This is a genomic window from Agromyces cucurbitae (genome assembly GCF_058349945.1).
Map to the genome: position 1 here is coordinate 654572 of NZ_JBYRES010000001.1, position 55138 is coordinate 709709.

The following is a 55138-nucleotide window of genomic DNA, read 5'->3' on the forward strand; positions in this document are numbered from 1 at the left end:
GACTCGACGTGCAGCGCATCGCCGCGCACCTCGGCGTGCAGCCGTCGGCGGCGGCCGCCCGACTGACCCGGGCGAAGCACGCGCTCGCCGAGGCGCGCGGACGGTTCCACGTGCCCGAGGCACCCGAACGGCGGGTGCGGCTGCCCGTCGTGCTCGCGGCCGTCGCGGGCATGTTCACGGTCGCGCACCGCGACGTGCTCGACCCGCAGACGCCGTTCGACGATCTCGGCCGCCAGGCGCTGTCGATCGCCGACGCGCTCGTCGCCGAGTACCCCGACGACGCCGAGGTGCGCGGGCTGCGAGCCGTGATCCGGCTGGGGCTCGCCCGCCGCCCGGGCCGGCTCGACGCGGCCGGGGCCGCCGTGCCGCTCGACGAGGTCGACCGCCGGCAGTGGGACCGCCGGCTCATCGAGGCCGGTCTCGACGATGCCGCCGCGGCGGCCGAGCGCGGCGACGGGCGCTTCGTGCTCGAGGCGGCGATCGCGGGCCTGCACAGCTCGGCGCCGAGCTTCGCCGAGACGGACTGGGATCGCGTCGTCGGCTTCTACCGAGCGCTCGAGCGCGTGTGGGGCGCACCGTCGGTGACGGTCGCCCGGCTGTCGGCCGAGCTGCATCGTGCACTGCTCGCGACGCCGTCGGGGGAGCGCACGGCCGTGCTGCGGCGGGTGTCGCGCGAGCTGCACGCGCTCGCCGAGGGCTCGGCGCCGTACGCGGCGGTCGACGCGAGGCTCGCGCTCGCCGACCTCGACTGGCGCACCGGTCGTCGTACCGAGGCGTCGGCGCAGTACGCCGAGCTCGCCGGGCTCGTGCCGACCGAGCCGGTGCGGCGGTTCTGCCTGGCGCGTGCGGGCGAGACCGGGTGAGGTGCGCGCCGGCGAGCCGACCCGCCGTGCCGCGCCCGCTGCGCCGCCGCCGCGCCCGGCCCGCCGGGCGAGCCGTACCTTCCGTCGGCAGCTCGGCTCGGCGCGCCGTGCGAACGCGCCGTCAGGCGGCGCGTCGGCGCTCGATGCCGACGTCGAGTACACGGCGCCGGCTCCGAGACGCACTTCGGCCGGGGAGCGGACTACGCTCCCCGGCCGATGAGGCGCGGTCGGGCGCTGAGCGCCGTCGACCGCCCGGGCCTCAGCCCGCGTGCTTCGCGCCGTGCCCGCGACGGGCGTGGGCCACGGCGCGCACGAGCTTCACCACGAGGTACGTGGCGGCACCGAGCGCGAGGGCGGCAGCTCCGGAGAGCAGCCCGGCACTCGTCGCCGACGACGTCGTGCCGGCCTCGAGCTCGTTCAGGTAACCGAACGTGAAACCGATTGCGAACACCCACGCCGCGACGATGACGGTCGTGGGGATGATTCCGATCCTTCGCATGTCACCTCCTTTCGCGTGACCTTCCAGTATAGCCGATGAACGAAGAAACGGCTGGACAGGGGGCGAATCGCGATCGGATGCACCTCACCGGCGCTCGAGCAGCACCATCACCTCGAAGTGCGTCGTCTGCGGGAACATGTCGAACACGCGGGCCCGCACCGGATGCAGCGACGGCATCGCCGCGAGGTCCTTCGCAAGCGATGCCGCGTTGCAGCTCGAGTACAGCACGTGCGAGACGGGGGATGCCTCGAGCCAGCGTGCGAGCTCGGCGCCGATGCCCCGGCGGGGCGGGTTGACGATGACGAGATCGGGGGTGTCGGCGGGCTGCGCGCGCAGCGCGAAGTCGGTCGCGTCGCCCGCGGCGAACGCGAGACGCGAGAGCGCGGCATCCGTTCGGCTGAGCTCGGCGCTCGCGACCGCCTCGACGCTCGTCTCGATGCCGGTGACTGCCGGTCCCGCGGTCGCTCCGGCCGCTGCATCCGCCTCGCCGCCCGCGCCCGCGATGTGCAGCGCGAAGCCGCCGACGCCCGAGTAGAGGTCCCACGCGGAGTCGGGGGCGAGGTCGCGGATCCAGGTGCGCGCCTCGGCGTAGAGGGCGGCCGCGATCTCGGTGTTCGTCTGGAAGAAGCTCTGCGGCCGCAGGTGCATGGTCACGTCGTTGAGCCGCATCGGCAGTGTCTCGGCCGCGGTCAGCACGATCTCGTGGTCGCCCTCGAGCACCGCCTTGTGCTCGGGCAGCACGTTCGCGGTCACGACCCGGGCGTTCGGCAGCTCGGCGAGGAGCGTCGGCAGGTGCTTGCGGATGCGGGCGACCGGCTCGGTCGAGCGCAGCACGAAGCGCACCATGAGCTCGCCGTCGGGCGACTCGGTGACGATGAGGTGCTTGAGCTCGCCCGTGCGACGGCGTACATCGTACGGAGTGATGCGGGCGAGCGTGATGAACCGGGCGAGCACGGGGAACGCGGCCCGGTGGCCGGGCGAGCAGATGCCGCACGCCTGCAGGTCGACCCCGTAGCCGTCGGCGTCGAGGATGCCGATGGTCGGGGCATCCACGGTGCCGCCGACGACCATCTTCGCCTTGTTGCGGTAGCCGTCCTCGCGACTCGCGACGGGCAGCTCCCAGGCGTCGACGCCGAACGGGTCGAGCAGCTGCTCGGCGTGCGCCTGCTTGTCGGCGAGCTGGAGCTCGTACGGTCGCCCCATGAGCGCGCACGAGGTGCAGCGCCCGGCGTCGAAGTACGAACAGTCCACGGGTTCAATCCTCGCACCCGCGCCGGCCCGGCCCGCCCGTCCGTCCCGAACCCGCGACGCCGATCACGCTGCGGAATCAGTCGGGAACGACGTCACCGGCCGACGAGATCGGCCGAGTTCGCAGATTGTTCAACGAAATCCTTGACCCCTGTCGAACCGCCTCGTTAGCCTGTGGACACGTGGGGCGACGACGCCCGCGGGCATCAGACGACGTAGACGAACGGGACGACGAAGGGGTCTGACATGGCGAAGCACGGAGATGAAGAACTCGGGATGTCGGCGGGCATCAGCCGGCGCGACCTGCTCAACGGCATGGCCGTCGTGGCGGGCGCGGCGGCGCTCACCGCGGTGCCGGGCGGGGCGGCGCACGCCCAGGCCGGCGGTGGGCACGTGGCGGCGAGCCGCCCGCGCCAGACGGGGCTCGTCGGGCAGACCGACGCCGCACGGCAGGCCGGGCACGGTGCGACCTTCGGCGGCGCCTCGTTCGGCACGCCCAAGGCGACCGGCGAGGCGTACGACCTCGTCGTCGTGGGCGGCGGGGTGAGCGGCCTCGCCGCCGCGCACTTCTACCGCAAGCGGTTCGGCGCCGACGCCCGCATCCTCGTCGTCGAGGCGCTCGCCGACTTCGGCGGCCACCAGCACCGCAACGAGTTCTCCGTGCGCGGACGCACCCTCCTCAGCAACGGCGGCATGGTCAACCTCGACAGCCCCGACACGTGGAACGCGCCGTCGCTCGAGCTCATGGACGACCTCGGCATCGACTTCGCCGAGATCGCCGAGGGCGTCGACACCGGGCTCTACGGGTCGATGGGCCTCACGAACGGCTACTTCTTCCCCGAGGAGTCGTTCGGCGCCGACACCTTCCTGCGCCGGGCGCCGGGGGAGTCGACGGCGTCGCTCGTGTCGCGCCTGCCGCTGTCGCAGCAGGCCCGCGACGACATCATGCGCATCGAGACGTTCAGCGAGGACGTGCTGCCCGGGCTCAGCGACGCCGAGAAGAAGCAGGCGCTCGCGCGCATGACCTATCGCGAGTACCTGCAGAACCTCGTCGGCGTGGGCGACGAGGCGCTCGTCTACTACCAGAAGCGCCCGCACGGGCTGTGGGGCGCGGGCATCGAGGCGGTTCCCGCGGGCGACTGCTGGGGCGTCGGCTATCCGGGCTTCGCGGGCCTCGGGCTGACCCCCGAGCCGTATCCCGGCATCGGTCGCACACCTGCGATGTCGCTCACCACGACCGACGAGGAGCTGTACTACTTCCCCGACGGCGGGGCGACCGTGTCGCGCCTGCTCGTGTCGCGGCTCATCCCGCAGGCGTTCGGCGGCGTGCAGACGCATGGGAGCGTGATCGGCGCCTCCGCGAACTACGCGCTGCTCGACCATCCGAAGTCACCCGTGCGGATCCGGCTCAACAGCATGGCGACGGCGGTGCGCCATCGCTCGGGCACGAGCGGACCGATCGACGTCGACTACGTCAACGGCGGCAAGGCGTACCGGGTCGAGGCGAAGCACGTCGTCATGGCGTGCTGGAACGCGGTGTCGTCGTACCTCGTCGACGGCCTTCCCGCCGACCAGGTCGAGGCGATGCGCTACGGCGTGAAGGTGCCGCTCGTCTACGCGCGCGTCGCCGTGAAGAACTGGACCGCGTTCGCGAACGCGGGCGTCTCGCGGGTGACCCCGTACAACCACTTCTGGGACAGCCTCGGCCTCGCGACGCCGACCGACCAGGGCGGCTACCGGTCGGCGCGCGACCCCGAGGAGCCGATCGTCGTCAGCCTGTCGAAGACGCCGAACCTGCCGGGCGAGCGCATCACCCGCGCGCAGCACAAGGCGGGCCGCCGCGAGCTGCTCGAGGTCACGTTCGCCGACTTCGAGCGCGACATCCGCGATCTCATGCAGCGCTCGCTCGGCGACTTCGGCTTCGAGGCCAAGCGCGACATCGCCGCGATCACCGTGAACCGCTGGTCGCACGGCTACGCGTACGAGTACAACTCGATCGCCGACCCCGCGATCTTCGAGCCGCTCGAGCAGCAGCCGTTCCAGGCGGCCCGCCGCCGGCACGGCAACATCACGATCGCGAACTCGGATGCCGCGGCGTTCGGCTACACGCACGCCGCCGTCGACGAGGCGAGCCGCGCGGTGGCCGAACTCGGCTGAGCCGATCCGGCCGGGCCCACGACGGGGAGTGGCGCCGCCTCAGCCGCGGTACCACTCCTCGTCGATGCTCGCGAGGCGCGACGGCATCACCTCGTCGCCGAGCCCGAAGAAGCGCTGGAAGTTCATGATGAGCGGCCGCCACCGCTCGGGGTCGATGCGGTTCGCATGGCCCGAAAGGCGCAGCGACTCGACCACGTGCACGCGCGTGATGCCGAGCTCGACCGCGAGCAGGCTCGCGTCGGCCGCGGACGTGGCGCCGCCCATCGGGTGGATCGTGACGACCCGGCCCTCGAGGTGCACGGGGAACTCGGCCACGCGCGGCGGGGCGACGGTCTCGGCGGGCACCAGCCGCAGGCCCGCGGCGGCGAACTTGTCGCGCACGTGCCGGTAGCCCGCGGCCGCCTTTCGCTCGGAGACCGGGTCGCGGCCGGTCGTGAGGGCGAGCCGGTCGACCGCGTCGACGTGGTCGACGGACGGCAGGTTGATGACCGCCTCGCCGTTCGCGACGAGGTTGCGGCCGGTCTGGCTGCGCGCGGCGACGCCGAGCATCGCGGTCTGCCCGAGCCACCACACCGACGAGTTCGGCGCGAGGTTCGGATGCCCCTCCGCGTCGACGGTCGAGAGCAGCGACACCTGGCTGCCGAAGTAGAGGATCGCGGGCGAGATCGGCGTGTGCCGGGCGCCGCGCGCGCGGGCGTCGAGCGAGGTCAGGGTTCCCATGGGCCGCCTTCCTGGTCTGGGACCTCCAGCCTCGCCGCGCGCCGGGTCGGGGTCCGGCGGATTCCAGACATGGCGCAGGGCGGACGCCACCGGCCGGAGCCCACCGACCGGTGACGTCGGCGGGGTGCGGACTACGGTGGGCGGATGAGCACCCCCGAACCGGCCGCCCGCCCGACGACCCCCGGAGCGCCCGTACGCGTGCGCGGCACGAAGTACGACGGCAGCCCGCACTGGGCGTTCGACGGCCTCTGGCTCGGCGCCGACGAGCACGGCGACTGGATCGGCTTCCCGCCGGGCACGCGCTTCGCGCGGCCGGGCGCCGAGTTCACGGCGGACTGGCCGTCGCTCACGCTCGTCACGCCGGCCGGCTGGGTGCCGGCGTTCAACCTCGGGCACCCCCGCGGCCTCGCCACCTACGTCGATCTCGCGACCGTCCCCGAGTGGCGGGTGGATGCCGCGGGCCTCACGGTCTCGTACGTCGACCTCGACCTCGACGTCGTCGGGCGCGACGACGAGCCGGCCTTCATCGACGACGAGGACGAGTTCGCCGACCACGCCATGCGGTTCGGGTATCCGCTCGAGCTCGTCGAGCGGGTGCGCGCCGACGCCGACGCGGTGCTCGCCGCGGTCGTGCGACGCGACCCGCCGTTCGACGGCGCGACCGCGAGGGCGTGGTTCGAACGCCTCTCGGCGCTCCCCGATCTCGACGACTGAGCCCGCCGTCGCGCGTGGCGGGCATCGTCTCCTGAAAGCGCGAGTGACCGGTGCGGAGGCCGGCGGTCAGCGCCCCGCCAGCCGCGCGACGAGCGGAGCGAGGACGGCGGCGTGCTCGTGCGACATCGTGAAGTACGAGACGCCCGCCGCCTCGCGCAGCCGTTCGAGGTGCGCGGCGTCGCGTTCGACGTCGCCCGACAGCAGGGCGGCCGCGTCGGCCTCGCGCAGCCCGTCGGGCGTGAGCCCGAGTCGGGTGAGCAGCCACTCGGGCAGGGCGTCGCCGACGCCCGCGATCTGCAGCGCGATCTCCAGGTCGGCGCCCGCCCGCTCCCGCGCGCGGGTCGCGAGCGCGGCGACCTCGTCGACCGTCGCGGTCGGCGGCATCGCGAGGGCGAGTGCCTGCGCATGGGCGCCGGCGAGGCGCAGCATCCGGTCGCCGTTGCCCGCGATCACGACCGGCAGGTCGGGCAGCTCGGCGTGCACCGCGACCAGTGCCCGCTCGACCGCGTCGACGCGCCGGCCGGCGGCGCCCCAGTCGACGCCGAGCCGGGCGGCGTCGTGCTCGCCGCCGGGGCGTCCGGCACCGAGTCCGAGCTCGAACCGCCCGCCTGCGAGTTCGTGAAGGGTCGCCGCGTCGCGCACGACCTCGGCCGCCGAACGCAGGGGCGCGGCGAGCACCCACGTGCCGAGGCGGAGCCGCTCGGTCGACGTCGCGGCGGCCGCGAGCGCGAGGAACGGCGAGGCGGTGCCGAGCGTGTCGGGCACGAGCAGCGTCGAGAAGCCGGCCTGCTCGAGTTCGCGCGCAGTCGCGCCCCAGGCGGCCGCCGTGCCGCGTCGCCCGACGACGGCTCCGAATCGGAAGGTGTGATGGGTCATGCCTCGATCCTGCGCGGCCGACCGGCGTCGCACATCCGCCCGGCGGCGACACCGCGCCTACTCCCGGCGGACTACGGCTCGAAGCGGTACCCCAGCCCGGGCTCGTTGAGGAAGTGCCTCGGCTCCGACGGCACCGGCTCGAGCTTGCGCCGCAGTTGCGCCACGTACAGCCGCAGGTAGCCGGCGTCGTTCGCGTGGTACGGGCCCCACACCTCGCTCAGCAGCATCTCGCGCGTGAGCAGCTTGCCGGGGTGCTTGAGGAGCAGCTCGAGCAGCCGCCACTCGGTGGGCGTCAGGCGAACGGATGCCTCGCGCCCGCCACCCTCTGAGGATGCGGGCCGCACGACGCGAGCCGCGAGGTCGACCTCGAGGTCACCGACCCGGTGCACCGCCGACCCGTCGCCCTCGTCGGCCGGCCGCCGCGAGCGCGCACGGATGCGGGCGAGCAGCTCGTCCATCGAGAACGGCTTCGTCACGTAGTCGTCGGCGCCGGCGTCGAGCGCCTCGACCTTCTCGCCCGAGTCGCTGCGGCCCGAGAGCACGAGGATGGGCACGCTCGACCACGCCCGCACCGCCCGGATGACGTCGATGCCGTCGACCTCGGGCATGCCGAGGTCGAGCAGGATCAGGTCGGGGTGCCCGTTCGCCGCCCGGTCGATCGCCTCGGCGCCGTCGCGCGCGTGCAGCACCTCGTAGCCGCGAGCCGCGAGCGTGATGCGCAGCGCGCGCTGCAGCTGCTCGTCGTCGTCGGCGAGGAGGATCCTCATCGTGCCTCCTCGTCGGTCGCGGCATCCGCGGGTCGTGCCGGTCGCCCGGTTGCCGCGGGCAGCGCGACCACCATGGTGAGGCCGCCGCCCGGCGTGTCCTCGACCTCCAGTGTGCCGTCCATGCCCTCGACGAACCCCTTCGACAGCGCGAGCCCGAGCCCGAGTCCGGTCTCGTTGTCGGTGTCGCCGAGCCGCTGGAACGGCGTGAACACCTCGTCGCGCCGTTCGGGCGGGATGCCCGGACCGCGGTCGACGACGCGCAGCTGCACGAGGTCGCGGAATCCCGACGCCGAGACCCGCACGCGCTCGCCGACGGGCGAGTGCCGCACCGCGTTGGCGAGCAGGTTCACGACGACCCGCTGCAGCAGGCCCGCGTCGGCGAGGAGCGGGGGCGCGTCGTCGGCGAGGTCGAGCTCGACCTCGCCGGGCCCGAGTCCGAGCTCGTCGAGCGCGGGGAACACCACGTCGGCGGCCTCGACCGGCGCGAGGCGCACGGCCAGGGCGCCCGCCTGCACCCGGCTCACGTCGAGCAGGTTCGTGACGAGCTCCGCGAGCGAGTCGAGGCTCTCGGCGGCGGTGTCGAGCAGCTCCCGCCGCTCGTCGTCGGGCAGCCGCAGCTCGGCCGAGCGCAGCGCGCTGATCGCCGCCGACGCCGAGGTGAGCGGGCGTCGCAGGTCGTGCCCGACCGCCGCGAGCAGCGCCGAGCGCACCCGGTCGGTCTCGGCGAGCGCGTCGGCGGTCTCGGCGGCGCGGGCGAGCGCGCCGTGCTCGAGGGCCGCGTCCATCTGAGTGGCGATGACCTGCAGCAGGCGCCGTTCCGAGGCATCGGGGTCGTGGCCGTGCAGTTCGAGCACCGCGCGGTCGGCGATCGGCAGCAGTGTGACGCGGTCGTCGTTCGAGGGTTCGCCGTCGGCGACGACCGGTTCGTCGTCGACGAGCAGCCGCACGCCCGTGAGTCCGAACGCCTCACGGGTGCGGGTGACCATCGCCTGCAGCGCGTCTTCGCCGCGCAGCACGCTGCCGGCCATCGTCGCGAGCATCTGCGACTCGGCGGCGGCCCGCCGCGCCTCGCGGGTGCGTCGCGCGGCCTGGTCGACGACGTAGCTCACGAGCAGCGCGTTGGCGACGTAGAACACGAGCGCGAGCAGCTGCCGGGGCTCGGCGATCGTGAGCGTGTAGAGCGGCTCGATGAACAGGAAGTTGAGGGTGAGCCCCGACAGCACCGCCGCGAAGAGGGCCGGCCAGATGCCGCCGATGAGCGCGACGACGATGACGAGCAGCTGGTAGGCGAGCACGTCGCTCGTGATCGACGACTCCGTGTGGAAGAGCGCCAGCACCCAACTCAGCAGGGGCCCCGCGACGAGGGCGACCGCGAAGCCGAGCAGTAGCCGGGTGCGCCCGAGCGCGCCGCGCGAGAGTCGCGGCAGTGAGACCGCGGGGCCTGCGGCGGCATGCGTCACGATGTGCACGTCGATGTCGCCCGACTCGCGGATCACCGTCGCGCCGATGCCGGGCGGTGAGAACGCCGCCGCGAGCCGTGACCGCCGGCTGACCCCGATGACGAGCTGGGTCGCGTCGACCCCGCGCGCGAACTCGACGAGGGTGCGCGGCACGTCTTCGCCGACGACCTGGTGGAACGTGCCGCCCAGCTGCTCGACGAGCGTGCGCTGGGCGTCGAGGGTGCCCGGATGCCTCGCCCGCATGCCGTCGGGGTTGGTGACGTGCACGGCGACGAGCTCGCCGCCCGACGCACGGGCCGCGATGCGGGCGCCGCGGCGCAGCAGCGTCTCGCCCTCTGGGCCGCCCGTGAGAGCGACGACGACCCGCTCGCGCGCCTCCCACTTGCGGTCGATGCCGTGCTCGGCGCGGTACTTCTTGAGCGCCTGGTCGACCTCGTCGGCGAGCCACAGCAGCGCGAGCTCGCGCAGCGCCGTCAGGTTGCCGAGTCGGAAGTAGTTCGACAGCGCCGCGTCGATGCGCTCGGCGGGGTAGACGAGCCCGCCCGAGAGCCGGTCGCGCAACGCCTGCGGCGAGAGGTCGACGACCTCGATCTGGTCGGCGGCGCGCAGCACCCGGTCGGGGATGGTCTCGCGCTGCGGAACCCCCGTGATCTGCAGCACGACGTCGCCGAGCGACTCGATGTGCTGGGCGTTGACGGTCGAGATGACGTCGATGCCGGCGTCGAGCAGCTCCTCGACGTCCTGCCAGCGCTTCGCGTGCCGCGACCCGGGTGCGTTCGTGTGGGCGAGCTCGTCGACGAGGGCGATCTCGGGCCGGCGTGCGAGCACGGCGTCGAGGTCCATCTCGTCGAGGGTGACGCCGCGGTGCTCGACCGGTCGGCGCGGCACGATCTCGAGGCCCTCGGTCATCTCGGCGGTCGCGCGACGGCCGTGCGTCTCGACGAGTCCGACGACCACGTCGTGGCCCTCGGCGCGGAGGCGCTTGCCCTCTTCGAGCATCGTGTAGGTCTTGCCGACGCCCGGCGCCGCGCCGAGCAGCACCCGCAGTCGCCCCCGCTTCATGTGGTCAGTCTCCCACCAGCGCGGCGAGCGCGAGGTTGAGCTCGAGCACGTTCACGGTGGGGTCGCCGAGGTACCCGAGGTCGCGGCCCTGCACGTGCTCGTCGACGAGCTTCGCGACCTCGGCCTCGGACAGGCCCCGCGCCTCGGCGACCCGGGCGACCTGCAGGTGCGCGTACTCGGGGCTGATGTGCGGGTCGAGGCCCGAGCCCGAGGCGGTGAGCGCGTCGACCGGCACGGCGTCGGGCGCGACGCCGTCGGCCTCCGCGACCTGTGCGCGGCGCTCCTCGATCGCCGCGACGAGGTCGGGGTTCTCGGGGCCGAGGTTGCTGCCGCTCGAGGCGCCGCCGTCGTAGCCGTCGCCGGCGGCCGAGGGGCGCGGCTGGAACCATTCGGGCGACGGCGAGCCCGAGGCATCCGCGAACGACTGGCCGATCAGCGAGGAGCCGACGACCTTGCCGCCGGCGTCGTGCATGAGCGAGCCGTTCGCCTGGGCCGGCATGGCGAGCTGGCCGATCGCGGTGACGAGCGCGGTGTACGCGACGCCGAGCACGAGGGTGAAGGCGATCATCGCGCGGAGCGCGACCCAGTGGACGCGGAGAGTGGTGCGGGTGGAGGTCATGATTTCCTTTCGCTGGTCGAGGAGCGCCCGACGGAGGAGGACGCGTCTCGAAACCTCAGAAGCCCGGGATGAGACTGACGACGAGGTCGATCAGCTTGATGCCGATGAAGGGGGCGAGGATGCCGCCGAGTCCGTAGACGAGCAGGTTGCGGCTGAGGATCGAGCTCGCGTCGCCCGGCCGGTACCTCACGCCGCGTAGCGCGAGCGGGATGAGGAAGACGATCACGATCGCGTTGAAGATGATCGCCGACAGCACCGCCGACGCGGGGGAGTGGAGCTGCATCAGGTTGAGCGCCGCGAGCCCGGGGAACACCCCCGCGAACATCGCCGGAATGATCGCGAAGTACTTCGCCACGTCGTTCGCGATCGAGAACGTCGTGAGCGCGCCGCGCGTGATGAGCAACTGCTTGCCGATGCGCACGATGTCGATGAGCTTCGTCGGGTCGCTGTCGAGGTCGACCATGTTGCCGGCCTCCTTCGCGGCCGACGTGCCCGTGTTCATCGCCACGCCGACGTCGGCCTGCGCGAGCGCGGGCGCGTCGTTCGTGCCGTCGCCCGTCATCGCGACGAGGCTGCCGCCCTCCTGTTCGCGGCGGATGAGCGCGAGCTTGTCCTCGGGCGTGGCCTCGGCGAGGTAGTCGTCGACGCCGGCCTCGGCCGCGATGGCCTTCGCGGTGAGCGGGTTGTCGCCCGTGATCATGACGGTGCGGATGCCCATCGCACGCAGCTCGGCGAAGCGCTCGACGAGGCCGTCCTTGACGATGTCCTTGAGGTGCACGACGCCGAGCACGCGCGGCGCGGTTGCGGGATCGTGCACCGCGACGACGAGCGGGGTGCCGCCGCCGGTCGAGATCGCGTCGACGCGCCGGGCGAGCTCGTCGGCCGTGGCCCGGTCGATCGGCGCGGATGCCTCGACCCACGCCGTCACGGCCGAGCCGGCGCCCTTGCGTACGATCGTGCCGTCGGCCAGGTCGAGCCCCGACATGCGGGTCTGCGCGGTGAACGGCACGACCTCGCCGGCGGGCGAGGCATCGAAGCGGACGCCTCGCGCCGCCGCCAGTTCGACGATCGACGAGCCCTCGGGGGTGGGGTCGGCGAGCGAAGCGAGGGCCGCCGCCCGCACGAGGTCGGTCTCGTCGACGCCCGGCATCGGCACGAACTCGCTTGCACGGCGGTTGCCGTACGTGATCGTGCCCGTTTTGTCGAGCAGGAGCGTCGTCACGTCGCCCGCGGCCTCGACCGCGCGGCCCGACATCGCGAGCACGTTGCGCTGCACGAGCCGGTCCATGCCGGCGATGCCGATCGCCGAGAGCAGGGCGCCGATCGTCGTCGGGATGAGGCAGACGAGCAGGGCCACGAGCACCGTGATGCTGACGGGCGACGCCGCGTACGACGCGATCGGGTTGAGCGTCAGCACGACGACGACGAACACGATCGAGAGGCTCGCGAGCAGGATGTCGAGCGCGATCTCGTTCGGCGTCTTCTGCCGGGCCGCACCCTCGACGAGCGCGATCATGCGGTCGACGAACGTCTCGCCGGGCTTCGAGGTGATGCGCACGACGATGCGGTCGCTGAGCACCCGGGTGCCGCCCGTCACGGCCGAGCGGTCGCCGCCCGACTCGCGCACGACGGGGGCCGACTCGCCCGTGATCGCCGACTCGTCGACCGAGGCGATGCCCTGCACGATGTCGCCGTCGCCCGGGATGAGCTCGCCCGCCGAGACGACCACGAGGTCGCCGAGGCGCAGGTCGGCCGACGAGACGTCGGTCAGCGCGCTGCGCTCGGCCAGGGCGTCGGACACCTCGTCGTAGAGGTCGATGCGATGCGCGACCGTCGACGTCCGCGTCTTGCGCAGGGTGTCGGCCTGCGCCTTGCCGCGGCCCTCGGCGACCGCCTCCGCGACGTTCGCGAAGATCACGGTGAGCCACAGCCAGGCGGCGATCGCCCACGTGAAGCTCAGCGGCACGGCGCTGCCGCCCGACGTGCCGGGTCCGCCGAGGAACGGCTCGGCGATCGCGAGCACCGTGGTGAGCGCGGCACCGACCTCGACGAGGAACATCACGGGGTTGCCCCACATCTGCCGCGGGTCGAGCTTGCGCAGCGCGCCCGGGAGGGCGGCGACGAGCTGTCGCGGACCGAACGGAGCCTTCGGCTTCGGGTGCGGGTGGGGGTGGTGCTCTTCGGTCGCGACGGCGGAGGCTGAGGCATCCGAACCGTGCGAAGCAGTGGTGAGCGACATGACTAGCTGAGTCCTTCTGCGAGGGGTCCGAGCGTGAGCACGGGGAAGTAGGTGAGGGCGGTGATGAGCACGGTCACGCCGACGAGCAGGCCGACGAACTGCGGCTTCCAGGTCGGCAGGGTGCCGGCGGTCTCGGGCACCTTGCGCTGCGCGGCGAGCGAGCCCGCGAGGGCGAGCACGAACACGATCGGCACGAACCGACCGAGCAGCATCGCCACGCCGAGGGCCGTGTTGAGCCACGGGGTGTTCGCGGTGAGGCCCGCGAACGCCGAGCCGTTGTTGTTCGACGCGCTCGTGAAGGCGTAGAGCACCTCGCTCATGCCGTGCACGCCGGGGTTCCAGATCGAGACGTTCTCGACGTCCTCGCGCACGCCCGGGATCGCGAAGCTCAGCGCCGTTCCCGCGAGCACGAGCGTCGGCGTCACGAGGATGTAGAGGCTCGCGAGCTTGATCTCGCGCGGGCCGATCTTCTTGCCGAGGTACTCGGGGGTGCGGCCGACGAGCAGGCCCGCGATGAACACCGCGATCACGGCGAGCACGAGCATGCCGTAGAGGCCCGAGCCGACGCCGCCGGGGGCGACCTCGCCGAGCATCATGTTGAGCATCGGCATCATGCCGCCGAGGGCGGTGAACGAGTCGTGCATCGAGTTGACGGCGCCCGTCGAGGTGAGCGTCGAGGTCGTGCCGAACAGCGTCGAGCCGAACATGCCGAAGCGCGCCTCCTTGCCCTCCATCGCGCCACCCGCGAGTTCGGGCGCCGTGCCGCTGCCGGCGGACTCGAGCGCGCTGAGGGCGACGAGCGAGACGACGTAGAGCGTTGCCATGACCGCGAGGATCGCGTAGCCCTGCCGGTTCGAGCCGACCATGCGGCCGAACGTGCGGGGGAGGGCGAACGGGATGGCGAGCATGAGCACGATCTCGAAGAGGTTCGTCCACGCGGTCGGGTTCTCGAACGGGTGGGCCGAGTTCACGTTGAAGAAGCCGCCGCCGTTCGTACCGAGCAGCTTGATGACCTCCTGGCTGGCGACCGGCCCGCCGGGCAGCTGCTGGGTGCCGCCGGCGAGGGTGTGCACCTCGGTGAAGCCGTTGAAGTTCTGCACGACGCCGCCGACGACGAGCACGATCGCGCCCACGATCGACAGCGGCAGCAGAAGGCGGAACGCCCCGCGAACGAGGTCGACCCAGAAGTTGCCGATCGTCGCCGAGCCGCGCCGGGCGAACCCGCGCACGAGGGCGACGGCGACCGCGATGCCGACGGCGGCCGAGACGAAGTTCTGCACCGCGAGGCCTGCGAGCTGCACGGTGTAGCCCATCGTGAGCTCGGGCGAGTACGACTGCCAGTTCGTGTTGGCGACGAACGACGCGGCGGTGTTGAAGGCGAGCCCCTCGGGCACGGCCGGCAGGCCGAGCGAGTAGGGCAGCACGGCCTGCGCGCGCTGCAGCGCGTAGACGAGCAGCAGGCCGACGAGCGAGAACGCGAGCACGCCGCGCAGGTATGCGGGCCACGACTGCTCGCCGCGCGGGTCGACCCCGATGAGCCGGTAGAGGCCGCGCTCGACCTTCAGGTCGCGGTCGCTCGAGTAGATGCGGGCCATGTAGTCGCCGAGCGGGCGGTACAGCAGGCCGAGGATGAGCGCGAGGGTGGCCGCCTGCGCGACGGCGAGGAGAGCCGCCATCATCCCCGACCCCCTCGCGTCATCGCTTCGCACTGACGCGAGCCTCTGGGTCGGGGGCCCAAGCGCTCGGGTTTCACGAGGGCGACCACGAGGTAGACGACGGCGGCGACGGCCAGCGCGGCGGCGAGGAGCTCGAGCACGATCACAGCTTCTCGACCCCCTTGGCGATGAGGCCGACCACCGCGAACACGGCGAGGATGCCGAGGAGGTAGACGATGTCGAGCACGGGGACTCCAGGGTTCGGGATCCGCCCCGCACCCGCGGTGGCGGGCAGCGCCCCTGCGCTGCACCCCTGATGCAACACCGCCGTGGATGCCTCGGCGCCGACCCTTACGGAGCCCTAACGCCCGCCCGCGGCATCCCTACGGCGCGCTTACCGAACCCGTCGAGGAGGCGACGTCGGCGTCGCGCATCGCATCCCACTCGGCGAGGAGCTCGGGCATCTTGCCGTCGAGGAAGCGGTAGAAGCCGGCGGTGTCGCGCAGCCGCTGCGAGCCAGTGTGCTGCTCGTCGTCGATCGCGTCGGCGGCGCGATCGGAGAGATCGGCGATGACGCCGTAGATCGGCGACTTCTGCACGATCGCCCGGTACCAGGCGTTGTCGCTGAACTCGAACCGGTCGCGCCGGCTGCCGCGCTCGCGGATGCGGTGCACGACGCTGAGCTGCTCGAGATAGCGCACGGCTCCCGAGATCGCCGCGGCGCTCGCGCCGAGCTCCTCCGAGAGCTCGGCAGCCGTCAGGCCGCGGTCGGCGACGAGCAGCGCCATGAGCACCCTGGCGGGCATGCGCGGGAATCCGGCGCCCGCCAGGACGGCGACCGACTTGTCGACCGCCGCCCTGAGTGCGTCTTCGTCGCGGGCCATCTTCCGATTCTCTCAGGCCCCCGAGGCCAATTCGCGCCGCCGCATCGACACGACGGCCAGCGCCGCGGCGGCGAGGCCGATCGCGATCATCCAGAACCCGCCCGACCAGTCGATGTCGTCGCCGGTCGGCACCGGCGAGTGCGTGAACGGCGAGAGGTCGACCATCCAGTCGGGTGCGCCGAGCAGCGGCCCGAAGACGCCGATGATCGCGGCGACGCCGACGATCGACCAGCCGAGGCCGATCGTCCACCGCGGCAGCAGCGCGAACACGAGCAGCGTGATGCCGAGGAACACGAGCGAGACCGGCAGCTGCGCGAGCGCGGCCTGCGAGATGAGCGGCACGAGGTCGGCGGGGGTGTTCGACGCCCCCGACCCGGCGAGTCCGCCGAGCCAGGCCGCGGTGAGCACGACCACGATCACGAGCACGCCGACGAACCAGTACTCGAGCAGCCAGCGCACACGCGGCACGGGCGTCGCGAGCACCTGTTCGGCGGTGCCGTGCGCCTCCTCCTGGCGGGCGCGGATCGCGACCTGCACGGCGCAGCACGCGGCGAGGATGCCGATGATGCTGAAGAACATCGCGATGAACGCCTGCTCGAGCGTCGCCCCGCCGCCGAGGGCGGCCTGGAGGGTGTCGACGACCTGCGGGGCGTCGCCGCTCAGCTCGTCGATGAGGCCCGACAGCGAGCTCGCGGTGAGCCCGGCGACGGCCGCGCCGACCGCCCACGCGATGAGCGTCGAGACGTTGAGCCGCCAGGCGAGCCCGAACGAGTTCGACAGCGCCCAGCTCGCCGATGCCCGCCCCTTGCGACCGGGCAGCAGGCTCGCGCCCTGGTCGCGCACCGACTGCAGCGCGAACACGATCGCGATGAGCACCGCCGAGACGCCGAGCGCGAGCCCGAGCGGGGCGAGCGAATTCTCGACATAGGCGCCCGTCGCCTGCCCCCAGCCGATCGGCGAGAGCCAGCTCGGCCAGGCGGGAGTCACGTGCAGCAGGTCGTCGGACGGCGTGCCCGCGGCATCCCCGATGCCGCGCAGCAGGTAGGCGCCCACCACGACCGCGACGCCCGCGCCATTCGCCCCGCGCGAGGTGCGGAACAGCTGGGCGGCGAACAGCCCGATCGCGACGAACGCGATGCCCGTCGCGGCCATGGCCGCGCCCGTCACCCACGAGCCCTCGGCGTCGAGCCCGGCGCCGATGAGCGCGAGCGCGACGACGAGGCCGAGCACGAGGTTGGCGAGCACGCCGTGGATCAGTGTGGCCACGGTCGGCTTCACACGGCCGGCCCGCGTCGCCGCGACGAGCTCGGCGCGTCCCTGCTCCTCTTCGGCGCGGGTGTGCCGGGTGACGAGGAAGGTGCTCATGAGGCCGCCCATGAGGGCGAGCCAGGCGAACAGCTCGAAGAAGGTGAAGGCGCCGATGTCGGTGCCGTTCGGCGTGCCGCGGAACACGAGGATGGTGCGGCTCGCGGTCGCGACCTGCAGGATCTGGTTGCGCTCCGCCTCGTCGCCGTAGGTGTCGAGCACGGCGGCGACCGACCCGTAGGCGAGCACGCCGACGCCGATGATCCAGAGGGCGAGCTGCAGGCGGTCGCGGCGCAGCCGCTGCCTGAGCAGCGTGCCGAGGGTGCTCATGCCAGCGCCTCCTCCGAGACCTCCGCGCGCGCGCCGAGCTCGTCGCCGTAGTGACGCAGGAAGAGCTCCTCGAGCGACGGCGGCGACACGGTGAGGCCGTGCACGTCGAGTCGGGTGAGGTCGGGCAGCACCGAGGTCACGCGGTCGCTGTCGACCGTGAAGCTCACCCGGCCGTGGTCGATGATGAGGTCGTGCGCGTCGGGGATGCGGTCGATCTCGGCGGCGAGCGCGGCGGGGTCGATGCCGTCGGCGGCGAACGCGATCTCGGTGCGGGTGAGGTGGCGGAGCTCGGCGAGCGTGCCCGACTCGACGGTCTTGCCCGCACGGATGATGCTCACCCGGTCGCAGAGCTCCTCGACCTCGGAGAGGATGTGGCTCGAGAGCAGCACCGTCGCGCCCTCGCCCGACACGCGCGCGATCTCGCGGTTGAAGACCTGCTCCATGAGCGGGTCCAGGCCGCTCGTGGGCTCGTCGAGGATGTAGAGCTCCGCGGGCGTGGCGAACGCGGCGATGAGGGCGACCTTCTGCCGGTTGCCCTTCGAGTAGGCGCGGCCCTTCTTGCGCGGATCGAAGTCGAAGGCCTCGAGCAGGCGCTGCTTGCGGGCCGCGTAGCCCGCCTTGTCGCCGGTGCCGCCGCGCAGCCGCGCGAGCAGGTCGATCGCCTCGCCGCCGGTCAGGTTCGGCCAGAGGCTGACGTCGCCCGGCACGTATGCGACGCGTCGGTGGAGTTCGCCCGCGTGCCTCCACGGGTCCTGCCCGAAGAGGGCGGCCGAGCCGCCCGAGGCACGGGCGAGGCCGAGCACGATGCGGATGGTGGTGGACTTGCCTGCGCCGTTCGGGCCGAGGAATCCGTGCACCTCGCCGGCGCCGACCTCGAGGTCGAGCCCGTCGAGCGCGACGGTGCGGCCGAATCGCTTCTGCAGGCCGCTGGCGCTGATCACTGTGGTCATGAGCGCGATATTACGCTCGTTTCACAAATTTGTGAATCTTCCTAACGGAACCCTAACGACCTCGGATCGGATCGGTCGGTCGAGTAGGCGCGAAGCGCCGATCGAGACCACGACCGCGCCGTCGAGCGACCCCGCCTGAGGCATCCGCGTCGCTGCCCTGTGGTCTCGATACGCGCTGCGCGCCACTCGACCGACCTACTCGAGCGCCGCGAACTTCTCGATGTCGCCCTCGGTGCCCGACACGATGATGAGGTCGTGGTTCGAGACGACCGTGCTCTCGGTCGCGTACGTGAAGGGCTTGCCGGGGCTCTTCACGCCGACCACCGTGACGCGGTACTTCGAGCGCACGCCCGACTCCGTGAGGTTCTTGCCCCGGATCGGCTTCGGCGGGTACATCTTCACGAGCGCGAAGTCGTCGTCGAACTCGATGAAGTCGAGCATGCGGCCCGACACGAGGTGCGCGGTGCGCTCGCCGGCCTCGCGCTCGGGGTAGATGACGTGGTTCGCGCCGATGCGCTGCAGGATCTTGCCGTGCGACGCCGAGATCGCCTTCGCCCAGATCTGCGGGATCTTGAGGTCGACGAGGTTGGCGGTGATGAGCACGGATGCCTCGATCGACGAGCCGACCGCGCAGACCGCGATCGAGAAGTCCTGCGCGCCGATCTGCTTCAGCGCGTCCATGTTCTTCGCGTCGGCGACGACGGCGTGGGTGACCCGCTCCGACCACTTCTGCACGAGGGCCTCGTCGGTGTCGACCGCGAGCACCTCGCGGCCGAGCCGATCGAGCTGTCCGGCGGTGGCGGCGCCGAACCGGCCGAGGCCGATCACGAGCACCGGGGCGTCGTGCCTGATCTTGTCAACCAACGATGGGCCTCTCTTCCGGTCGTTTGAACAGCTGGCGTCGGGTGCTCGCGGCGAGCGCCGCGGCGAGGGTCACGGTGCCCACGCGTCCCATGAACATCGTCGCCGCCATGACGTAGACGCCCTCGGGCGGCAGCTCGGCGGTGAGCCCGGTCGAGAGCCCGCACGTCGCGAATGCCGAGATGACGTCGAACAGCACGTTCTCGAACGGCGCCTTCGTGATCTGCAGGATGGCGATCGACGCGCCCGCGACGATCGTCGCCCCCCAGAGCACGACGCTCACCGACAGCCGCAGCATGTCGCGGGGGATGCGGCGGCCGAACGCCTCCATCGAGGGATTGCCGCGCGCCTCGGCGAACGCGGCGAGGAACAGCACCGCGAGCGTCGTCACCTTGATGCCGCCCGCGGTCGACGCCGAGCCGCCGCCGATGAACATGAGCATGCTGCTGACGAGCTGGCTCGACCCGTACAGGTCGTGCATGTCGATCGTCGCGAAGCCGCCCGATCTCGTCATCATCGACATGAAGAACGACTGGAAGATCGTCGGCCCCGCGTCGAGGTGCCCGTACGTCTTCGGGTTGGCGTGCTCGAGCAGCAGGAACATCGCGGCGCCCGCGAAGAACAGGATGGTCGTCGTCGCGAGGGTGAGCTTGACGTGCACGCTCCACTTGCGCGGGGTGCGCCAGGCGCGCGCGAGCGCGAAGATCACCGGAAAGCCGAGCGCGCCCAGGAAGACCCCGAGCATGAGCATCGTCTGCATCCAGTAGTCGTGCGCGAAGGGTTCGAGCCCGCCCGGGTTCGGCGAGAACCCGGTGTTCGTGAAGGCCATCGCCGAGTAGTAGACGCTGTACCAGACCGCGAGCCATCCGTCGTATCCGGCGGTGAGCATGCTCGGCAGCAGGGCGACGGCGATGACGCCCTCGATGACCAACGCGCTGACGGCGACGGTGAACAGCAGCCCGCCCACCTCGCCGAGCCGCACGGCCTGCCGTTCGGCGACGGGCCCCACGTGGATGCGCGACGGGTTCGTGTCGCTCGCGGCCATGAGCTTCGCCCGCAGGCCGAGCCGGCGCGAGATGACGAAGCCGAGCGTCGTCGCGAGCGTCAGCACGCCGACACCGCCGATGTTGACGCCGATGTAGACGAGCGCGTGCCCGAACGGCGACCAGTAGGTCGCCATGTCGACCGTCGCGAGGCCCGTCACGCAGATGACCGAGACGGCCGTGAACAGCGCGTCGTAGAGCGGGGCCGCGGATGCCTCGCCGGCACGCGCGATCGGCAGTGAGAACAGCAGCGTGAACAGCAGGATGAGCGCCGCGAACACGACGATCGCGAAGCGCGACGGCGAGCTCTTCATGAAGGCGTCGACGCCGTCGCGAAGTCGCCCGAGCCACGAGCGCCGGTCGACTCGACCGAGCCGGCTCACCCGCTCTGCGCGCATCGACCCCCCTGTCAGCCGTCACCCGACGCGAGTGTCATGGTACTCCCCGCCTCGAATGACTACCCTTGGGGCATGGCTGACATCTTCGACGTCGTCGCCGACGCGACCAGACGAGACATCCTCGCCGTGCTCCTCGAGCGCGAGTCGACGGTGCCGCAGTCGGGCGGCGAGATCAGCGTCTCCGAGATCGTCGCGGCGCTCGGCACCAGCCAGCCCACCGTCTCGAAGCACCTCAAGGTGCTGCGCGAGTCGGGCCTCGTCGCCGTGCGCGAAGAGGGCCAGCACCGGTACTACCGGCTCGACCGCACGCCGCTCGAGACCATCGAAGACTGGCTCATTCCGTTCACGGCATCGGATGCCGCGGCCGACGCCGCGACCCTGGCCGGCGCCGACTCGCACGACGAGGCGCTCAACGACGAGCAGCGTGCCTTCGCGTCGCGACTGGGCGCGGCGTTCGCCGAGACCGCCCACCAGGTCACCGCCGCCGTCAAGCGCAAGTAGCCGTCAGCCCTCCCGTCGGGCGGCGGCATCCGACAGACTGGGCGGATGGCCACCGTCGCTACCGTCCTCCTCGTCATCGGCATCGTCGGCACCGGTCTCGTGTCGGGCGTCTTCTTCGCCTTCTCGGGCTTCGTCGTGCAAGGCCTCGATCGGCTCCCTCCCGCTGATGCCGCACGCTCGATGCAGGAGATCAACGTGACCGCGCCGCGCCCGCCGCTGATGCTTGCGCTCTTCGGCACGGGGCTCGTGCTCGTTGCGCTCGTGGTGGTCGGACTCGTCGACCCGGTCGGCGACGCGACCGTGTGGATCGTCGCCGCCGCGGTCGTCTACGTCGTCGGCGCGATCGGCGTCACGGCGGCCGCGAACGTGCCGCGCAACAACCGCCTCGCGGCCGTGCCCGAGACCGACTCGACCGCGCTCGCCGCGGCCTGGCGCGAATTCCGCCCGGGATGGCTCGCGTGGAACCACGTGCGGTGGCTCACGTCGGCTGCAGCTTGCGTCTGCCTCGTCGTTGCCCTCCTGGGCTGATCGGCCCGGCGAGGCCGCGCGGGCCGCACGCGACTCGCCAAGAAACGCGCTTCGTCGCCCCGCGAGCAGCACTTTTCGGCGACTCGTCGACGCGACGGCGGGCGAGCGGCGCGCGAGTCGCCAGAAAGTGCGCTTCGTTGACGGACGGGCAGCACCTTTTGGCGACTCGCGAGCGCGAAGGCGGGAGGGCGGACGGGCGAACGGGCGGGAGCGCCGGTGGGTCAGCGCAGGGGCTTGATCATCTCGAGCTCGAGGCCGCCGGGCTCGAGCTCGTACGGGCGGCTGCGCCCCGTGAACGTGAAGCCGAGCTTCTCGTAGAACCGGATCGCCCGCGGGTTCGACTCGTGCACCTCGAGGCGCAGGGTGTCGCCGAACCCCGTCGCCCACGACTCGACGGCCGAGAGCAGCGCGACCGCGACACCTGCGGCCTCGCCGCGGTAGTCGGGCGCGACGTAGACGCCCACGAGCATCGGGCCGGTCGTGGCATCCGGGATGTAGCCCGCCATGGTGCCCGCCCACCGGGTGCCGTCGATGGCGACCTTGAGCGTCTGGTCGGCGCGTTCGCCGCGGGCGCCGCGCATGCGCCAGCCGGCCTCGTCGACCTCGAGCGCGTGCTCGAGGGTCTCGCCGTAGGCGATCGGGTAATCGCGCAGCATCTCGAGGCGCAGGGCGCGCAGCGCCTGCCAGTCGTCGGCGGTCGTCGAACGGATCGTCAGGTCGGCCATCCTTCGACGGTAGCGGGTGAACGAGAACGCTCCGCGAATCGGCTAGACTACTCCGAGGCTTTCTGCCTTCGGCTGCGGCACGCGCGGCCGGCACGATCTTTCTCTGTGAGGTTCTGATGGGTTCCGTCATCAAGAAGCGTCGCAAGCGCATGGCGAAGAAGAAGCACCGCAAGCTTCTTCGCAAGACGCGCCACCAGCGTCGCAACAAGAAGTAGTCGCCCGCGACTGCAGCTGAGCGTCGAGCCCTTCGGGGTTCGGCGCTTTTCGCTGTGTGCGGGGTTTCGAGACGCGTGCTCCTTCGTCGCGCGCTCCTCAACCAGCGGGTGCGTACGATCGAGGCATGGCCCGAGACATCCAGCTCACCCTCATCGGCAAGCCCGGCTGCCACCTCTGCGACGACGCTCGTGAGGTCGTGCAGGCGGTCATGGCCGAATTCGAGCGGGATGCCTCGTGCAACGTGCACCTCGAGGAGCAGTCGATCCTCGACGACGAGGCACTGCGCAACCGCTACGCGGAGGAGATCCCCGTGCTGCTCATCGACGGCGAGGTGCACGACTACTGGCGCGTCGACCCGGTGCGGCTGAAGACGGCGATCTGCGCGAAGTCCTGATCGCCCGCTCCCGATCGCTCCGCTCGGTCGCGAGCACTCCTCATCACTCCGAGTTCACCGCGATTCTCTGGCGCCCCCGTGCGCCCGTGGCTAGGGTGACGAGCGGGGGACACGGGTCTGTCCCCGTACGTTCGAAGGGGAGTACGCCGTGGCGCGTGAATTCAAGGGGAGGATCGAACTCGACGTTCGGGACTCGCAGGGGGACTGGGAGGCGTTCCTCCCGGACAAGGCACCCGACGGAGCACCGAACGTGCTCGTCGTGCTCTACGACGACACCGGCATGGCCGCCTGGTCGCCGTACGGCGGTCGCATCCAGATGCCGACGATGGAGCGGCTCGCGCAGAACGGCCTGACCTACTCGCAGTGGCACACGACGGCGCTGTGCTCGCCGACGCGATCGACGTTCCTCACGGGGCGCAACCACCACCTCAACGGCTTCGCGACGATCTCCGAGTCGTCGACCGGATTCCCGGGTTACAACTCGCACATCCCGCCGTCGAACGTGCCGATGGCGCACCTGCTGCGCGACGCCGGTTGGTCGACCTTCTGGGTCGGCAAGAACCACAACGTGCCGATCGACGAGTGGACCGCCGGGTCCTCGAAGAAGAACTGGCCGCTCGCGCAGGGCTACGACCGCTTCTACGGCTTCATCGGCGGAGAGACCAACAACTGGTACCCCTCGCTCGCCGAGGACAACCGCTACATCGACCAGCCGTACCAGCCCGAGGACGGGTACCACCTGTCCAAGGACCTCGCCGACCAGGCGCTCAAGATGATCCGCGACGTCAAGCAGACGGAGCCCGACAAACCCTGGTACCTCTGGTTCTGCCCCGGTGCGAACCACGCCCCGCACCATGCGCCGCAGGAGTACATCGACCGGTACAAGGGCAAGTTCGACGACGGCTACGAGGCGTACCGCGAGTGGGTGCTGCCGCGCATGATCGAGCGCGGCATCCTGCCCGCCGACACGGCGCTCACCGAGCTCAACCCCATGCCCGACGGCACGTTCTCGCAGAGCGACGAGGTGCTGCCGTGGGATTCGCTGAGCGACGAGCAGAAGGCGATGTTCAGCCGCATGGCCGAGGTGTACGCCGGGTTCAGCGAGTACACCGACGCGCAGGTCGGCCGCATCATCGACTACCTCGAGGAGTCGGGCCAGCTCGACAACACGCTCGTCATCTACTGCGCCGACAACGGCGCCTCGGGCGAGGGATCCCCGAACGGCTCGGTCAACGAGGGCAAGATCTTCGGCGGCTACCCCGACTCGCTCGAGGAGAACCTCAAGCTCGTCGACAAGCTCGGCTCGCCCGACACGTACAACCACTACCCGACCGGATGGGCGGCCGCGTTCACGACGCCGTACAAGATGTTCAAGCGCTACACGTACCAGGGCGGCATCGCCGATCCGCTGGTGATCTCGTGGCCGAAGGGCATCACGGCGCGCGGCGAGGTGCGCCACCAGTACCACCACTCGACCGACATCGTGCCGACCATCCTCGAGGCGTGCGGCGTCGCGTTCCCCGACACGTACAACGGCGTCGAGCAGACGCCGCTCTCGGGGGTCTCGATGGTGCCGTCGTTCGAGGCCGCGCCCGACGCGCCGACCAACAAGCAGACGCAGTACTACGAGATGTTCGGCCAGCGCGGCATCTGGCACGAGGGCTGGAAGGCCGTCACGGTGCACGGGCCGGTCAGCGGCAAGGGGCACTTCGACGAAGACGTGTGGGAGCTGTACCACACCGAGGTCGACCGCTCGGAGGCGAACAACCTCGCCGACCAGCACCCCGACAAGCTCGAGGAGCTGAAGGCGCTGTGGCTCGAGGAGGCGAAGGCGAACAACGTGCTGCCCCTCAACGACCTGCAGGTCATCGGCAACCCGAAGGACTTCGACACGTTCATCCACATGGAGTACCACCAGCCCGCGCCGCCGTCGGGCCAGTACGTCTACTACCCGGGCACGAGCGAGATCCCCGAGCGCAGCGCGGCCAACGTGCACGGCGTCTCGTACAAGATCGCGGCCGAGGTCGAGCTCACACCCGACAGCCAGGGCGTCATCTTCGCGCACGGCTCGCGGTTCGGCGGGCACGCGCTCGTCGTGAAGGACGGCCAGGTGCACTACGTGTACAACTTCCTCGGCATCCCGCCGGAGGACCGGGTCTCGGCGCCGGTGCCCACCTCGGGCAAGCACATCATCGGCGTCGAGTTCACGAAGGAGGGCATGGGCGAGTACCGCGAGGGCGTCGGCCCGGTGAAGCTCTACATCGACGACCAGCAGGTCGGCGAGAAGCAGATCCGCACCGTGCTCGGCCACTTCTCGCTCTGCGGCGAGGGACTCACGATCGGTCGCGACAGCGCCGACCCCGTGTCGTCGCTCTACGGCTACGGGTTCGACTTCACGGGGGGCGAGATCGCCCGCGTCGTGTTCGACATCGCCGACGACGCGTATCTCGACCTCGAGGCGCACCTCGCGGCGGCGTACGCGCGCGACTGATCGACCCGCTGCCACAATGGCGGAACGGGGGTGCGGATGCCTCGCGCCCCCGTTCCGCGTCTTCGAGAGGATTCCGAGGGAACACCATGGCGAACGAACTGCCCTCGTGGGCCGACACCGAGACCCGTCGGGCGATCGTCGACTTCGTCGAGCGCGTGACCACCGGCTCCGACGCGGTGCCCGAGGCCGAGCGCGTCGCCGTCTTCGACAACGACGGCACGCTGTGGACCGAGAAGCCGCTCGTCACCCAGCTGGCGTACCTCGTCGAGCAGTGGAAGAAACAGGCCGAGGCCGACCCCTCGCTCGCCGAGCGCCAGCCGTACCGGGCCGTCGTGAGCGGTGACTTCGCGTGGCTCGCGAGCGCGGTCGAGAAGCACTACCGGGGCGACGACTCCGATCTCAAGGTGCTCATCGGCGCCGTGGTCGGCGCGACCGCCGGCACGAGCATCGAGGAGTACGCCGCTTCGGTCGAGCAGTTCTTCGCGACGGCGAAGCACCCGACGCTCGGCACGCCGTACTCGCAGACGATCTACGCGCCCATGGTCGAGCTGCTGCGTTACCTCGAGGCGCACGGCTTCACCGTGTACATCGTCTCGGGCGGAGAGCGCGACTTCATGCGGCCGATGACCCTCGCGAACTACGGCATCCCGCCCGAGCGCGTCGTCGGCTCGGCGTTCGGGCTCTCGTACGACCCAGAGACGCACGACGTGCGCTACGGCGGCGGGCTCGACTTCTTCGACGACGGCCCCGAGAAGCCCGTGCGCATCTGGAGCCGCATCGGCCGTCGGCCGCTCTTCGCCGGCGGCAACTCGAACGGCGACCAGGCCATGCTCGACTTCACGCGCAAGGGCGGCGGGTTCGCGCTCGTCGTGCGGCACGACGACGACACCGACCGCGGCGACATCCCGTACGACAAGGGAGCCGAGAAGGTGTTGGCCGAGGCATCCGCCAACGGGTACACGGTCGTGAGCGTGAAGCGCGACTGGACCCGCGTCTTCCCCGAGGCCTGAGCAGGTGACCACGACCGCGACGGCCGCCCGCCGGTTCCGACTCTTCCCGACGCTCGCCGGTTACCAGCGCTCCTGGCTCGTCGCCGACCTCGTCGCCGGGCTCTCGGCCGGAGCCGTAGTGGTGCCGCAGGCGATGGCGTATGCGACGATCGCGAACCTGCCCGTGCAGCTCGGGCTCTACACGTGCATGGTGCCGATGCTCGTCTACGCGATGCTCGGCGGATCGCGGGCGATGAGTGTGTCGACGACGTCGACGATCGCGACGCTCACCGCGACGACGCTCGTGTCGGCCGGGGTGGCCGCGGGCTCGGACGACCCGGTGCCCGACCTGATCGCGCTGACGTTCACGGTCGGCGTGATCCTGCTCATCGCGCGTGCGGCGAAGCTCGGCTCGCTCGTCGAGAACATCTCGCAGGCGACGATCGTCGGCATCCAGATCGGCGTCGGGGCGACGGTCGCCGTCGGCCAGCTGCCGAAGCTGCTCGGCGAGACCTCGAACCCGTCGGGCGAGGGGTTCTTCACGGCCCTCGTGGCGGCGATCGACGCGCTGCCCTCCGCGCACGTGACGACGGTGCTGCTGTCGGTCGCGTCGATCACGGCGATGTTCCTCATGAAGGCGTTCCTCAAGAAGGTGCCGGCGCCGCTCATCGTGGTGGCCGCCGGCATTCTGCTCGTCGCGTTCACGGGCATCGAAGACCAGGGGGTCGAGCTCATCGCGCCCGTGCCGCAGGGCTTCCCGCCCTTCGAGCTGCCGACGTTCGCGAATATCGTGCCGATGCTGCCGGGCGCGTGCGCGATCGCGATCATGGCGTTCCTCGAATCGGCGGCGGTCGCGCGCGGCATCCGCCGCCAGGGCGAGCCGCGCGTCGACAGCAACCAGGAGCTCTTCGCGACGGGCGCTGCGAACACGGTCGGCTCGTTCTTCCAGGTGCTTCCCGCGGCCGGCGGCTTCTCGCAGAGCGCCGTGAACCAGGGCGCCGGCGCGCGCACGCAGCTGTCGACGCTCGTCACGGTCGCGCTCGCGGTGCTCGTCGCGCTGTTCCTCGGGCCGGTGCTGAGCCTCCTGCCGCAGGCGACGCTCGCCTCGCTCGTCTTCGTCGCGGTCGTCGGGCTCATCGACATCGGCGCGCTCGTGCGGTTCTGGCGCATCAGCCACAACGACTTCTGGATCGCCGTCTCGACCGCGATCGTCGGTCTCACGGCGGGGCTGCTGCTCGCCGTCGCGGTCGGCATCATCGCGACGATGGTCGTCATCCTGCGCGAGCTCAACCGGGTGCGCCTCGACGTCGGAGCGCCGCGCGACGGCGTGCTGCCGTTGCGCCTGCTCGGCCCGATGTACACCGCCAACGTGCTCGCCTACGAGAACGCCGTGCTCGACGCGGTGCGCGCGAACCCCGGCACGACCGTCGCCGCGCTCGAGCTCACCCGGCTCGACGTCGTCTCGGTGACCGTGCTCGACGCACTCGCCGAGCTCGACCGCGAGCTCGCCGGCGACGGCGTCGAGCTGCGACTCGCGGCGGTGCCGACCGGCGGCGCCGAGGCCGCGCGCCGCGGGCGCTGGTTCGCCGGGCTCGAGGCCGCCGACCGCGTCTACCCGACGCTCGATGCGGCGATCGCCGACAAGGGCCGCTGAACGCGCGCCGCTGTCCCGCGTCTGCTGCGGCCAGGTCTCCGGGCACTCTGACACTGATGCCGAATAGACATCAATGTCAGAGGACCGGAACCGGAGCGCCTCGGCTCGAACGGCGCAGCCTTCTGCGGTCAGTCGACCGACCGCGCGCAGCGGAACCCGATGTGCGACGTCGCCGTGTCGTCGGCCTGCGGAGAGCGGGCCGCCGGCCGGTAGCGCAGGCAGTACTCGGGCGAGCAGAGATGCGAGCCGCCCTTGAGCACCCGCCGGGGGATGCGCGAGCCCGGCTCGGCCGATGCCGCGGCGAGCAGGTTCGGCCGGGCGCCCGCGTCGACCGCGTCGGCCTCGGAGCCCGGCACGACGTGGCGGGGAGTGTAATAGTCGGTCGTCCACTCCCAGACGTTGCCGGCGACGTCGTAGAGGCCGTAGCCGTTCGGGTCGAACGTCATGACGGGCGACGTGCCGGCCCAGCCGACCGAGGTCTCGTACGGGAAGTGCCCGAGCCATCGGTTGACCATGACCTTGCCATCGGGCGTCTCGTCGTCGCCCCAGGCGAAGCGCGCCCCGTCGAGGCCGCCCCGGTGCGCGTACTCGAGCTCGGCCTCGTTGGGCAGGCGCCGGCCGGCCCATTCGGCGTAGGCCGAGGCATCCTCGAAGCTCACCTGCACCACCGGGTGGGTGGCCCGCTCCGCCAGCGCGTCGGGCCCGTCGGCACCGAAGGGATGCCGCCAGCTCGCGCCCGCACCCCACCGCCACCACTGGCGCCAATCGCGCAGGTCGACGGGGCCGGCCGTCGGCGTGAACACGAGGCCGCCCGGCACGAGCTCGTCGAGGTCGGCACCGGGGAAGTCGGCCGGATCGAGCGGGCGCTCGGCGACCGTGACGTAGCCGGTCGCCTCGACGAATGCCGCGAACTGCTCGGTCGTCACCGGGTGCAGCTCGAGTTCGAACGCCTCGACCGCGCGCTCGTGCACGGGGGTCTCGTCGGCGTAGAACTCGTTCGAGCCCATGCGGAACGTGCCGCCCTCGATGCGGACGAGCGGGGTGAGTGCGACCATGCCTTCGAGCCTAGGGCCGGCGGGCCCGGCGCGGGGTCAGGCGGCGGCGCGGAGGCGGATCGAGCGGAACAGGGCCATCAGGGGCGCCTGCAGGCCCTCGATCACATAGGCGTTCTCGTCGAGCACGTCGAGGATGAAGACGTAACCGCCCGCGATGCCGATGCAGCGGTCGACGAAGAGCGGGGTCTCGCCCGTCGCGCCGATCACGACCGCGTGCGCGGCGGCGTCGAACTCGGTGCCGTCGACCCGGTCGAGCACCTGCACGTACCCGCCGACGCCGGCGGTCGCGTACGAACGCAGCGCCGCGTCGGAGCCCTGCGGGGAGTCGCCGTCGGCGGGGATCTCCGCGAGGTAGAGGTGCGCGACGTGCTCCTCGCCGCCGAACTCGGGGAAGTGCCAGAACCGTTCGACGGCGCCGGGCAGCGGGCTCGCCGTGCGATACCGGGTGAGGGCCGTGCGGCGCAGTGCGTCGACGACCTCGTCGTCGGCATCGAAGCCGTCGAGCAGCGATGCGGCGAGGTCGGCCGCCCAGTGCTCGTCGTCGGCGTAGCCGTTCCAGGGGAATTCGACGGGTACCGGCATCCACGTGCGGTGGTCGAGGTCGATCGTGTACTCGATCATCGTTCGCTCGGTCATGCGCGCCACCGGAAGGTCTCCATGATCGAGTCGGAGAGCTCGATGAGCGCTTCGACGATGGTCGGGTCGCTGTCGGTCAGCGTCGGGATGCTCGTGAAGAAGAGCAGCCCCCGGCGCGGGTTCTCGCCGGGCAGCGGGAAGCCGTATCCGATGCGACGCGACCGCACCTCCGCGAGTTCGCCCGTTCCGACGTCGGTCGACTCCCAGCGGTAGATCGGGCCCCACGGCGCGGTGAGCTCATCGACGGGGCGGCCCGCGAGCGAACGCATCGCTCCGGCGAAGTCGGAGTTCGCCGGCGCAACGTACTGCTTGAGCGCGATCGACATGGGCGTCATGCCCTCGTCTTCACGCTCACCGGGCAGGTAGACGGCCGACGCCTTGATCTTGAGCAGACGGCGCCACTGCTGCTCGACGAGCGTGCGCGCCTGCGCGTCGAGATCGGGGCGGCCGAGCGCTCGCATGCGCTCCGACATGCGGGAGATGAGCGCCCGCTTGCCCTCGTCGTCGATCATGAAGCGCATCCAGCCCGGCGGCATCAGGATGTGGAATCCGGTCGGTGCGGGAATCTCGGTCATGTCCATCGGAAGCTGTCCATCATCTGCCGGGCGAGCTCGAGGCACGCTTCGCGCGCGGCCCGGTCGCCGCCGGTGATCGTCGCGGTGAGGCGGATGCCTCGCCGGGTGTCGTCGGGTGCGGTGAATACGGCGCCCGTGGTGAGACTCGCGGCGGCGGCGTCGTTGGCGGCGGCGTCGGCGGTCTGCGGGGCGAACTCGTCGGCGAAGGTCCGGCCGCGGCCCGAGCGGCCCGGCGCAGCGGTCAGCCGCATCGTCGGGAGTCCGTTCGCGGCCGATTGCACGGCGGGGGCGTACTGCCAGGCGTCGCGGTCGCCGGAGGTCGGTGCGCTGCGCACCCATCCGGCCGGCACCGTGATCTCGAACGGCGCCGGCTCGTTCTCGCGCATCGGGATCCAGACCTCGGTCGCGAGCCCGGCGGCGCGCAGCCGGTCGAATCGCAGTGCCAGCGGCACCGCGCGCACGAGGAGGATGACGACGCAGAGCGCCGCGGCGGCGGCGCCGATCCAGTGCAGTCCGGGCCCGGTCGCCGTCGGGAAGGCGAAGGCGAAGTAGAAGTCGGCGACCGCCGCACCCACGGAGTACGCGGTCGCCTGGATGAGACCGGCCCCCTCCGACAGCGTCGTCGTGACCACGAGGGGTACGACGAGCACGAGGGCCGCGAGGGCGAGCACGATGCTGAGCCAGGCGGGCACCTCGAACACCGGGAACGGGATCGCCGCGTCGTAGCGGGGCTGCCCGTCGGGCAGCACCTGCGCGCCCGAGAACAGCAGCGAGGCGACGAGCACGACGAGCAGCAGTGCGACGCTCACCAGCTGGCACGCGGAGAACGCCCAGAGCAGTCGCCGGTGGGCGGTGCTCGGGGCGGAGGCGGTCGGCATTCGGGTCACCAGCTGAGTTTCACATCCTTGAGGAGGGGGATCTCGGGCTGCAGGTCGAGCACGCCGAGCACGTCGCCCGTCGTGAAGCCGCCCCACAGGCCGACGTTGAGCAGCCGCTCGAACCGGCCGGGCAGTGCGCCGGCGGTGTTCGCGATGAACTGCTGGACCGACGGGTTGCCCGCCCAGCGCGAGTTGCCCATCGTGCGGAGGAAGTTCTGGATCTGCACGGCCTCGGGTCCGCCCATCGCGATCGAGCGGAACGGGTTGACGAACATGCTCGGGCGCGCGAGCGCGAGGCGCGACGTGAGCGGTGCGACGAGCGACCGCAGCGGCGTGAGCCAGGTCGTCGGCCGCATGAGGCTGAGGCGGGGCAGGCCCGAGCGGATCGCAGCCGTCACGACCCCGCGGCCGCCGCTCATGACCGTCGACAGCACGGGCGCGCCGCGCGAGAGCACCTTGCCGATGCCGAACGGCAGCAGGCCGACCGCCGCCCAGGCGACATCGCTCAGCGTCGCCCGGCCGAAGGCGAATTTCAGCAGGGTGAGCCCGAGCGAGAGGATCGTGAGCCCCAGGATGATGAGGCCGAGCAGGCCGGTGAGCGGGGCGCCGATGATGAGCGCGATGACGCTGAGCACGAGCAGCACGATCGCGACGACCTCGAGCAGGTCGTCGACGAACTCCCAGAAGCCGTCGTTGTTGTCGGCGGTGTCCATCGCCTTCTGGATGCCCCCGACCGCGTCGTCGTACGCGTCGGACCAGGTCTCGAAGACCTGGTCGAATTGCTGCCAGAGGTCGTCGCGGGTCGCTTCTGCGGTCGTCACGGCCGACTTCGCGTCGGCGAGGTCGTCGCCGGCCGACTGCTTCTGCGCGTCGGTCGGCTCGCTCTCCCACGCCCAGGTGCGCTTGTAGTCGTCGACCTTGTCCTGTGCGTCTTCGCGGGCCTCGAGCGCGTTCTGGTAGTCGTTCTCGGCGCGCTCGATGTCGTCGATGCGCGGGTGGATCCAGTTCTGCGCGGTCTCGAGCTTGGCCGCGTAGGTCTTCAGCACCTTGCCGGTCTCGGTGTAGCGCACCGCGGCCTTCGAGAGGTCGTCGGCGGTGTCGGTCGCGAGCTCGGCGAGCTTGTCGGTGCCCTTGCTCTTGTGCACGTCGGAGTCGCCGATGGCGGTGAGCTCGGCGGCGGTCGCCTCCATCTGCGCGCCGAGCCGCACCCAGGCGGCGCCGCGTTCGTGGATGTCGCCGGGGTGGCCCTTGAGCCGACGGAGTTCGTGGTCGCCGTTGGGGGAGCGCATCAGTTCACCGTCGTCGTGGTCGCCGAGATGGTCTCGGTGCCGCCCGACAGGTCGGCGGCGGTGTCGGTGTCCCACTTGTCCCAGCCGTCGATGATCGACGTCAGCTGGTCGAGGATGCCCTGCAGGTTCTCGGTCAGGCCCTCGCGCTTGCCGTCCCAGGCCGACTCGAAGTCGCCGACCTTGTCGCGCAGCGAGTTGCGGTCGTCGGGCTTGTCGACGGCCTCCTCGAGCGCGTTGTTGATGTCACCCGCCTTGGTGAACTCGTCGATCGACGCCTTGAGACCGGCTTTCGTCGTTCGCAGTCGCTCGAGGTCGAGCATCACATCCACCATGGCAGCACCTCTCGTTCGGATTCGAGGTTAGCCACCGCTTCGCGGGTGCGAAACGGGGAGGACTCCCCATCCGTCGGACGTCGTCAGGGGAGCAGGCGCGTCGGCCCGCGGAAGAGGTAGGTCGTCTCGCGGATCGAGTGCTCGTCGAGCATGAGCATCAGCACGCGCGCGAGGCCCATGCCGAACCCGCCGTGCGGCGGCACGCCGTAGCGGAAGAAGTCGAGGTAGAACTCGAGCTCCTCCGGGTCCATGCCCTTGTCGAGCGCCTGCGCGATGAGCACGTCGATGCGGTGCTCGCGCTGCGCGCCCGTCGAGATCTCGACGCCGTTGTAGATGAGGTCGTACGAGTTGGTGAGGCTCGGGTCGCCCTCGTGGCGCATGTGGTAGAACGGCCGGATGCTCGACGCGTAGTCGGTGAGGAATACGAAGTCGTGCCCGTAGGTCTCCTTGACGTACGCCGAGATCTGGCGCTCGCCCTCGGGGTCCATGTCGTCGTCGGCGCGGGGGATGACGTAGCCGCGGTCGGCGACGATCTGCTTCGCCTCGGCGAGCGGGATGCGCGGGAACGGGCGGCTCGGCACCTGGATCTCGAGGTCGAAGAGCTCCTTGATCTCGGCGCCGTGCTTGTCGACGACGGCCTGGAAGCCGGCGACCATGAGCTCCTCGTGGAGGGCCATGACGTCCTCGTGCGAGTCGATCCAGCTGATCTCGGTGTCGATCGACGTGAACTCGGTCGCGTGACGGCTCGTGAACGAGGGGTCGGCGCGGAACGCGGGGCCGACCTCGAACACGCCGCCGAAGCCGGCGGCCTGGGCCATCTGCTTGAAGAACTGGGGGCTCTGCGCGAGGTACGCCTTGCCCTCGAAGTAGTCGACCTCGAACAGCTCGGCGCGCGACTCGGACGCCGACGCCATGAGCTTCGGGGTCTGGATCTCGATGAGACCCTTCTCGACCCAGACGCCGCGCAGCGCGTGCAGGAACGTCGTCTGGATGCGGAAGATGAGGTTCTGCTTCGGGTGTCGCAGGTCGAGGAAGCGCCAGTCCATGCGCTTGTCGAGGCTCGAGTCGGCCGCGATGGGCGTCTCGGGGTTCGCGGCGGCGACGACGTCGAGCGTCGCGATCTTCACCTCGATGCCGCCGAGCTTGACGCGCTCGTCGTGCTTGAGGTCGCCGGTCACGGTGATGAACGAGCCGTGCGCGAGGGCCGAGATCGCCTCGGTGGTCTCCAGGCGGGCGGATGCCTCGGCGTCGCCCTGCTGGCTCTCATCGAGCTCGCGCGTGGCCGGGTTGACGAGCTGCACGGCGCCGGTCTCGTCGCGCAGGATGACGAACTGCACCTTCTTCTGATCGCGAACCGTCTCGACCCATCCGGACACGGTGACGGGGCCGTCGGGCAGCGCGGCGAGGTTCTTGACGAGGGTGCGGTTGTTCACAGCGGGAAAGTCTACTTGAGCAGGGCGATCCTCTCTGATCCGCTGGTTGAGGAGCGAGCGACGGAGGAGCACGCGTCTCGAAACCAGCTGTCGATCGTACGACTTACAGGATGAGCCGTCCACGACCCCGGCATGCGAGCATGGTGGTCAGCTCATCCTGCAGGTGGGATGGGGCTCGAAGAGATGCGGATGAAGTGGGTTCGAGCGGACAGCGTCGCCGCAAGAAGCGGGCGAGCGGCATCGAGGTGGACGAGTACGCCCCACTGCGTGCCCGCCGCGCTCGGCTGTTCATGATCGTTGCCAGCATCACGGCGCTGGTGATGTACGCGCCGATCATCGTGTGGCTCATCGCGGAAGGCATCGCAGGCACGCTGACGCTCGGCTCGTTCTGGGTGCTCACTCTCCCGGCACCCGTCCTGCTCGGAACCGTCGGCTTCATCGGCCTCGCCCAGCGCAACCCGACGCTTCGCGACAACCCGCTCACGTGGACGCAGAACCTGTGAGGCGCTCGCGCCGAAGTCAGGCGCACTGGCTCTGGGTGACGTTGTCGGTGATCGTGATCGGCGTCCCGATCGTGTTGACCGTGACGTTCGGCACTACCCGCCCAGCAGATGTGCAGAGCGTTGATGAACTCGTTGGAGTCTGGGAAGCAGGCGACACGGGAGGCGAACTGAGACTCGAGACCGATCGAACGGCAGCACTCACGAATTTCGCTCGCGATCCGTTGCCCGACGGAACGCCCCTCCAAGAAACTGATGTACCAGGGGAGTGGTCGTATGCGCCGGGCACTGTGCGCATCGATCTGACGGGCGCGGACAGGATCGAGTTCGATCCGGTAACGTGCGGCTTCGAGGTTTGCCTGAGGTACCAACCTGACGAGGACACGGCAGTCATGTTCCACCGTCGCGCGGAAGGTTGAGAACGTGTTGACAGGGTCCTCCGTCGGTATCGGCCGTCGCTGGTTCAGCCCTAGGGTGGCCGAAGAGACACGGCCCACGCGAGGGGAGCACACGATGGACGCAGCAGGTCGCCGGGTCCCGTTCGACGCGCAGCAGGTCGACGCGCCGCTGTCGCGGTCGGCTGTCTTCCTCACCGTGACGATCGGCCCGACGCCCGAGCAGCTCAAGACCGCCCTCGAGGTCGTCGCGGGCATCGACGACCTCGTGAAGTCGGTCGGGTTCCGCGACCTCGGGGCGAACCTGTCGTGCATCGTCGGCATCGGATCCGCCGCCTGGGATCGGCTCGGCCGCAGCGACCGGCCCGCTGAGCTGCATCCCTTCGTCGCCATCGACGGCCCGAAGCACACGGCGCCGTCGACCCCGGGCGACCTGCTGTTCCACATCCGCGCCGAGCGCCCCGACTTCTGCTTCGAGTTCGAACGGCTGCTGTTCGAGCAGCTCGGCGATTCGATCGAGGTCGTCGACGAGGTCAACGGTTTCCGCTACTTCGACGCGCGCGACCTGCTCGGCTTCGTCGACGGCACCGCGAACCCGACGGGGCGCGGTATGGCGGACGCGACGCTCATCGGTGACGAGGACGAGGCGTTCGCCGGCGGCAGCTACGTCGTCGTGCAGAAGTACCTGCACGACCTCGCCACGTGGAACGCGATGACGACCGAGCAGCAGGAGGCCGTCATGGGCCGCCGCAAGACCGACGACGTCGAGCTCGACGACACCGAGCCGCAGCGCGCCCACAAGACGCTCGCGACGATCACCGACGACGACGGCAACGAGCTCGAGATCCTGCGCGACAACATGCCCTTCGGCAGCCCCGCGGCCGGCGAGTACGGCACGTACTTCATCGGGTACACCCGCCGCTTGTGGGTGATCGAGCGGATGCTGCAGCGCATGTTCCTTGGAGACCCGCCGGGGTTCCACGACCGGATCCTCGATGTCTCGACCGCCGTGACCGGCGCGACGTTCTTCGTGCCGTCGCTGCAGCTGCTCGAGGAGCTCGCGGACTGAGGGGAGTCGGGCGCTACTCGACCGACCGACGCGGGTTTCGAGATGCTCGCTGCGCTCGCTCCTCAACCCGCGCCGAGCACCCCCGGATACTCGGCGGATTCAAAGGATGCGGCTCTCTAGACTGGACCCCGTGCCGGCCGAGCAGATCCATCTCGTGCGCCATGGCGAGGTGTTCAACCCGCAGGGCGTGCTCTACGGCCGTCTTCCCGGTTACGGGCTCAGCGACCTCGGCCGCCTGATGGCGAAGGCCGCCGCCGACGACCTCGTCGCGCGCGGGCGGCCCGTGACGTCGCTCATCACGTCGCCGCTCCAGCGCACGCAGCAGTCGGGTGAGCCGATCGCGGCCGCGTTCGGCCTCGAGCCGACGCTCGACGAACGCGTGATCGAGCCCGAGAACCGCTTCGAGGGCAAGCGCATGCGCGGTCCGGGCGGCGCGCTCCGCGACATGCGCAATTGGGGCCTGCTGGTCAACCCGTGGGAGCCGAGCTGGGGCGAGCCGTTCCGGTCGATCGCGTCCCGCATGATGGCGGCGATCGAGGATGCCTGGGCCGGAGTCGACGGCGGAGACGTCGTCATCGTCAGCCACCAGCTGCCGATCTGGATGGTGCACCGCCACCTCGCCGACGAACGACTCTCGCACGACCCGCGGCGACGACGCTGCGCACTGTCGAGCATCACGACCCTCGAGATGCAGGGCGCGGCCGGCTCGGCCGCCGGGCGCCGCTTCGTCGAGGTCGGATACACGGATCCCGCGGCGGGACTCGCCGCGCAGGCGACGGATGTGGGTGCGGTGTGATGCGTGTTCGTGCACGTGGTCTCGATACGCGTCGCGCTGCGCGCGGCGCTACTCGACCGACGGTCGGGGTCGTCGCGCTCGCCGCGGCGACGGCGCTGCTGCTGACGGGGTGCACGAGCGATCCGCTCGCCGACCAGTTCCGCGAGGGCAGCGGCAAGAACTACATCGCCGGTGACGGCAGCATCTCGGAGTTCGACGAGAGCTCGCGCGGCGAGCCCGTCTCCTTCTCGGGCGAAACGGCCGACGGCGGCGAGTTCGACTCGGCCGACACCGCGGGCGACGTGACGGTCGTGAACTTCTGGTACGCGGGCTGCGCCCCGTGCCGGGTCGAGGCGCCCATCCTCGAAGAGGTCTACGAGCACTACGGCGAAGGCGAAGAGGGTGTCTCGTTCGTCGGCGTCAACGTGCGCGACAGCGCCGCGAACGCCACCGCCTTCGAGAAGAAGTACGGCGTGGATTTCCCGTCGATCCTCGACGTGAACGAGGGCGACGTGCAGCTGGCCTTCGCGGGCGACGTGCCGCCGGCCGCGGTGCCGACGACGCTCGTGCTCGACAAGCAGGGGCGCGTCGCCGCCCGCGTGCTCGGCCAGCTCGAGGACGCATCGATCCTCCGCGGGCTCGTCGACAGCCTGCTCGAGGAGAACTGACGTGTCTCCCGGCGAGCTCGTCATGAGCGGCCAGCTCCTGATCGCGGTGCCGATCGCCCTCGCGGCCGGCATCATCTCGTTCCTCTCCCCGTGCGTGCTCCCGCTGGTGCCTGGGTACCTCGGCTACATCGGCGGGTTCACGGATGCCTCGGCCGACGCCGCGACCGAACGTCGCAATCGCCGTCGTCTGCTGCTGGGCGTGCTGCTCTTCATCGCCGGCTTCACGGTCGTGTTCATCATCTACGCGGCGCTCGCGGGTGCCGCGGGCGCGTGGCTGCGCGCGTGGCAGGACCCGATCACGCGGGTGCTCGGTGTCGTGCTCATCGGCATGGGCCTCGTCTTCGTCGGCCAGTTCACGTTCATGCAGCGCCAGTTCAAGCCGAGCTGGCGTCCGGCGACCGGGCTCGCCGGGGCGCCGCTGCTCGGCGTCGTGTTCGGCCTCGGCTGGACCCCGTGCATCGGCCCCGCGCTCGCCGCGGTGCTCACGCTGAGTCTCAACAGCGAGTCGGTGGGCCGCGGGGTCGTGCTCGGCCTCGCGTACTGCATCGGCCTCGGCATCCCCTTCCTCCTCGTCGCGTTCGGCTTCGGCTGGATGACGGGGTCGCTGGCGTTCCTGCGCCGGCACATCCGCACCATCAACCTCATCGGCGGCGGCCTGCTCATCGTGATCGGACTGATCATGGTGTCGGGCCTCTGGACCGCCTGGATGAGCGACCTGCAGGGAGTGATGAGTGGCATCGACCTCGTCCTCTAACACCCACGGCGTCGACCCGCTGCGCCCCGCCGATCACTACGACTCGCCCGAGCCCGGGCCCGACGCATCCGGGCCGGGCGGCCCCGGCGACGGCGTCGCGCAGCCGAAGCTCGGCGTCGTCGGCTGGCTGCGCTTCGGCTGGCGCCAGCTCACGAGCATGCGCACGGCGATCCTGCTGCTGCTGCTCCTCGCGATCGCCGCGGTGCCCGGATCGCTCGTGCCGCAGCGCTCGAGCGACCCGAACGGCGTCACCCAGTACTTCACCGACAACCCCGACCTCGCGCCGGTGCTCGACAAGCTCCAGATGTTCGACGTCTACACGTCGGCCTGGTTCTCGGCCGTGTACCTGCTGCTGTTCGTGTCGCTCATCGGCTGCATCATCCCGCGCACGAAGCACCACTTCGAGGCGCTCCGCGCCCGGCCGCCGCGCACCCCGGCCCGGCTGAACCGCCTTGCGGGCTACACCGAGCGGGCATTGCCCGAGGGTGTGGATGCCGCGACCGCGGTGGCCGAGGCATCCAAGCTGCTCAAGCAGCAGGGATACCGGGTCGAACCCTACGAGCTGCGGGGCGACCCGAGCGTGTCGGCCGAACGCGGGTACCTGCGCGAGACCGGCAACCTCGTGTTCCACACGGCGATGCTCGGCGTGCTGCTGGCGGTCGGCGTCGGCGGCGGGTTCGGCTTCGCGGGCCAGCGCGTCGTCGTCGAGGGGCAGTCGTTCGTCAACACGCTCGCGGCGTTCGACTCGTTCAACCCGGGCCGGTTCTTCAGCGACGCCGAGCTCGACCCGTACAAGCTCGAGCTCGGCGAGCTCGACGCCGTCTACGAGACCCAGAACCAGGACGCGCTCGGCCAGCCGATCGACTTCACCGCCCACGTCACCGTGACCGACGACTCGGGCTCGGCCGAGGAGGGCACGGTCAAGGTCAACGATCCGCTGCGCACGCACGGCACCGACGTGTACCTGCTCGGCAACGGCTACGCGCCGCACATCGTCGTGCGCGACCCGTCGGGCGAGGTGGTCTTCGACGACGCCGTGCCGTTCCTGCCGCAGGACGCGAACCTGTTCTCGATCGGCGTCGTCAAGGTGACCGACGGGCTCGACGAGCAGCTCGGCATGATCGGCCTGTTCTACCCGACGCAGGAGACGATGGACAACGGCGCGTCGGCCTCGACGTACCCCGACCTCGTCTACCCGGTGCTCTCGCTCACGGTCTACGAGGGCGACCTCGGCATCGACGCGGGCAAGCCGACCTCGGTCTACACGCTCGACCCGTCGGAGATGACGCAGCTCAACGGCCGCAACACCGACGTCGCCTCGATCGAGCTCATGCCAGGCCAGGTCACCGAGCTGCCCGGCGGGCGCGGCACGGTCGAGTTCGTCGACGACAGCGACGGGGCCGCTCCGGCGGTCGAGGTCGCGCCCGACCGCACCGACGCCGTGCCGACCGACGACCGCGCGTTCGACACGGCGGTCAAGCGGTTCGCGTCGTTCGACATCCACCACGACCCGACGCAGGGTTGGGTGCTGGTCTTCGCGATCCTCATCCTCGGCGGACTGCTGCTCTCGCTCTTCGTGCCGCGCCGCCGCATGTGGGTGAAGGTCGCCACGCGCCGCGACGGCACGCGCGTGCTCGAGTTCGCCGGGCTCGCCCGCGGCGAGGACCCGAACCTCGAGCAGGCGGTCGCGGCGTTCGCCGACCGGCTCGCCGGGCCCGTGCCCGACGAGGTCGACGCCAAGTGAGCGGGTTGAGGAGGCGCGCCAGCGCCGTCTCGAAACCCGCCCGACCGGGGGTTTCGAGACGCTCCTCCGTCGCTCCTCAACCCACTCCTCCGACTCGCCACGACGTAAGGTAGTCACGTGCCCACCCTCGACGAAATCTCGGTCCTCTGCGTCTACTCGGCGATGGCCGTGTACGCGATCGCGTTCATCGCCTATGCGATCGACCTCGCGAAGCGCGGTGCCGCGGCCTCCGCCGCTGCCGATGCGGCGCTGGATGCCTCGGCTGAGAGCACCGCTGACGCCGGCACCGCAGCCGGCGAGGTGCGCGAGCGCGTCGGGGTGCTGCAGGCGGCTCCCGCCGCGAAGGCGTCGACGGAGGCTTCGGCTGCTGCCGCGGCATCCGGTTCGACCGATGCCGGTACCGCCGGCGGTCGCCGCTCGCGGTGGAAGAGCGCCCTCGACGACGGCGCGACCGTCGAGTACGGGCGCTCGCCCGCGCTGCGGGTCGCCGTCGCGATGACGGTCGTCGCCTGGCTGCTGCACCTCACGGCCGACGTGCTGCGCGGCGTCGCCGCCGAGCGCGTGCCGTGGGCCAACATGTACGAGTTCGCGCTCACCGGCACGCTCGTCATCACGACGGTCTACCTCGTGGTGCTGCTGTTCGCGAAGCACGACCTGCGGTTCCTCGGCACGTTCGTCACGGGTCTCGTGCTCATCCTGCTCGGCGTCGCGACCGTGAACTTCTACGTGTCGATCGTGCCGCTGCCGCCGGCGCTGCAGTCGGCGTGGCTCGTGATCCACGTGTTCGTCGCGACGACGTCGGTCGGGTTCTTCGCGCTGAGCTTCGCGCTCTCGGTCGTGCAGCTCATGCAGTCGCGGCGCGAATCGCTCGCCGCGAGCGCGCAGTCGGTGAAGAAGAGCTTCCTCGCGACGCTGCCCGACTCGGTCACCCTCGAGACCCTCGCCTACCGGGTGACGATCATCGGCTTCATCCTGTGGACCTTCACCCTGATGGCCGGCGCGATCTGGGCCGAGCGCGCCTGGGGCCGCTACTGGGGCTGGGACACCAAGGAGGTGTGGACCTTCATCATCTGGGTGGTCTACGCCGGGTACATCCACGCGCGGGCGACGCGCGGCTGGCGCGGCTCGCGCTCGGCCTGGCTCGCGATCATCGGCTTCTCGACGGTGCTCTTCAACTTCACCGTGGTCAACCTCTTCTTCAAGGGCCTGCACGCGTACTCGGGGCTGCCCGTCGGCGGCTGAGGGGCCACCCGCTCGCGCTGCCCACGGCCTTCCCGCCGGCGAGTCGCCGAAAAGTGCTGCTCGTCTCGCGCGGAGCAGCACTTTCTGGCGAGTCGCGGCGGGGCCGCGAGTGCGGGGGTGACGTGAGTCGCCAGAAACGGTCGCTCGAGGACGCATGAGCAGCACTTCCTGGCGACTCGCGCGCTGACGCCTCAGGGCGGGCACGGTTGCGGTGCGGGGCGACCGAGAGCACGATCGCTGCATGGGCAGGAGCCTGCTCGAGCGCGACCGTGAGCTCGACGAGCTGCGCGTCGCCGCGAGCGACGCGTCGATGGGGCGCGGCCGGGTGGTGCTGCTGCACGGCGAGGCGGGCATCGGCAAGTCGAGCCTCGTGAACGCGTTGCGGGCCGATCCGCCCGCCGGGGTGCGGGTGCTGCTCGGTGCGTGCGACGCGATGTCGACCCCGCGTCCGCTCGGGCCGCTGCGCGACCTCGCGGCCGACGTCGGGCCGCGGCTGGGCGAAGCGCTGCGGGCCGGTGACCGCGAAGAGGTGTTCGCGGCGCTTCGTGACGAGCTCTCGGATGCCTCGGGCACGGTGCTCATCGTCGAAGACGCGCACTGGGCCGATGAGGCGACGCTCGACGCCCTGCGCTTCCTCGCGCGGCGCATCGACGACCTGCCCGTCGCGCTCGTCATCACCTATCGCGACGAGCTCGACCGCGACCACCCGCTCGGGCGGCTGCTCGGCGACCTCGGCCACGGCGATCGGGTCGACCGGCTCGCCCCGAACCGGCTCAGCCCGGCGGCCGTGGATGCGCTCATCGCCGGCAGCGGGCTCGACGCGGGTCGCGTGTTCGCGACGACGGCGGGCAATCCGTACTTCGTGAGCGAGGTCGTCGCGTCGGCCGACGAGGCGGGGGTGCCGCCGACCGTCGTCGACGCGATCACCGGGCGCCTGCGACGGCTCGATGCTGCGACCCAGGAGCACGTCGAGCAGCTCGCCGTCGTGCCCTCGGCCGTGGACCCGGCGCTGCTGGCATCTCTCGTTCCCGGTGCGGCCGGTGCGCTGCGCGCGGCCGAGGAGGGCGGGCTGCTCGAGGTGCGTCCCGACGGCGTGCGATTCCACCACGAGCTGACGCGCCGGGCGGTCGTCGACGCGCTTCCCGCCTCACGACGCATCGAGCTCGAACGCGTCGTCCTCACGGCGCTGCTCGACTCGGGCAGCGCCGACCCGGCGCGGCTCATGCACCACGCCGCGGCCTCGGGCGACGTCGACGCGATCGTCGAATGGGCGCCTCGCGCGGCGCGCGACGCCGCGACCTCGGGTGCCCATCGGCAGGCGGTCGAGCACTACCGGGCGGCCCTGGCACACGCCGGCCGCTACGCAGCGGACGAGCTCGTCGAGCTGTACGAGGAGTGCGCGATCGAGTCGTACACGGTCGGCGCGGCCGACGCGGCGGTCGCCGCGCAGACCCGCGCGATCGCGCTGCGTCGCGAGCTCGGCGATGCGCGCGCGCTCGGCGCGAGCCTGCGGTGGCTCTCGCGCTTCGACTGGTTCGACGGGCTGCGGAGCGACGCCGAGGCTGCCGCGCGCGAGGCGTCGGCGGTGCTCGCCACGGCCGGCGACGAGAGTCTGTACGCGATGGCGCTCAGCAACGAGGCCCAGCTCGCGCTGCTCGCGCACGACACCCACCGCGCGCTCGAACTCGCCGGCCGGGCGATCACCCTCGCCCGCGAGTCGGGCGACCGCAGGGTGCTGTCGCACGCCCTCAACAACCACGGCACCGGGCTGCTCTTCCTCGGCGACGACGAGGGCATCGGCGAGCTGCTCGAGGCCGCCGATGCGGCGCTCGGCATCGACGACATCGAGGATGCGGCGCGAGCGTTCGTCAATCTCGTGTGGGCCCTGCTCGACGAGTACCGGCTCGACGAGGCCGAACGGCACCTCTCACGGGCGCTCGCGCTGACGGAACGGTCGGAGTTCATCGGGTTCGCGACGTACCAGCGCATGGAGCAGGCGCGGCTCGCCCTCGCGCGGGCGCAATGGGACGACGCGCTCGCGCTCGTCGAGCCTCCGCCCGACATGCCGCACGCCCGATGCGTCGCGCTCACGGTTGCCGGCACCGTTCGGCTCCGCCGCGGTGACGACGGCGCCGACGAGATCCTCGAGGAGGCGCACCGTCTCGCCGCCGAGCTGGGGGAGCTCCAGCGGCGCGGCCCCGTGGCGGCCGCGAGGGGCGAGGCCGCACTGCTCGGCGGCGATCCCGGCACGGCGCAGGCGATCGTGCGGCCCGAGTTCGACGAGGCCGATCGCCGCGAGGCGAGGGCGCTGCGAGCCGAGCTCGGCGACCTGCTGCGACGCGCGGGCGACGACATCGAGGTCGCCGACGACGACCCGCACCCGTTCGCCGTGCAGGCGCGCGGCGAGTGGCGTCGCGCCGCCGAGTGGTGGCGCGCGGCCGGAGCGCCGTATCACGAGGCGGCCGCGCTCGCCGAGAGCCGCGACCCGGCCGACCTCGTCGATGCGCTCGCGATCCTCGACCGCATCGGCGCCGCGCCGCTCGCCCGGCGGGTGCGCGCCGATCTCCGCGACCGTGGCGTCCGCGGCATTCCGCGCGGCCCGTCGAGTCTCACCCGCAGCAATCCCGACGGACTCACGGGGCGCCAGCTCGACGTGCTGCGACTGCTCGCCGACGGGCTCACGAACGCCGAGATCGCCGACCGCCTCGTCGTCTCGGTGCGCACGGTCGACAGCCATGTCGCCGCCGTGCTCACGAAGCTCGGGGTCTCCTCGCGCCAGGACGCCGTGCGCATCGCCGAGGAGCGGCAGCTGCTCTCGGGCTGATCTCGGTAGCGCACCTCGGTGATCTCGGTAGTGCTCGCCGATTCGCCGATGAGCGCCCGGCGGTGGGATGGAATCACGGCCCGCAGAGGCGGGAACGTGAACGACAGGGGATCACCATGAACACCGCACTCGCCGCATCCGCATCGACGGCGGTCCGCCCGGCCCGGTCACTGCGCGAATGGATCGCGCGTGCCTTCGCCGCCGTCGGAGCCGGACGCAGCCGCGGGGTCGGCCACGTCGTCGACCGCGACGAGCTCGCTCGCCGTCATGAACTGCGGCAGGAGGCGCGCCGGCTGCGCGACGAGCAGATCCGCAACGGTGCGTACGCCCGGCTGCTCTGACGCCCATCCGCTGGTCGAGGAGCGCCGACGCGCCAGTGGCGACGCGTCTCGAAACCTCACGCGCTGGTCGAGGAGCGCCGACGCGAGGCGGCGACGCGTCTCGAAACCCGGTGAGCCGCCTTCAGAGACCGGCCCACCATGGTTTCGAGACGCGTGCTCCTTCGTCGCGCGCTCCTCAACCAGCGAAACGTGGCAGCGCTTGCACGATGGCGGCGCCGCAATATCAATGGATCACGTCGCGACGAGGCATCCCGATTGCAAACGCTTGCATTAACTCGCGCAACGCTGCTACCTTCGCGAGCAGTGCCGTGGGCACAGTGGTCGGCACGCGGTCGTGCCGGGAATCGGGAGTCAAGGATGACGCAACGCGCGCTCGCTCGCAGGTGGTTCGCCTCAGCGCTGGTGGGAGGGCTCGCCGTCACGGCGCGAGCACGCACTCGGCGTCGGCCTCGGGCAGGCCCATCGTCAGCTCCTCGACGTGGACGGTCAGCCACGCCTGCGAGTTCGAGGCGCCCGCATTGCCCTGCGCCGAACGGTTCGGGTTGAAGCATTCGTGCGCGAAGGCGGCGGTGCCGCTCGCGAGCACGCCCGCGGCTGCGAGCGCGACACCGGCACCGATCGTGGTCATGGTCTTCGTGAACATCTGGTCTCCTTCGGGTGGAAATCGGTTCGTGCGGAGCGCGGTGCGCACGCACGATCTCCACCGTCGCGGGTCGGGCGGCGCCGGGGATCCGTGTCCACCCTGAAAGCCGACGGCGGCCGACCCGGATGCTGCACCCAGTGCTGGGGGTTGACGCGAGCCGTCCGCCGAGCCCCTCGGTCGAGCGGTGGGTCGAGTAGGCGTGCAGCGCCGCATCGAACCTCGGCGCGAAGCGCCGTATCGAGCGCGCGTCCGGTCGCTTCCGCCGCTCCTCCGTCACTGAGTCGCAGTGCGACTCAGTGACGGAGCGGCGCGAAGGCGGCGCGCGAGGTCGCGGCGATGACGCCCGCCACGACGACGAGTGCGAGCGCGACCCACGGCAGCGCGGCGACGCCGGCCGCCTCGAGCACGATCCCGCCGATGAACGCGCCGACGGCGATGGACCCGTTCCAGGTCGCGACGACCATCGACTGGGCGACGTCGGCGGCGCTGCCCGCGATGCGCGCCGGGGCCGACTGCAGCAGGGTCGGCGCACCGCCGTAGGCGACGCCCCACAGCGCGACCGCGGCGTACACCGCGACCGGCTCGGCGGCGAGGCATCCGGTCACGATCATCGCCGCGCCGAGCGCGGCCGCGGCGACGAGCACCATGGTGCGGAGGTGCCGGTCGACCAGGGCCCCCGACACGAGCACGCCCGCGACCGCGAACACGCCGAATACGAGCAGCACGACGTCGAGACGCGCATCGAGGCCCGACGGCACCGTCAGCGGGGCGATGTAGGTGTACGCGACGTTGTGCGCGAGCACGAAGGCTGCGGTCGTCGCGAGCACGGCGACGAGTCCGGGCAGGCGCAGCACGGTGCGGAGTCCGGGGCGCGAACCGGCCCGCTCACCGGGGAAGGCGGGCAGCGCGACCGCCGCCCACACGGCGAGCACGAGCGCGAGACCTGCGAGCACGGCGAACGCGGCGCGCCAGCCGAGCGCGGCGCCGAGGGTCGTCGCGATCGGCAGCCCGAAGGCGAACGCGAGCGGGGTGCCGACCATCGCGATCGACAGCGCGCGGCCCGAGTGCTCGGGCTCGACCATGCGCATCGCGTAGCCGGCGGCGATCGCCCAGAGCAGGCCGGCGAGCATGCCGCCGACGGTGCGGGCGACGAGGATGGTCGTGTAGTCGCCCGCGATCGCGGTCACGCCGCTGACGAGGGCGAACCCGACGACGAGCGAGAGCAGCAGCCGCTTGCGCGGCACCGCCCGGGTGAGCGCGGTCAGGGGGATCGCGGTCACCGCGGTCGTGACGGCGTACGCGGCGACGAGCCAGCCGATCTGCGCCTCGGTGACCCCGAGGTCGGCGCTCATCTGCGGCAGGAGCCCGGCCGGCATGATCTCGGTCACGACGCCGACGAACACGATCGAGGCCAGCGCGAGCAGGCCGTTGTAGGGGAGTCGGGCGCGCGGCGGCGCCGCGACGGCGGGCGTTGAAGCGGTGATCGGAGATGCCATGGCGCCAGTGTCGAACCTTGACACTAGTGTTAAGGTCAAGTCGATCTCGAGGAGGTGCCGTGCGCATCGGCGAACTGGCTGCGCAGACCGGGGTGTCGACCCGGCTGCTGCGCTACTACGAGGCCCAGGGGCTCATCTCGTCGAGCCGCGAGAGCAACGGGTACCGCGACTACGCCGACGGCGTGGTCGAACGGGTCGGCCAGGTGCGCGACCTCATCGACGCGGGCATCCCGACCGCGGTCATCCTCGACATGATCCCGTGCCTCGCGAGCGTCACCGACCCCGAGACGCCGGTCATCCAGCGAGCGCTGGCCGAGTCGCTCGCCGAGCGTCGCGCCCAGCTCGAACAGCGCATCGGATGCCTCTCGAAGAACCGCGACGCCATCACCGCGTACCTCGAGCGGGCCACGATCACGGGTTGAGCGCACTTCGGGCGGTGTGAGCGGGCGCTGCAGCGGTCGTCGCGCCGGAGAGATTCCGGCAACGCGACGAGGGGTCGCGGCGAATCCGCCGCGACCCCTCGGACAACCGGGTGAGCCCGATGCTCAGGCGCAGCGCTTGAGCTTCGCCACGCCGTCGGTCAGCACGCCCTTGCCGCCGAGCAGCACGATCTTCGCGGGCTGGGCCTTGTTGAGCGAGTCGAGCACGGGGCCGGGAACGCAGTTGCTCCGCACGAGGAAGAGCGGGCCCTTGTTCGCGGCGAGTGCGCCGCCCGCGAGGGCGTCGGCGTAGCCGCTGCCCACGGCGAGGTAGGCCACGTCGTAGTCGTCCGCGTAGACCACGGCGTTGAGCTTGACGGCGGTGTCGTAGCGGTCGTCGCCCGCGAATCGGAACATGTTCTGCGGGTGCAGCGAATCGAGCTGCTTGTAGATGCCCGACGACACGACGCTCGTGCCGCCCATGACGATGGCGGAGCTCGGCTCGTACTCGGCGATCGCGGCCTTCACCGCGTTCGGGATCGACGACGCCTTGCCGTCGACGAGGACGACCGGCGAGAAGTCCATTCCGGCGACCGGGGCGGCGGCGAGCGCGTCGGGGAAGTCCCGTCCGGTCGCCACGAAGGTGTTGTCCCAGGGGCCGTAGTTCGCAACCGCGAGGCTCGTCGCGTAGCGATCGGCACCCGACAGGCGAACCACCTTGCCGAGCTTCGCGAGCTGGCTCTCGACGTTCTTGCTGACAGCACCCGTTCCGCCGGCGATGACGATCTCGTTCGGGCCGATGCGCCTGATCTCGTTGGCGACGCCGGCGGGGATCGCGTTGGGCTGCACGAGCAGCAGCGGGCTCTTGAGCGCCGCTGCAGTCGCCGAGACGCTCAGCGCGTCGGGGAACGCCGTGCCCGTGGCGATGAACACGCGCGACGCGGTGTCGGGGAACTTCTTCGAGATCGCGAGGGCCGTCTGGTACCGGTCGGCGCCGGCGATCCGCTCGACCTGGGGCGCCCAGGCGGCGGTGGCGGGAGCAGTGGGACCCATGACCGTGCCGGCAAGGGCGGCGACCGTCGCAGCGGCGGCGAACAGTAGGGAGAAACGTCGTCTTCTGGAAGTCATCGATGGCTTTCGTGTCGGAAATCGGCAACCCGGCCAACCTAACCGACGGTGCAGGTTATGCCCGTATTCGGGGGTCACCGCGCGTCGCGCAGCACCTCGTGGCACCGGCCGACGCGTTCGAGCCACCAGTCGACCCGCTCTTCGGAGGCGGCGTAGCGATCGAGCAGCACCGGGTCGGGCACGACCCGCGCCACCGCGATCGACCCGCCCTCGGGCACGAGCGGCGACCCCGTGACATCCGCCGCCAGGAGCGACGCCGTGCCGAGCCCGCAATCGAACTCGAGCGACGGCACCGACGCGGCAAGGTGCGCGCCCATCGCGAGGCCGACGCTCGTGTCGAGCGCGCTCGACACGACGACCGGCAGGCCCGCCTCGGCGACGATGCCGAGCGCGCGGCGGATGCCGCCGAGGGGCTGCGCCTTGATCACGAGCAGGTCGGCCGCGCCGGCCTCGGCGACCGCGAGCGGGTCGTCGGCGCGGCGCACGCTCTCGTCGGCCGCGATCGGGATGTCCATGTACTTCGTGCGTCGGCGGATCTCGGCGAGCTCGTCGACCGTGGCGCACGGCTGTTCGACGTACTCGAGGTCGAACGGCGCGAGCGCGTGGATCGCGTGCTCGGCCTCGTCGACGTTCCAACCGCCGTTCGCGTCGACGCGCACGCGCCCCTCGGCGCCGAGCGCGTCGCGCACGGCGCGCACGCGGGCGACGTCCTGCGCGAGCGTCTGGTCGGATCCGGCGACCTTCACCTTCGCGGTGCGGCATCCCGGAAAGCGGGCGAGCACCGCGGGCACGCTGTCGGGGTCGACGGCCGGCACGGTCGCATTCACCGGGATGCGGTCGCGCAGGGCGGGCGGCGGCGCGTTCCAGCCGAAATCGATCGCGGCGGCCAGCCAGGCGGATGCCTCGTCGTCGCCGTACTCGGCGAAGGGGCTGAACTCGGTCCAGCCCGCGGGACCCTCGAAGAGCATCGCCTCGCGCACGTCGATGCCGCGGAACCGGGTCACGAGCGGCAGCGCCACGACCCGGGCGGTGGCGAGCAGGTCGTCGAGTGCGGGGAGCTCGTCCGGGGCGGGGCTTGCGGCGGTCGGCATGGGCCAAGTCTGGCATCCGGCGGAGCAGCGCGAATAGGGTGGTCGGCATGAGTGGCGACGGCATCGCGGAGATCGGGCTCGAGACGACCGAGGTGCGTCCCGAGTCGACGGGGCGCAACATCGCGATCGGCATCGGCGGCATCCTCGTCGTGATCGCGGCGGCGATCCCGCTCACGTGGGGAGTCCTCACCGTCGGCACCGCGGCGTACGCCCTCGTCACCGGCATGCTCGCGAACGCGGGCGCCGGGGTCTGAGCGAGCGCGACGGACCGCACGGCTCCGAGCGCGATCCGCGATGCGCGGCGGCCCCGCCCGAATAGGCTGGACGGCATGAGTGCCGAGGTCTCCGAACTGTTCGACCCGAGCGAGTGGGCCGAGGCGCCGGTCGGGGTCGCATTCACCGACATCACCTACCACCACTCGCTCGACGGCCGCATCGCCCGCATCGCGTTCGACCGGCCCGAGGTGCGCAACGCGTTCCGCCCGCACACGGTCGACGAGCTCTACCGCGCCCTCGAAGACGCGCGCACGAACCCGCGCATCGGCGTCGTGCTGCTGACCGGCAACGGCCCGAGCCCGAAGGACGGCGGCTGGGCGTTCTGCTCGGGCGGCGACCAGCGCATCCGCGGGCGCGACGGGTACAAGTACTCCGACGCCGAGACCGCGATCGTCGACGGCGCGGGCGGCACGGCCGACCCGCACGGGCACGCGGCGGTCGGCCGCCTGCACATCCTCGAGGTGCAGCGGCTCATCCGCTTCATGCCGAAGGTCGTCATCGCGGTCGTGCCCGGCTGGGCCGCGGGCGGCGGTCACTCGCTGCACGTGGTCTGCGACCTCACGATCGCCTCGCGCGAGCACGGGCGCTTCAAGCAGACCGACGCCGACGTCGGCTCGTTCGACGCGGGCTACGGTTCGGCGTACTTCGCCCGCCAGATCGGGCAGAAGTTCGCGCGCGAGGTCTTCTTCCTCGCCGAGGAGTACTCGGCCGACCGCGCCTACGAGATGGGCGCGGTCAACCGCGTCGTGCCGCACGCCGAGCTCGAGCGCGAGGCGATCGCGATGGCCCGCACGATCCTCACGAAGTCGCCGACCGCGATCCGCATGCTGAAGTTCGCGTTCAACGCGGTCGACGACGGCATGGTCGGCCAGCAGGTCTTCGCCGGAGAGGCCACCCGCCTCGCCTACGGCACCGACGAGGCGGTCGAGGGCCGCGACTCGTTCCTCGAGAAGCGCGACCCCGACTGGGGACCCTACCCGTGGCACTTCTAGCTCGGCCGGTTACATGAAACCGCTCGTGCAGGTTTCGGCCGGGGATGCCTCGGCGCTGACGCGTGCGCTCGCCGAGGCCCTCGCCGGGGGCCCCGCCGTCTGGCCCGTCCCCGCCGCGCCCGCCGTGCCCGCCGTGCCCGCCGCAGGCGCGCACACTTCCGGGGGTGCTCTTCCGACGGATGCGGCCGCGACACGCCGTGCCGGTGTCGGGATTGCACCCCCGGAGCGCGGCGAGCTTCCCGACGAGGTCGGCGACGGGGTCGCGCTCGTCGTGGAGACGAGCGGGTCGACCGACCGGCCGAAGCGGGTCGCGCTCTCGGCCGACGCGCTCGAGGCGAGCGCGCACGCCACGCACGACGCGCTCGGCGGACCCGGCCAGTGGCTGCTCGCGCTTCCCGGTCACTACATCGCCGGAGCGCAGGTGCTCGTCCGCGGCATCCTCGCCGGCACCGAGACGGTCGTGCTCGGCGGCGGAGCCGGCCCCGACGGCGAAGGCTCCGGCGGAGCCGGCCCCGGGGGAGCGGGTGGCGGGTTCCGCCCGGCGGCATTCGCCGAGACATCTGCCCGTATGCTGCCGAACGTGCCGCACTACACCTCGCTCGTACCGGTGCAGCTCGCCCGGGTCGTCGAGGCCGCCGAGCGCGACGCGTTCATCGCGGCGGCGCTGCGGTCGTTCGACGCGATCCTCGTCGGCGGCCAGGCGCTCGGCGCCGAGGTCGCCGCCCGCGCCGATGCGCTCGGCGCGCGCATCGTGCGCACGTACGGCTCGAGCGAGACCGCGGGGGGCTGCGTCTACGACGGAGAGCCGATCGGCGACACCCGCATCCGGTTCGTCGAGGGGGCGATCGAGCTCGCGGGGTCGAGCCTCGCCGACGGATACCTCGACGACCCCGAGCGCACCGCCGCGGCCTTCGTCGTCGACCGTGGCATGCGCTGGTATCGCACGGGCGATCTCGGCGAGCTCGACGCCGAGACCGGACGCCTCCGGGTGCGCGGCCGCGCCGACGACGTGATGATCTCGGGCGGGGTGAAGGTCGTGCTCGGCGAGGTCGAGCGCGCGGTGCGCCGACTCGAGGGATTCGCCGACGCGGTCGTGGTCGCGGTGCCCGACGCCGAGTGGGGCGAGCGCGCGGCCGTCGTGGTGGGTGCGCCCGTCGGCGATGACGAGTTCGCGCTCGGCCGGCTCCGACAGGCCACGGATGCGGCGGGCCTCAGCCCCGCGGCCCGGCCCGTACGGCTCGTGGTGGCCGACCCGTGGCCGCTGCTCGCGTCGGGCAAGCCCGACCGCCGGGCGCTCGCGGTCCTCGCGGCGAGGTCGGTCGAGTAGCGCGGAGCGCGTGGCGAGGCCGCTGCTGCGGGGTTTCGATACGCGTCGACTTCGTCGGCGCTACTCAACCGGCGGTCGGGGTTTCGAGACGCGTCCTCCTGCGTCGGGCGCTCCTCAACCGGCGGTCGGGGTTTCGAGACGCGTCCTCCTGCGTCGGGCGCTCCTCAACCGGCGATGGTGATCACAGCGGCGACGAGTGGGCGATGGCCCACTCGAGCGCGGGCTTGCGCAGCGCGAACCGATCCATGAGTGGAAGTTCGTCGAAGGTCACCTTGCGTGGCGCCTTCACGACCGCTCCGTACGCGGCGGTGAAGTCCGCGATCGCGTCGGCGACGACCGCCTTCTTCGTCATGTCGAGGAGGTAGGCGAGGTCGTTCAACGCTCGGTGGGTGTCGGAATCGACCTTGATCGAGATGTCCGGCATGTGTGCTCCTCGTGCTGGCGACGGATGATCAAGGGGTCCGCCCCACCACCGCGTCCTCAAGGGGGCGGGAGTATCCGTTCGAGGATGCGGTGGTGGAGCAGAGTTGCAGAGGACTTCTGCCGAGAGATCTCTCTCGGCCTCTCGACCGCTCGGCCTCGTCTCGCTCGTCGGGTCGGGGGAACCCTCGAGAGAAGCGGTGGTGGAGCAGAGTCGCAGAGTGTTTCCGCAGAGAGATACTCCGTCGGCGACGAGCGAGGCCGCGCCGGATCCGCAGGAGATGTGGACCGATCGGCCGGACGCGCGCCTGGGGAGGACCAGTGCGCGCTCGACCACCGGTCGTCGAGTAGCGCGCGAGGAAGCAGCTCCTTCGTCGCTACTCGACCACCGAGCGGGGTCGCTACTCGACCACCGCGAGCGCCTCGGCCTCGACATCGGCCTCGGCGAGGCGCTTCTCCTCGTCGAGGTGCGCCTGCACCGCGGCGCGCCCCGGCAGCAGCAGGCTCGCGACCGCGGCGATCGCGAAGCCGGCGACCGCGATCCACACCGACGCCTGCAGCGCGGTGAGCACGTGCTCACGGCTCCAGTCGTCGCCGACGATGCCGAAGAACACGGTCGTCGAGATCGCGACGCCGGCCGCTGCGCCGAGCTGCTGGAAGGTGCTGTACGTACCCGACGCGGCACCGGCGTCGGCGACCGGCACCGTGGCGAGGGCGACGTCGACGAGCGGGATCACGAGCAGCGCGAGCCCGACGCCCGCGATGAGCATCGGCCAGACGGCGGCCCAGCCGGTGAACGCGGCGCCGGTGTCGGCGACGATCGCGAACGTCCAGAGCACGCCGGCGGCGAGGGTCGCGGCACCGAGCGTCACGAGGTACTTGCCGACCCGTGCGACGAGCGGGATCACGATGCCCGTGCCGACCATCGCCCCGAGGCTGAACGCGAGCAGGTTGAGTCCCGCGGTGAGGGCGTCGAACCCGAGTCCGATCTGCAGGTAGACGATGAACGGCAGGGTGAACGCGTTGAGCGCGCCCTGGAACGCGGCCTGCGTGACGATGCCGGCCGAGAAGCCGCGGTCGGCGAACAGCGGCATGGGCAGCAGCGCCGAACCGTCGCGGCGCATGCGCCGGCGCTCGACCACGACGAACACACCGAGCAGCACGACCCCCGCGGCCACCGGCCACCAGAGCCAGCCCGGCCAGCCGAGCGACTGGCCCTCGACGAGCGGCACCATGAAGGCGAGCACGACTGCGCTGAGCAGCACGACGCCGACGAGATCGAGGCGCATCGGCCGCGTCGACCGCGTCTCGGGCACGAAGATCGCGGCGAGCACGAAGATCACGATGCCGACGGGGATGTTGATGAGGAACACCGTGCGCCAGCCGAGCCCCCACAGGTCGGCGTCGATGAGCCACCCGCCGAGCACGGGCCCGGCGACGGCGGCGAGTCCGCTCACGCCGCCGATGAGGCCGTACATCGGCGCGCGCTCGCGCGGCGAGAACAGCGCCTGCACCGAGGCGAGCAGCTGCGGCACCATGAGCGCCGCGAAGAGCCCCTGCAGGACGCGGGTGGCGACGAGCGCCTCGCCCGACCACGCGAGCGACGCGGCGGCCGAGGCGAGCGTGAACCCGCCGATGCCGATGAGGAAGACGCGACGGCGACCGTAGAGGTCGCCGAGCCGCCCGCCCGTGATGAGCGCAACCGCGAAGGCGAGCAGGTAGCCGCTCACGATCCATTCGAGTTGCGAGTCGGATGCCGCGAGGTCGGCGCCGATCGTCGGCAGGGCGACCTGCACGATGGTGGCGTCGAGCAGGTCCATGAATGCGGCGAAGAGCAGAATGCCGATGGCGAGCCCTCGGCGAGGTGCGGTGGCCATGGCGGCCGTCCTTTCGTATGCTGGGTTTGGTTCCGGAACGGAATAGTTCCGAAATGGGATAATCCCATAACGGAGAGAATAGAAGGGCGCCGTCGCGATGTCAAGCAAGGCCGAGGTCTCCGCGCGCATCTCCGAGCTCATGCAGCTCGTGATCGCCTCGTCGGTCATGTCGAACGAGCGCATCGCCCGGTCGATGGGCATCAACGTCGTCGACCTGCAGGCGCTCGGGTTCATCGCCCGCAACGGCGCGCCCATGACGGCGGGCGAGGTCAGCCAGGCGACCGAGCTGCCGACGAGCACGACCACGCGCGTGCTCGACCGGCTCGAGAAGCAGGGCTACATCGAGCGATCGCACGACCCCGCCGACCGGCGGCGCGTGGTCGTGCAGCTGCGCCCCGGCGCGCTCGCCGGGGCCGGGTCGGGCGGCGACGACGACCCGTACCGCGACATCCTCGAGGGCATGCACCGCCTGCACGAGGGCTTCACGGTCGCCGAGCTCGAGGTCGTGGCCCGCTATCTCGACGCCGTGAAGGACGTGCGCTGAGCCCGACTCAGGTCGGTCGAGTAGCGACGAAGAAGCGTATCGAGACCACCTGCGGAGTGGCCTCGATACGGCGCTGCGCGCCTACTCGACCGACCTCTTCTGATCGCCCGCATAGGCGCGCGAACTACCATGGCCGTGTGGCACGCCCGAAACCCCAACGGATGACCCCCGCCGACGAGCCCGCGAAGCGCCCGCGCACGCACAGCACGTCGGGCAATCCTGCGAAGGCGGCTTCGCGCCCCGACACGTCGAAACGCGTCGGCCCGG

The 55138-nt window shown here is 71.3% G+C and carries 56 protein-coding genes (2 of these 56 cut by a window edge); 26 read left to right on the top strand and 30 right to left on the bottom strand.

Translation table 11 applies throughout. The annotated features are described in order from the left end of the window. Positions 1 to 863, top strand: partial view of a DUF6596 domain-containing protein gene (locus AC3RJ6_RS03190; protein WP_491425425.1) — the 3' portion only. It extends 481 nt beyond the left edge of the window; the window shows 863 of its 1344 coding nt (coding positions 482-1344); its start codon lies beyond the left edge, outside the window; its stop codon occupies positions 861 to 863. Between the two features lie 259 nt (positions 864 to 1122). Here AC3RJ6_RS03190 and AC3RJ6_RS03195 read toward each other — a convergent pair whose 3' ends face one another. Both AC3RJ6_RS03195 and rlmC read right to left on the bottom strand, forming a co-directional pair. Then, a complete protein-coding gene (locus AC3RJ6_RS03195) occupies positions 1123 to 1362 on the bottom strand; it encodes a hypothetical protein (protein WP_491425426.1) in 240 nt (79 codons plus the stop codon). Between the two features lie 84 nt (positions 1363 to 1446). Further along, positions 1447 to 2613 carry a 23S rRNA (uracil(747)-C(5))-methyltransferase RlmC gene (gene rlmC / locus AC3RJ6_RS03200; protein ID WP_491425427.1) on the bottom strand — a complete coding sequence of 389 codons (1167 nt, stop codon included), beginning with the start codon at positions 2611 to 2613 and terminating at the stop codon, positions 1447 to 1449. 243 nt (positions 2614 to 2856) lie between these two features. Between rlmC and AC3RJ6_RS03205 the strand changes: the two genes are divergently transcribed. Next, positions 2857 to 4767, top strand: coding sequence for an NAD(P)-binding protein (locus AC3RJ6_RS03205; RefSeq protein WP_491425428.1), 1911 nt, complete (start codon positions 2857 to 2859; stop codon positions 4765 to 4767). A 39-nt stretch (positions 4768 to 4806) separates the two neighbouring features. Here the strand turns inward: AC3RJ6_RS03205 and AC3RJ6_RS03210 are convergent, their stop codons facing one another. Next, entirely contained in the window at positions 4807 to 5487 is a 681-nt protein-coding gene (locus tag AC3RJ6_RS03210) for a flavin reductase family protein (protein ID WP_491425429.1), read from the bottom strand. A gap of 144 nt (positions 5488 to 5631) precedes the next feature. On the opposite strand from AC3RJ6_RS03210, the gene AC3RJ6_RS03215 reads away from it, so the two are divergent. Further along, positions 5632 to 6201: a DUF402 domain-containing protein gene (locus tag AC3RJ6_RS03215; protein ID WP_491425430.1), complete on the top strand. Its 570-nt coding sequence runs from the start codon at positions 5632 to 5634 to the stop codon at positions 6199 to 6201. Between the two features lie 66 nt (positions 6202 to 6267). Here the strand turns inward: AC3RJ6_RS03215 and AC3RJ6_RS03220 are convergent, their stop codons facing one another. From AC3RJ6_RS03220 to AC3RJ6_RS03280, 13 genes are all read right to left on the bottom strand, one after another. Then, entirely contained in the window at positions 6268 to 7077 is an 810-nt protein-coding gene (locus AC3RJ6_RS03220) for an LLM class flavin-dependent oxidoreductase (protein ID WP_491425431.1), read from the bottom strand. A gap of 71 nt (positions 7078 to 7148) precedes the next feature. Further along, a complete protein-coding gene (locus tag AC3RJ6_RS03225; protein WP_491425432.1) occupies positions 7149 to 7844 on the bottom strand; it encodes a response regulator in 696 nt (231 codons plus the stop codon). Further along, positions 7841 to 10366, bottom strand: a complete 2526-nt coding sequence (locus tag AC3RJ6_RS03230) for a DUF4118 domain-containing protein (protein ID WP_491425433.1) — start codon at positions 10364 to 10366, stop codon at positions 7841 to 7843. Before AC3RJ6_RS03230 ends, AC3RJ6_RS03225 begins: the two co-directional genes overlap by 4 nt. A 4-nt stretch (positions 10367 to 10370) precedes the next feature. Further along, a complete protein-coding gene (gene kdpC / locus AC3RJ6_RS03235; RefSeq protein ID WP_491425434.1) occupies positions 10371 to 10985 on the bottom strand; it encodes a potassium-transporting ATPase subunit KdpC in 615 nt (204 codons plus the stop codon). 55 nt (positions 10986 to 11040) lie between these two features. Continuing rightward, positions 11041 to 13224, bottom strand: a complete 2184-nt coding sequence (kdpB, locus tag AC3RJ6_RS03240) for a potassium-transporting ATPase subunit KdpB (RefSeq protein ID WP_491425435.1) — start codon at positions 13222 to 13224, stop codon at positions 11041 to 11043. Positions 13225 to 13226: 2 nt separating this feature from the next. Next, the gene (kdpA, locus tag AC3RJ6_RS03245) at positions 13227 to 14900 is read right to left on the bottom strand and encodes a potassium-transporting ATPase subunit KdpA (protein ID WP_491426217.1); all 1674 of its coding nucleotides are present in this window, start codon (positions 14898 to 14900) and stop codon (positions 13227 to 13229) included. Then, positions 14900 to 15046 carry a potassium-transporting ATPase subunit F gene (locus tag AC3RJ6_RS03250; RefSeq protein WP_491425436.1) on the bottom strand — a complete coding sequence of 49 codons (147 nt, stop codon included), beginning with the start codon at positions 15044 to 15046 and terminating at the stop codon, positions 14900 to 14902. Before AC3RJ6_RS03250 ends, kdpA begins: the two co-directional genes overlap by 1 nt. Next, positions 15043 to 15204 carry a hypothetical protein gene (locus AC3RJ6_RS03255; RefSeq protein ID WP_491425437.1) on the bottom strand — a complete coding sequence of 54 codons (162 nt, stop codon included), beginning with the start codon at positions 15202 to 15204 and terminating at the stop codon, positions 15043 to 15045. The genes AC3RJ6_RS03250 and AC3RJ6_RS03255 overlap by 4 nt, the downstream gene beginning before the upstream one ends. A gap of 58 nt (positions 15205 to 15262) precedes the next feature. Continuing rightward, on the bottom strand, positions 15263 to 15763 hold the full coding sequence (locus AC3RJ6_RS03260; RefSeq protein ID WP_491425438.1) for a GbsR/MarR family transcriptional regulator: 501 nt from the start codon (positions 15761 to 15763) through the stop codon (positions 15263 to 15265). A 12-nt stretch (positions 15764 to 15775) separates the two neighbouring features. Then, positions 15776 to 17398, bottom strand: coding sequence for an ABC transporter permease (locus tag AC3RJ6_RS03265; RefSeq protein ID WP_491425439.1), 1623 nt, complete (start codon positions 17396 to 17398; stop codon positions 15776 to 15778). Continuing rightward, positions 17395 to 18348, bottom strand: coding sequence for an ABC transporter ATP-binding protein (locus AC3RJ6_RS03270; RefSeq protein ID WP_491425440.1), 954 nt, complete (start codon positions 18346 to 18348; stop codon positions 17395 to 17397). The genes AC3RJ6_RS03265 and AC3RJ6_RS03270 overlap by 4 nt, the downstream gene beginning before the upstream one ends. A gap of 195 nt (positions 18349 to 18543) precedes the next feature. Next, positions 18544 to 19212 carry a potassium channel family protein gene (locus tag AC3RJ6_RS03275; protein ID WP_491425441.1) on the bottom strand — a complete coding sequence of 223 codons (669 nt, stop codon included), beginning with the start codon at positions 19210 to 19212 and terminating at the stop codon, positions 18544 to 18546. Then, positions 19205 to 20650 (bottom strand): TrkH family potassium uptake protein, encoded by a 1446-nt coding sequence (locus AC3RJ6_RS03280; RefSeq protein WP_491425442.1) that lies wholly within the window; start codon positions 20648 to 20650, stop codon positions 19205 to 19207. The genes AC3RJ6_RS03275 and AC3RJ6_RS03280 overlap by 8 nt, the downstream gene beginning before the upstream one ends. Positions 20651 to 20722: 72 nt before the next feature. Here AC3RJ6_RS03280 and AC3RJ6_RS03285 point away from each other — a divergent pair, with 72 nt between their 5' ends. Beyond that, complete coding sequence (locus AC3RJ6_RS03285; protein ID WP_491425443.1) at positions 20723 to 21151, top strand: ArsR/SmtB family transcription factor; 429 nt, start codon at positions 20723 to 20725, stop codon at positions 21149 to 21151. Positions 21152 to 21196: 45 nt separating this feature from the next. Then, complete coding sequence (locus AC3RJ6_RS03290) at positions 21197 to 21679, top strand: anthrone oxygenase family protein (RefSeq protein ID WP_491425444.1); 483 nt, start codon at positions 21197 to 21199, stop codon at positions 21677 to 21679. Positions 21680 to 21900: 221 nt separating this feature from the next. Here AC3RJ6_RS03290 and AC3RJ6_RS03295 read toward each other — a convergent pair whose 3' ends face one another. Then, the gene (locus AC3RJ6_RS03295; protein WP_491425445.1) at positions 21901 to 22404 is read right to left on the bottom strand and encodes a GNAT family N-acetyltransferase; all 504 of its coding nucleotides are present in this window, start codon (positions 22402 to 22404) and stop codon (positions 21901 to 21903) included. 116 nt (positions 22405 to 22520) lie between these two features. On the opposite strand from AC3RJ6_RS03295, the gene AC3RJ6_RS03300 reads away from it, so the two are divergent. From AC3RJ6_RS03300 to AC3RJ6_RS03320, 5 genes are all read left to right on the top strand, one after another. Further along, positions 22521 to 22619, top strand: coding sequence for a 30S ribosomal protein bS22 (locus AC3RJ6_RS03300; RefSeq protein WP_003792170.1), 99 nt, complete (start codon positions 22521 to 22523; stop codon positions 22617 to 22619). A gap of 125 nt (positions 22620 to 22744) precedes the next feature. Then, entirely contained in the window at positions 22745 to 23014 is a 270-nt protein-coding gene (locus AC3RJ6_RS03305) for a glutaredoxin family protein (protein WP_491425446.1), read from the top strand. A gap of 148 nt (positions 23015 to 23162) precedes the next feature. Beyond that, complete coding sequence (locus AC3RJ6_RS03310; RefSeq protein WP_491425447.1) at positions 23163 to 25505, top strand: arylsulfatase; 2343 nt, start codon at positions 23163 to 23165, stop codon at positions 25503 to 25505. Between the two features lie 86 nt (positions 25506 to 25591). Continuing rightward, positions 25592 to 26515: an HAD family hydrolase gene (locus AC3RJ6_RS03315; RefSeq protein WP_491425448.1), complete on the top strand. Its 924-nt coding sequence runs from the start codon at positions 25592 to 25594 to the stop codon at positions 26513 to 26515. A 4-nt stretch (positions 26516 to 26519) separates the two neighbouring features. Further along, complete coding sequence (locus tag AC3RJ6_RS03320; protein WP_491425449.1) at positions 26520 to 28148, top strand: SulP family inorganic anion transporter; 1629 nt, start codon at positions 26520 to 26522, stop codon at positions 28146 to 28148. A gap of 128 nt (positions 28149 to 28276) precedes the next feature. On the opposite strand, the gene AC3RJ6_RS03325 is transcribed toward AC3RJ6_RS03320, so the two are convergent. The 7 genes from AC3RJ6_RS03325 to aspS all read right to left on the bottom strand — a co-directional run bounded on the left by AC3RJ6_RS03325 (position 28277) and on the right by aspS (position 34346). Beyond that, entirely contained in the window at positions 28277 to 29203 is a 927-nt protein-coding gene (locus AC3RJ6_RS03325) for a formylglycine-generating enzyme family protein (RefSeq protein ID WP_491425450.1), read from the bottom strand. 36 nt (positions 29204 to 29239) lie between these two features. Then, positions 29240 to 29839, bottom strand: coding sequence for a hypothetical protein (locus AC3RJ6_RS03330; protein WP_491425451.1), 600 nt, complete (start codon positions 29837 to 29839; stop codon positions 29240 to 29242). Continuing rightward, positions 29836 to 30414, bottom strand: coding sequence for a hypothetical protein (locus AC3RJ6_RS03335; RefSeq protein WP_491425452.1), 579 nt, complete (start codon positions 30412 to 30414; stop codon positions 29836 to 29838). The genes AC3RJ6_RS03330 and AC3RJ6_RS03335 overlap by 4 nt, the downstream gene beginning before the upstream one ends. Further along, complete coding sequence (locus AC3RJ6_RS03340; RefSeq protein WP_491425453.1) at positions 30411 to 31301, bottom strand: hypothetical protein; 891 nt, start codon at positions 31299 to 31301, stop codon at positions 30411 to 30413. The genes AC3RJ6_RS03335 and AC3RJ6_RS03340 overlap by 4 nt, the downstream gene beginning before the upstream one ends. Then, positions 31298 to 32581: a hypothetical protein gene (locus tag AC3RJ6_RS03345; protein ID WP_491425454.1), complete on the bottom strand. Its 1284-nt coding sequence runs from the start codon at positions 32579 to 32581 to the stop codon at positions 31298 to 31300. Before AC3RJ6_RS03345 ends, AC3RJ6_RS03340 begins: the two co-directional genes overlap by 4 nt. Then, on the bottom strand, positions 32581 to 32913 hold the full coding sequence (locus AC3RJ6_RS03350) for a hypothetical protein (protein WP_491425455.1): 333 nt from the start codon (positions 32911 to 32913) through the stop codon (positions 32581 to 32583). The genes AC3RJ6_RS03345 and AC3RJ6_RS03350 overlap by 1 nt, the downstream gene beginning before the upstream one ends. 83 nt (positions 32914 to 32996) lie before the next feature. Then, complete coding sequence (aspS, locus tag AC3RJ6_RS03355) at positions 32997 to 34346, bottom strand: aspartate--tRNA(Asn) ligase (RefSeq protein WP_491425456.1); 1350 nt, start codon at positions 34344 to 34346, stop codon at positions 32997 to 32999. A gap of 194 nt (positions 34347 to 34540) precedes the next feature. Between aspS and AC3RJ6_RS03360 the strand changes: the two genes are divergently transcribed. The 10 genes from AC3RJ6_RS03360 to AC3RJ6_RS03405 all read left to right on the top strand — a co-directional run bounded on the left by AC3RJ6_RS03360 (position 34541) and on the right by AC3RJ6_RS03405 (position 44658). Continuing rightward, on the top strand, positions 34541 to 34849 hold the full coding sequence (locus AC3RJ6_RS03360; protein WP_491425457.1) for a hypothetical protein: 309 nt from the start codon (positions 34541 to 34543) through the stop codon (positions 34847 to 34849). 35 nt (positions 34850 to 34884) lie between these two features. Beyond that, the gene (locus tag AC3RJ6_RS03365) at positions 34885 to 35265 is read left to right on the top strand and encodes a hypothetical protein (protein ID WP_491425458.1); all 381 of its coding nucleotides are present in this window, start codon (positions 34885 to 34887) and stop codon (positions 35263 to 35265) included. Positions 35266 to 35359: 94 nt separating this feature from the next. Continuing rightward, entirely contained in the window at positions 35360 to 36310 is a 951-nt protein-coding gene (locus AC3RJ6_RS03370) for a Dyp-type peroxidase (protein ID WP_491425459.1), read from the top strand. Between the two features lie 130 nt (positions 36311 to 36440). Next, a complete protein-coding gene (locus AC3RJ6_RS03375; RefSeq protein ID WP_491425460.1) occupies positions 36441 to 37106 on the top strand; it encodes a histidine phosphatase family protein in 666 nt (221 codons plus the stop codon). Next, positions 37106 to 37753 carry a TlpA family protein disulfide reductase gene (locus AC3RJ6_RS03380; protein WP_491425461.1) on the top strand — a complete coding sequence of 216 codons (648 nt, stop codon included), beginning with the start codon at positions 37106 to 37108 and terminating at the stop codon, positions 37751 to 37753. The genes AC3RJ6_RS03375 and AC3RJ6_RS03380 overlap by 1 nt, the downstream gene beginning before the upstream one ends. 22 nt (positions 37754 to 37775) lie before the next feature. After that, positions 37776 to 38507, top strand: coding sequence for a cytochrome c biogenesis CcdA family protein (locus tag AC3RJ6_RS03385; RefSeq protein WP_491426218.1), 732 nt, complete (start codon positions 37776 to 37778; stop codon positions 38505 to 38507). Next, positions 38485 to 40251 (top strand): cytochrome c biogenesis protein ResB, encoded by a 1767-nt coding sequence (gene resB / locus AC3RJ6_RS03390; protein ID WP_491425462.1) that lies wholly within the window; start codon positions 38485 to 38487, stop codon positions 40249 to 40251. Before AC3RJ6_RS03385 ends, resB begins: the two co-directional genes overlap by 23 nt. 162 nt (positions 40252 to 40413) lie before the next feature. Beyond that, positions 40414 to 41493, top strand: coding sequence for a c-type cytochrome biogenesis protein CcsB (gene ccsB, locus AC3RJ6_RS03395; protein WP_491426219.1), 1080 nt, complete (start codon positions 40414 to 40416; stop codon positions 41491 to 41493). A gap of 241 nt (positions 41494 to 41734) precedes the next feature. Then, entirely contained in the window at positions 41735 to 44317 is a 2583-nt protein-coding gene (locus tag AC3RJ6_RS03400) for an ATP-binding protein (protein ID WP_491425463.1), read from the top strand. A 116-nt stretch (positions 44318 to 44433) separates the two neighbouring features. Next, the gene (locus AC3RJ6_RS03405; RefSeq protein ID WP_491425464.1) at positions 44434 to 44658 is read left to right on the top strand and encodes a hypothetical protein; all 225 of its coding nucleotides are present in this window, start codon (positions 44434 to 44436) and stop codon (positions 44656 to 44658) included. A gap of 418 nt (positions 44659 to 45076) precedes the next feature. Here the strand turns inward: AC3RJ6_RS03405 and AC3RJ6_RS03410 are convergent, their stop codons facing one another. Both AC3RJ6_RS03410 and AC3RJ6_RS03415 read right to left on the bottom strand, forming a co-directional pair. Further along, a complete protein-coding gene (locus AC3RJ6_RS03410; RefSeq protein WP_491425465.1) occupies positions 45077 to 45301 on the bottom strand; it encodes a hypothetical protein in 225 nt (74 codons plus the stop codon). A gap of 293 nt (positions 45302 to 45594) precedes the next feature. Then, positions 45595 to 46797 carry an MFS transporter gene (locus AC3RJ6_RS03415; RefSeq protein WP_491425466.1) on the bottom strand — a complete coding sequence of 401 codons (1203 nt, stop codon included), beginning with the start codon at positions 46795 to 46797 and terminating at the stop codon, positions 45595 to 45597. Positions 46798 to 46856: 59 nt separating this feature from the next. Between AC3RJ6_RS03415 and AC3RJ6_RS03420 the strand changes: the two genes are divergently transcribed. Continuing rightward, on the top strand, positions 46857 to 47219 hold the full coding sequence (locus tag AC3RJ6_RS03420) for a MerR family transcriptional regulator (RefSeq protein WP_491425467.1): 363 nt from the start codon (positions 46857 to 46859) through the stop codon (positions 47217 to 47219). 123 nt (positions 47220 to 47342) lie between these two features. Here the strand turns inward: AC3RJ6_RS03420 and AC3RJ6_RS03425 are convergent, their stop codons facing one another. Both AC3RJ6_RS03425 and AC3RJ6_RS03430 read right to left on the bottom strand, forming a co-directional pair. Next, positions 47343 to 48269, bottom strand: a complete 927-nt coding sequence (locus AC3RJ6_RS03425) for a cell wall-binding repeat-containing protein (RefSeq protein WP_491425468.1) — start codon at positions 48267 to 48269, stop codon at positions 47343 to 47345. 149 nt (positions 48270 to 48418) lie between these two features. Further along, positions 48419 to 49435 (bottom strand): o-succinylbenzoate synthase, encoded by a 1017-nt coding sequence (locus AC3RJ6_RS03430; protein WP_491425469.1) that lies wholly within the window; start codon positions 49433 to 49435, stop codon positions 48419 to 48421. Positions 49436 to 49482: 47 nt separating this feature from the next. Between AC3RJ6_RS03430 and AC3RJ6_RS03435 the strand changes: the two genes are divergently transcribed. From AC3RJ6_RS03435 to AC3RJ6_RS03445, 3 genes are all read left to right on the top strand, one after another. After that, positions 49483 to 49689 carry a hypothetical protein gene (locus AC3RJ6_RS03435; protein WP_491425470.1) on the top strand — a complete coding sequence of 69 codons (207 nt, stop codon included), beginning with the start codon at positions 49483 to 49485 and terminating at the stop codon, positions 49687 to 49689. Positions 49690 to 49764: 75 nt separating this feature from the next. Next, the gene (locus AC3RJ6_RS03440) at positions 49765 to 50703 is read left to right on the top strand and encodes a 1,4-dihydroxy-2-naphthoyl-CoA synthase (RefSeq protein WP_491425471.1); all 939 of its coding nucleotides are present in this window, start codon (positions 49765 to 49767) and stop codon (positions 50701 to 50703) included. A 25-nt stretch (positions 50704 to 50728) separates the two neighbouring features. Beyond that, complete coding sequence (locus tag AC3RJ6_RS03445; RefSeq protein ID WP_491425472.1) at positions 50729 to 52030, top strand: AMP-binding enzyme; 1302 nt, start codon at positions 50729 to 50731, stop codon at positions 52028 to 52030. A gap of 181 nt (positions 52031 to 52211) precedes the next feature. Here AC3RJ6_RS03445 and AC3RJ6_RS03450 read toward each other — a convergent pair whose 3' ends face one another. Then, positions 52212 to 52454, bottom strand: coding sequence for a hypothetical protein (locus AC3RJ6_RS03450; RefSeq protein WP_491425473.1), 243 nt, complete (start codon positions 52452 to 52454; stop codon positions 52212 to 52214). A gap of 397 nt (positions 52455 to 52851) precedes the next feature. Next, positions 52852 to 54327, bottom strand: coding sequence for an MFS transporter (locus tag AC3RJ6_RS03455; protein WP_491425474.1), 1476 nt, complete (start codon positions 54325 to 54327; stop codon positions 52852 to 52854). Positions 54328 to 54424: 97 nt separating this feature from the next. Here AC3RJ6_RS03455 and AC3RJ6_RS03460 point away from each other — a divergent pair, with 97 nt between their 5' ends. Both AC3RJ6_RS03460 and AC3RJ6_RS03465 read left to right on the top strand, forming a co-directional pair. After that, complete coding sequence (locus AC3RJ6_RS03460) at positions 54425 to 54871, top strand: MarR family winged helix-turn-helix transcriptional regulator (protein WP_491425475.1); 447 nt, start codon at positions 54425 to 54427, stop codon at positions 54869 to 54871. A gap of 161 nt (positions 54872 to 55032) precedes the next feature. Continuing rightward, on the top strand, positions 55033 to 55138 hold the 5' end (the start) of the coding sequence (locus tag AC3RJ6_RS03465) for a 1,4-dihydroxy-2-naphthoate polyprenyltransferase (RefSeq protein ID WP_491425476.1). It continues 875 nt past the right edge of the window; only the first 106 of its 981 coding nucleotides appear in the window; the start codon lies at positions 55033 to 55035; its stop codon lies off the right edge, out of view.

Bases quoted from the DNA above. Each gene is read 5' to 3' on its own strand.
- AC3RJ6_RS03195 (WP_491425426.1), bottom strand. From the start codon at position 1,362: ATGCGAAGGATCGGAATCATCCCCACGACCGTCATCGTCGCGGCGTGG.
- AC3RJ6_RS03205 (WP_491425428.1), top strand. From the start codon at position 2,857: ATGGCGAAGCACGGAGATGAAGAACTCGGGATGTCGGCGGGCATCAGC.
- AC3RJ6_RS03210 (WP_491425429.1), bottom strand. From the start codon at position 5,487: ATGGGAACCCTGACCTCGCTCGACGCCCGCGCGCGCGGCGCCCGGCAC.
- AC3RJ6_RS03215 (WP_491425430.1), top strand. From the start codon at position 5,632: ATGAGCACCCCCGAACCGGCCGCCCGCCCGACGACCCCCGGAGCGCCC.
- AC3RJ6_RS03220 (WP_491425431.1), bottom strand. From the start codon at position 7,077: ATGACCCATCACACCTTCCGATTCGGAGCCGTCGTCGGGCGACGCGGC.
- AC3RJ6_RS03225 (WP_491425432.1), bottom strand. From the start codon at position 7,844: ATGAGGATCCTCCTCGCCGACGACGACGAGCAGCTGCAGCGCGCGCTG.
- AC3RJ6_RS03230 (WP_491425433.1), bottom strand. From the start codon at position 10,366: ATGAAGCGGGGGCGACTGCGGGTGCTGCTCGGCGCGGCGCCGGGCGTC.
- kdpC (WP_491425434.1), bottom strand. From the start codon at position 10,985: ATGACCTCCACCCGCACCACTCTCCGCGTCCACTGGGTCGCGCTCCGC.
- kdpB (WP_491425435.1), bottom strand. From the start codon at position 13,224: ATGTCGCTCACCACTGCTTCGCACGGTTCGGATGCCTCAGCCTCCGCC.
- kdpA (WP_491426217.1), bottom strand. From the start codon at position 14,900: ATGGCGGCTCTCCTCGCCGTCGCGCAGGCGGCCACCCTCGCGCTCATC.
- AC3RJ6_RS03260 (WP_491425438.1), bottom strand. From the start codon at position 15,763: ATGGCCCGCGACGAAGACGCACTCAGGGCGGCGGTCGACAAGTCGGTC.
- AC3RJ6_RS03265 (WP_491425439.1), bottom strand. From the start codon at position 17,398: ATGAGCACCCTCGGCACGCTGCTCAGGCAGCGGCTGCGCCGCGACCGC.
- AC3RJ6_RS03270 (WP_491425440.1), bottom strand. From the start codon at position 18,348: ATGACCACAGTGATCAGCGCCAGCGGCCTGCAGAAGCGATTCGGCCGC.
- AC3RJ6_RS03280 (WP_491425442.1), bottom strand. From the start codon at position 20,650: ATGCGCGCAGAGCGGGTGAGCCGGCTCGGTCGAGTCGACCGGCGCTCG.
- AC3RJ6_RS03285 (WP_491425443.1), top strand. From the start codon at position 20,723: ATGGCTGACATCTTCGACGTCGTCGCCGACGCGACCAGACGAGACATC.
- AC3RJ6_RS03290 (WP_491425444.1), top strand. From the start codon at position 21,197: ATGGCCACCGTCGCTACCGTCCTCCTCGTCATCGGCATCGTCGGCACC.
- AC3RJ6_RS03295 (WP_491425445.1), bottom strand. From the start codon at position 22,404: ATGGCCGACCTGACGATCCGTTCGACGACCGCCGACGACTGGCAGGCG.
- AC3RJ6_RS03300 (WP_003792170.1), top strand. From the start codon at position 22,521: ATGGGTTCCGTCATCAAGAAGCGTCGCAAGCGCATGGCGAAGAAGAAG.
- AC3RJ6_RS03305 (WP_491425446.1), top strand. From the start codon at position 22,745: ATGGCCCGAGACATCCAGCTCACCCTCATCGGCAAGCCCGGCTGCCAC.
- AC3RJ6_RS03315 (WP_491425448.1), top strand. From the start codon at position 25,592: ATGGCGAACGAACTGCCCTCGTGGGCCGACACCGAGACCCGTCGGGCG.
- AC3RJ6_RS03325 (WP_491425450.1), bottom strand. From the start codon at position 29,203: ATGGTCGCACTCACCCCGCTCGTCCGCATCGAGGGCGGCACGTTCCGC.
- AC3RJ6_RS03330 (WP_491425451.1), bottom strand. From the start codon at position 29,839: ATGACCGAGCGAACGATGATCGAGTACACGATCGACCTCGACCACCGC.
- AC3RJ6_RS03335 (WP_491425452.1), bottom strand. From the start codon at position 30,414: ATGACCGAGATTCCCGCACCGACCGGATTCCACATCCTGATGCCGCCG.
- AC3RJ6_RS03345 (WP_491425454.1), bottom strand. From the start codon at position 32,581: ATGCGCTCCCCCAACGGCGACCACGAACTCCGTCGGCTCAAGGGCCAC.
- AC3RJ6_RS03350 (WP_491425455.1), bottom strand. From the start codon at position 32,913: ATGGTGGATGTGATGCTCGACCTCGAGCGACTGCGAACGACGAAAGCC.
- AC3RJ6_RS03370 (WP_491425459.1), top strand. From the start codon at position 35,360: ATGGACGCAGCAGGTCGCCGGGTCCCGTTCGACGCGCAGCAGGTCGAC.
- AC3RJ6_RS03380 (WP_491425461.1), top strand. From the start codon at position 37,106: ATGCGTGTTCGTGCACGTGGTCTCGATACGCGTCGCGCTGCGCGCGGC.
- AC3RJ6_RS03385 (WP_491426218.1), top strand. From the start codon at position 37,776: ATGAGCGGCCAGCTCCTGATCGCGGTGCCGATCGCCCTCGCGGCCGGC.
- ccsB (WP_491426219.1), top strand. From the start codon at position 40,414: ATGGCCGTGTACGCGATCGCGTTCATCGCCTATGCGATCGACCTCGCG.
- AC3RJ6_RS03400 (WP_491425463.1), top strand. From the start codon at position 41,735: ATGGGCAGGAGCCTGCTCGAGCGCGACCGTGAGCTCGACGAGCTGCGC.
- AC3RJ6_RS03405 (WP_491425464.1), top strand. From the start codon at position 44,434: ATGAACACCGCACTCGCCGCATCCGCATCGACGGCGGTCCGCCCGGCC.
- AC3RJ6_RS03410 (WP_491425465.1), bottom strand. From the start codon at position 45,301: ATGTTCACGAAGACCATGACCACGATCGGTGCCGGTGTCGCGCTCGCA.
- AC3RJ6_RS03415 (WP_491425466.1), bottom strand. From the start codon at position 46,797: ATGGCATCTCCGATCACCGCTTCAACGCCCGCCGTCGCGGCGCCGCCG.
- AC3RJ6_RS03425 (WP_491425468.1), bottom strand. From the start codon at position 48,269: ATGGGTCCCACTGCTCCCGCCACCGCCGCCTGGGCGCCCCAGGTCGAG.
- AC3RJ6_RS03430 (WP_491425469.1), bottom strand. From the start codon at position 49,435: ATGCCGACCGCCGCAAGCCCCGCCCCGGACGAGCTCCCCGCACTCGAC.
- AC3RJ6_RS03435 (WP_491425470.1), top strand. From the start codon at position 49,483: ATGAGTGGCGACGGCATCGCGGAGATCGGGCTCGAGACGACCGAGGTG.
- AC3RJ6_RS03440 (WP_491425471.1), top strand. From the start codon at position 49,765: ATGAGTGCCGAGGTCTCCGAACTGTTCGACCCGAGCGAGTGGGCCGAG.
- AC3RJ6_RS03450 (WP_491425473.1), bottom strand. From the start codon at position 52,454: ATGCCGGACATCTCGATCAAGGTCGATTCCGACACCCACCGAGCGTTG.
- AC3RJ6_RS03455 (WP_491425474.1), bottom strand. From the start codon at position 54,327: ATGGCCACCGCACCTCGCCGAGGGCTCGCCATCGGCATTCTGCTCTTC.
- AC3RJ6_RS03460 (WP_491425475.1), top strand. From the start codon at position 54,425: ATGTCAAGCAAGGCCGAGGTCTCCGCGCGCATCTCCGAGCTCATGCAG.